The organism is Octadecabacter algicola (assembly GCF_021532625.1).
Classification (GTDB): Bacteria; Pseudomonadota; Alphaproteobacteria; order Rhodobacterales; family Rhodobacteraceae; genus Octadecabacter; species Octadecabacter algicola.
In genome coordinates this window covers 683690-741012 of the sequence record NZ_JAKGAR010000003.1, presented here as the reverse complement: position 1 = coordinate 741012, position 57323 = coordinate 683690, and the positions used below count along the sequence as shown (strand labels likewise).

The window sequence follows — 57323 nt, the reverse complement described above, 5'->3', positions numbered from 1 at the left end:
AGTGACCTACACAATCCCGCTTGAACCTGTAGCCCAAGACAACCCCATGCCAACCAACCAAACTGGATCTGGCGTTGCCTTCAATGGCATACGCCTTGATGGACCCGCGCCGGTCGATGCCATTCTGGGGGCCTATACAGTTGCCCCGTTCGATGACTGCGGTGGGCACGTAAACTTGCATGTTGGCTACCACTACCACGCGGCGACCGATTGCCTTGAAACAACTGCGCAAGATGATGGCGGCGACGCACCCGTTATCGGCATTGCGATGGATGGCTACGACATCCGCGCCAACCTAGGCGTTCAGGACCCCACGTTGGACGAATGCAACGGCCACGACCAAGGCGATGGCTACCACTATCACGCGGGCGAAGAAGGCGCGAACCTGATCCTCGGCTGTATGACCGCCCAAGCTGGATGTGTCGCCGAAGACGCAGGTGCAAAGTGTGACGCATCTGCGCGACCACCTCGCCCCTAATTCACAAGGTTTCAATAATCGCCTTAAATCTCGCCTTAAAGTGGTGGTATGTTTTGGGACATGACTGCCGCCGCCCCGCCAACCAAGGATTTACGTCGATTTCGCGAACCATTTGGGATTTGGGGCGTGGTGTTCCTAGTATTTGCAGGGCCACTGAACCCCGCAGCTTGGATAATGGGGCACCCGAAAAACACGAACATTATCCTTACCAACTATGACGTCATGGCATGGATCATCGTAATGCCCACGACGATCATTGCACTAACGATGCTTAACGCGTTTCGAACGAGACTTATTTTCAATGTCGCCACGATATGGAACTGGGGTGGTATTGGTTTCCTGTTCGGCACAATTGCTGGCCCGATTGGGCTTCTTATTCATGATGTAATCCAACATGGCATCGAATGGCACGAAATACTCCCTGCCATCCTCGCCTTTCTCGGATTTGGTTTTTTATTCGGTATCATCCCATTCTTCGCTTTTAATATTGGTCTACCCTGCGCAATCGTGGCCATCGCTGTTGGTTACTTGTGTTCCGAACCTGTCGATTGACGGCGATCACAGCATGACAACACAAAGCTTCCCAAACCGCCAAAACCTCTGTAAACGCCCCCTATCTGAGACGTAACGCTAAAGACCCCGGCGTGCGCAGACAGGATTGGGGTCGGTGGCAATGGGGCCACCAATGATACGAGGGACTTGGGAACGCCCAAGGGTGCCCTCAAATAGGAAACGATAATGTTCAAAGAAATTAAAAAATCCATCCAGTGGGGCGAAGAAACGCTGACACTGGAAACGGGTAAGGTTGCGCGTCAGGCAGACGGCACCGTGATCGCCACATACGGCGAAACAACTGTTATGGCGAACGTCACATTCGCCAAGCAACAAAAGCCGGGTCAAGATTTCTTCCCGCTGACCGTTCACTACGGTGAAAAGTATTACGCCGCTGGTAAAGTTCCAGGTGGTTTCTTCAAGCGTGAAGCACGCCCAACAGAAAAAGAAACCCTGACAGCCCGCCTGATCGACCGTCCGATCCGCCCGCTGTTCGTTGAGGGTTTCAAGAACGAAGTACTGGTTATCTGTACTGTTCTGTCCCACGACCTCGTTAACGATCCAGACATGGTTGCAATGATCGCGGCATCCGCTGCGCTGACAATCTCTGGCGCACCATTCATGGGCCCAATCGCTGCTTGCCGCGTTGGCTTTGAAGATGGCGATTACATCCTGAACCCTGAAATGGACGACATGCACAAGCTGCGTGAAAACCCAGAACAGCGTTTGGACCTTGTTGTTGCAGGCACCAAAGACGCCGTGATGATGGTTGAATCCGAAGCATACGAACTTTCCGAAGAGGAAATGCTCGGCGCTGTTGAATTTGCTCACGAACAGATCCAGCCAGTTATCGACCTGATCATTGATCTGGCCGAAGACGCCGCAAAAGAGCCGTTCGACTTTTCCGCACCTGACTACTCCGATCTGTCCAAGGCTGTTGCCAAAGCAGGCGAAAAGCAGATGCGCGCAGCCTTCGCGATTTCCGACAAGCAGGAACGCACAACAGCCGTTGGCGAAGCTCGCGAAGCAATCAAAGCTGCTTTGACAGAAGAGCAGCTTGAAGATGCAAACCTCGGTTCCGCGATGAAAGGCCTCGAGGCCTCCATCCTGCGCGGCGACGTTGTAAAAACGGGTAAGCGCATTGACGGTCGTAAGACTGACGAAATCCGCGACATCGTATCCGAGACAGGCATCCTGCCACGGACACACGGTTCTGCATTGTTCACACGCGGTGAAACTCAGGGCCTTGTTGTTACGACATTGGGTACTGGCGACGACGAGCAGATGATCGACAGCCTTCAAGGTATGTATAAATCGAACTTCCTGCTGCACTATAACTTCCCACCATACTCTGTTGGTGAAGTTGGTCGTTTCGGCCCTCCAGGTCGTCGTGAAATCGGCCACGGTAAGCTTGCTTGGCGTGCACTTCAGGCGGTTCTGCCTACTGCAACTGATTTCCCGTACACCGTTCGCGTTGTGTCCGAAATCACAGAATCCAACGGTTCGTCCTCTATGGCGTCTGTTTGTGGTGGCTCCTTGTCCATGATGGACGCAGGTGTTCCGCTGAAATCAGCGGTTGCTGGTGTTGCTATGGGCCTCATCATGGAAGAGAGCGGCGACTACGCCATCCTCTCCGACATCTTGGGCGACGAAGACCACCTCGGCGACATGGACTTCAAGGTTGCGGGTACCGAAAACGGCATCACATCCTTGCAGATGGACATCAAGATCGCAGGCATCACGCCAGCTATTATGAAAGAAGCTCTCGCTCAGGCGAAAGCGGGCCGTATGCACATCCTTGGTGAAATGAACAAGGCACTTTCCGGCGCGTCCGAGTTCTCCGAGCACGCACCACGCATCGAAACGATGCAGGTCCCAACGGATAAAATCCGTGAAGTCATCGGGTCTGGCGGTAAAGTTATCCGTGAGATCGTTGAAGTGTCCGGCGCAAAGGTCGACATCAACGACGAAGGCATCATCAAGATCGCATCGCCAAACGGTGACAGCATCAAGAAGGCCTACGACATGATCTGGTCCATCGTAGCTGAGCCTGAAGAGGGCATGGTTTACACAGGTACAGTCGTGAAGATCGTCGACTTCGGTGCATTCGTGAACTTCTTCGGCAAGAAAGATGGCCTCGTGCACGTTTCTCAGATCGAAAACCGTCGCTTGAACCACCCGTCCGACGTTCTAAAAGAAGGTCAGGAAGTTAAAGTTAAGCTTCTGGGCTTTGACGACCGTGGCAAGGTTCGCCTATCCATGAAAGTTGTCGATCAGGAAACTGGCGAAGAAATCAAAGAAGAGAAGAAAGAAGACTAAGGTCTTCGCTCTCAATTTTTGAACGCAGAGGCCCCGATGGAAACATCGGGGCCTTTTTCATGGTCAGGAAACCCTGACCGCTTCGTGATCGGCAATACCTTGCCCAAAACCCCTAATGCAGGGCATAACGTGGAATAACGAACGTCTTACTGGGGATTATGTTAATGATTACGCGCCGCCACTTCCTAAACACTGCCGCCGCATCCGCTGGCCTTGCTGCCACCTCCGCGTCCGCCCAAGGATTTCTAATTCCCGAAAGCCAGTTGCCACGTGTCGTGCGCATTGATCGTGACTACGCGACCGGCGAAGTTCACGTCGAACCGGGCAGCTTCAAACTATATTGGATGCTCGGGCCTGGTTTGGCGATGGAATACTCGGTCGGCATTGGCCGTCAGGGCCTTTATGAAAGCGGCGATTTCATCATTCGCGTAAAGAAAGAGTGGCCTAGTTGGACCCCTACTCCCGACATGATCGAGCGCAGCCCTGAATCCTATGCCCAATACGCAGATGGCATGCCTGGCGGTGTCGAGAACCCGCTTGGTGCACGCGCACTATATCTGTTTAGCGGCCAGCGCGACACCTTTCTGCGCATCCACGGAACCAATGCCCCGCGCACGATCGGCAGTGCGGTGTCAAACGGATGCGTGCGACTGGTAAACAGCCACATTACAGATTTGTATAACCGCGTTCCGCTCAATACTCGCGCCGTACTTCACTAAACAGACTTTCATCTCGGAAACGGCCTCGTCGTACGGCGGGGCCTTTTTTGTGCTTTCTCCCCGTGACGCACCCGCGCATTAAATCGCACCTTGGGTCTTAACGTCTGCTCACTGGACGTTCTTGGGAAGGAAATATCATGAAGAAACCATTGGCCGAATTCATCGGCACATTCACACTGGTCCTGTTTGGTTGCGGCGCAGCCGTCATCGCAGGCGCAGACGGCACAACAGGAATTGGCCTTGCAGGTATCAGTTTCGCATTCGGTCTGGCTTTGATCGGGATGGCCTACGGCATCGGTCCGGTTTCGGGCTGTCACATCAACCCCGCTGTTTCTTTGGGCGCGGTTGCCGCTGGTCGCATGACCATGGCCGAAGCCATTCCGTACATGATTGCTCAGGTCGCGGGCGCAATCGCCGGTGCACTGGTTCTCTGGATCATCGCATCTGGCACAGCAAGCTACGAAGGTGGTCTTGGTGCAAACGGTTGGGGGGAAGGTTACCTCGGCGAATACAATATTCTCTCGGCATTCGTCTTTGAAGTCGTTGCTACATTCCTGTTCGTCGTCGTGATCCTCGGCTCGACAGGCAAAGGTGCACCAGCGGCGATGGCGGGCTTGGCAATTGGCTTGGCATTGGTTGTAATCCACTTGGTTGGTATCAAAATCACAGGTGTTTCTGTGAACCCAGCACGCTCCATTGGGCCAGCCCTGTTCGCAGGTGGCGGCGCACTTGGTCAAGTTTGGCTCTTCATTGTTGCACCCGTCATCGGTGGTGTTGCAGCAGGCATCCTGTTCAAAACAGGGCTGCTAGACGCAGACGAAGCATAAAAAAAACGCCCCGTCCACCAATCCCAAAGGGACCGTGGGCGGGGCGCATTTGCAAAGCAAATAGCGACGCTGCCGTTACTCGGGTAGTTTAGCCATCCGCAGATACGGTAGCTTCGTGTCGATCGAACCATACTTGGCAATCGCATCTTCATCAGACACGCCCATCGGAACAACAACGTCTTGGCCAACAGTCCAGTTCGCCGGAGTCGCAACGTTTTCTCGTGCGGCGGTCTGCAGACCGTCCAATGCACGCAGCACTTCTGCAAAATTGCGGCCAACATTCATCGGGTAGGTCATGGACAGCTTCAACTGCTTGTCTGGGCCAACGATAAAGACAACACGCACAGTTGCGGAATCCGCAGGCGTACGACCGTCTGGCATGTAAGCTTCGGCTGGCAACATGTCGAATGCCTTGGCAAGTTCAAGACCTTCGTCAGCAACAATCGGGAACCCAGCTTTGGCGCCGCTTGTGGACTCAATGTCTTTTTTCCATTTTTTGTGCTCTTCGACACCGTCGATGGAAATACCTAGCACCTTAGTACCACGCTTTTCCCACTCATCGGCCAGCTGAGCCACAGCGCCGAATTCAGTTGTGCAAACGGGCGTAAAATCTTTCGGGTGGCTGAACAGGATGGCCCAGCTGTCGCCAATCCAGTCGTGAAGGGCAAATGTACCCTCATCAGTTTCAACAGTCAGGTTCGGAATCGTGTCGTTGATGCGCAAGCCCATGTCGGTGCTCCTTCTTGTTTACGTTCATTGATCATATATGACTCGTGTTAGAACAGTTCTAGCACTGCCAGCACCGCAAACACACCCTGCGACCATAAGTGCCAATCGGAGGATCAATCATGATCGAGAAAAGAGATTTCTACATCAATGGACAGTGGGTTTCCCCTGCCAAAGCAAACGACTTTTCAGTAGTCGACCCGTCTACCGAAGAAGCCTGCGCCATCATCTCTCTTGGAGATCAGGCAGACACGGATGCCGCAGTTGCAGCTGCCAAAGCGGCCTTTCCCGAATGGGCGTTTGTCGACAGGTCCGAAAAAATGGCGCTGTTCAAGCGTCTGCTAGAAGTTTACAATGATCGCGCCGAAGAAATGGCCCAAGCCATGTCCATGGAAATGGGTGCGCCGATCTCTATGTCGCGGATTAATCAAGTCGGCGCTGGCTCTTGGCACCTCGAAGGTTTCCTCAAGGCCTTTGAAACGATGTCCTTTGAACGCGACTTCACTGCGACTGAAAAGACCCTGTTGGAACCAATTGGCGTTTGCGCACTTATCACGCCGTGGAACTGGCCGATGAATCAGGTCGTCCTGAAAGCCGTTCCTGCAATCGCAGTTGGTTGTACAACGGTTTTGAAACCATCCGAAATCTCACCGCTGTCTAGCGTTCTGTTCGCTGAATATATGGACGAAGCAGGCTTCCCTGCTGGCGTTTTCAACATGATCAATGGTGATGGCGTCGGTGTTGGTTCTCAACTGTCCGCGCACCCAGATGTCGATATGGTTAGCTTCACGGGCTCGTCCCGCGCAGGTAAGCTGATTTCGAAATCGGCGGCAGACTCCTTGAAACGCGTAAGCCTTGAGCTCGGCGGTAAAGGTGCGAACATCATCTTTGAAGATGCAGGTGCAAAGGGCGTCGAATACGGTGCATCTCGTTGTTTCCGTAACTCAGGCCAATCCTGCAACGCGCCAACCCGTATGTTGGTCGAATCGTCTTTCTATGACGAAGCCGTTGAAATCGCGACACGCGTTGCGAACGAAACAAAAGTTGGGCCAGCATCCGAAGAAGGCCAGCATATTGGTCCAGTCGTCTCTGAGGCGCAGTTCGATAAGATCCAAGGCTTGATTGAGATCGGTGTTGGCGAAGGCCGCCTGACAGCTGGTGGCCTTGGTCGCCCAGACGGGCTGAACCGTGGCTTCTACGTCAAACCAACCGTAATCGCAGATGTCACAAACGATATGACCATCGCCCAAGAAGAAGTCTTTGGCCCCGTGCTGGCCATCATGAAGTTCGACACGATCGACGAAGCCATTGCTATCGCTAACGACACTCCCTACGGCCTCACTAACTACATCCAGACACCTGACGACGAAAAACGCCACTACGCAGCCCGTCGCTTGCGTTCTGGCATGGTGGAAACCAACGGCCAAGGATTCGCACAAGGATCGCCATTTGGTGGCTACAAACAGTCCGGCAATGGCCGCGAAGGTGGGCTATACGGATTGGAAGAGTTCCTCGAAGTTAAAGCCGTCAGCGGTTGGACGTCTTAGAACACAGATTTGTTAAAGGCGGCGGGTCCTCTCGCCGCCTTTTCCTTTTCTTGGTGGGCAATCGGCGCTAACAACCCAACATGCGCGCCAAATTTGTCCCCACCACGACCCACAAACGTGACGAGTTTTCCGAAACCGTATCTGGTCATCTTGAAGGTGCGCCCGAGACGAAGCTCGTGCTGCGCAAGTTGGATGGTGTGCCGTTTTGGGCAAAACCGATCGCCGGGTTTCTTGCCCGTAAAGAAGTTCGGTCCCTGCGTGTTGTCACAGGCATCACGGGCACCCCCGATCTGATCCGCGTAGACGACGAAGGCATCCTGAGGAGCTGGTCTGACGGCATTCCGCTGAACCTCGCGAAGCCGGATGATTCCGCCTATTACAAAGACGCCAAACGTATCTTGCGTGAAATGCGCCGTCGTAATGTCACACACAATGACCTCGCCAAACCGCAAAACTGGTTGATGGCGCCGGATGGTTCAGCCGCCGTAATCGACTTTCAGTTGGCCTCGGTACATCGCCGCAAAGGGTGGCTGTATCGCACAATGGCCTACGAAGACCTGCGCCATTTGGTCAAACAAAAAGGGCGCTACGCAAAGGGTCTTTTGACGGCGTCCGAACGCAGAATTCTAAAACGCAAATCCCTGCCAACGCGCATTTGGATGGCCACAGGCAAACGCCTTTACAACGGCATCACGCGTGGCGTGTTCAATTGGTCCGATGGTGAAGGCACCGGTAACCGCATTGCCAAAGAAGGCGCGGACATCACTGCCGACTTGATGGCAAATGATGCCGTGACAGGTGTTCGGCTCAGCCCGTTCGCATTGCCTGCTAAAGGAATGGGGATTTACGCCTTTGTCGAAACGGGATTGGACAGCGATGCCACGCGCGCTCTGATCGCAGACACACGCGTCGAATTAATCCAACCCGTAACCCACCTTCCCCGCGAGGATATAGCGGAATTGGTGGCAATGAACCGATTGGACGAACTCGAATTTCTTCTTAGCAAAGAACCGGAGCTACGGGCTGACACGCAACCGATTGTCGCCGCGCGTCTTAACCTGACCGACCGCCGATTGGCGGGCCTATAACCACACGACTTACCGACGAAAGAGACTGACATGACCAACACATCCAAACGCATCGTCCTGTCGAGCGATCACGCCGCAATCGACCTGCGCCAGGCAATCGCCAAACACATCGCTGATCAGGGCTATGAGGTTGAAGACATCGGCCCGACAACCACCGAAAGCACGCACTATCCGCTCCATGGCGCGGCTGCGGCTGAACGTGTGGCGTCTGGTGATTGTGATCTCGGCATCATCGTTTGTGGCACAGGCCAAGGAATCATGATGGCCGCCAACAAAGTCAAAGGTATCCGTTGCGGCGTGTGCTTGGATACGTTCTCGGCGCGTATGACCCGCGAACACAACAACGCGAATATGCTGTCACTTGGGGCACGCGTTGTGGGCGAAGGTCTGGCACTTGATATCGTTGATGCGTTCTTGGGCGCCGAGTTCGAAGGTGGCCGTCACGCAACGCGTGTGGATATGATCGAACCCTAAAACGGCACCTTTGCACGATAACGAACGCCTTCGCCACCATCTGGGTGGCGCAGACGTAGCTCTTCGGAGTGTAGCATCAGACGAGGATAATTAAGCGCCTCACCGGTAGCATAGAACGGGTCCCCCAAGATCGGGTGACCAAGGCTGAGCATATGTACCCGCAGCTGGTGACTGCGCCCTGTCTTGGGCATCAAACGCACACGACTTTCGACACTGTCACTGCGCATAACGCGCCAATCTGTCTGGGCAGATTTTCCTGTTTCATGGCAAACCTTTTGAAGCGGTCGGTTTTCCCAATCTACGATGAGCGGCAAATCTACCGTGCCTGTTTTCGGCTCTAACGTGCCCCAAACGCGGGCTACATAAGTCTTCTTGGTATAGCGTTTTTCAAATTGCAGCCCAATGTGGCGCTGCGCATGGGGCGTCAGCGCAAAAACCATTACTCCGCTGGTGTCGCGATCCAAACGGTGGATCAACAATGCCTGTGGAAACGCATCCTGCACCCGCGCGATCAGACAGTCGGCAAGGTGGGGGCCCTTGCCCGGCACCGACAAAAGCCCCGCGGGTTTGTTCACGATCAAAATTTCATGATCCGAGTGAATGACATCAAGCGGATCATTGGGTGGGTTGTAATCACTGCTCACGTCTTGCGCCCCCGAAACATAGCAAACGTATAAAGCGCCAGCGCGGCCCAGATCATCGGGAACGCAATTGCACGGGCTGATCCAAATGGTTCATCAAACACAAACACTGCGACCAACATAATCATCGTTGGCGCGATATATTGCATGATGCCAATCGTCGCGAGGCGTAGTCCCTTTGCCCCATTAGCGTACAGCATCAACGGCACTGCCGTGACCACGCCACACCCCATGAGAAGCCATGTATCAGCGGACATAGGCGTGAAGGTCCCTTCGCCTGTGATCCCCAGCCAGATGACGTAGCCCAGCGCGAAGGGCGTAAGAATTAACACTTCTAAGAGGAACCCCTGATTTGGTCCGATGGGAAGGGAACGTTTAAAGTAGGCGTAGAACCCCCATGACAACATCAGGACCAAAGCCGGCCATGGCAGAGACCCATTTGCTATGGTCAAAACCACAACCGCGCCCGTCGCCAAGGCAACAGCGCCCCATTGTAGACGATTCAATCTCTCACCCAACAAAACCGAGGCGAGGAAAATGCTGAAGATCGGATTCATGTAATATCCTAGCGCTCCATCCAATGTTCGTTCTGCCGCAATCGCCCAAACATAGGTTCCCCAATTGACGGAAACCAATGCTGCGGTGATTGCCCCCATCGCCAGTGATTTCGGGTCGCGCAGGATACGGCGCACGTCCTTGGTGCGGCCCAGCAGGATCAACACCACACCGACAATCGGGACAGACCAAAGCACGCGGTGGGCGACGACTTGGACAGCAGGAATATGGTCTACGTATTTGAGGTAAAGCGGTAGGAACCCCCATAGGAAATATGCCGAGAACGCAAAGCCAAAGCCGCGCAAGGTATCTTCGTTAGGGGGAGAGGTATTCGCCATAGGTACATCAGCACGATTAACGTGCTTGTGGTCAAGCCAAAGCCGCGCCTGTCGCAATGCTATTTTGTGATGGCCCCGTCACGAATTGAGATAACCACCCACGATCGCTATAAGTGCGCCAACGTGAACGACCATGATCGCGCGATCTTTCCACATCACACCGACCAAAAACCAAAGGATGATCCCAACCACAAAGGCCAGGATATTCCATGGCACAATGTTCAGCCCCGTCAGCGCATAGCCGATCAACTGGATCACCGTCGCGATCCATTTAACAATGTCTACTCTCGCCATAACCTAGACCTTTACACGTTCTGATCTGGGATCATACATCGGGCGCAAAGACGCTTCCGCACGCACTTTGGTGCCCATAACGTCGATCTCGTAGGTCGATGCCAGTACGTCCGCCGCTTTTTCGCCCTCACAAGGGACATAACCAAGGCCAATAGCTCCGCCCAAGCTGTGCCCATACCCGCCAGAAGACAGGTAGCCAACAATCTCGCCATCCCTCAGGATCGGTTCGTTGTGGTACAACAACGGCTCGGGATCGGTGAGTTTGAACTGCACCATCCGCATGTTTAGACCCTGTTCCTGCTTTTGCAGCACGGCCTCACGCCCGATGAAATCAGGTTTATCCTTTTTGACAGCAAAGCCGAGGCCGGCCTCCATCACGTGGTCTTCGCAAGTGATGTCATGGCCAAAGTGACGGAACCCTTTTTCGATGCGACAGGTGTCCATCATGTGCATCCCGCAGAGCGTGAGGTCATGATCTTGTCCCGCCTCGTGCAGAGTTTCAAAGACATGAGCCGCTTGATCGGCGCTGACATAGATTTCCCAGCCGAGTTCACCAACATAAGTGACGCGGTGGACCCGCGCGAGCCCCATGCCAATTTCAATCTCTTGCGCGGTACCAAATGGATTCACGTCGTTGCTGAAATCGTTCGGCGACACCGCTTGCAGCAGTTTGCGGCTGTTCGGACCCATCACCGCCAACACGCCTTCGCCTGCGGTCACATCAGTTATGACCACGTTGAAGGTACCCTTGTGGCGTTCCATCCATGTTTGATCGGCCAGTCGTGTCGCTGCAGGGGTCACGACCAAATAGGCAGTTTCCGATAAGCGCGTCACAGTGACATCAGCTTCGATCCCGCCGCGCGTGTTTAGAAATTGCGTATAGACGATTTTACCGATCGGGCAGGAATAGTCGCCGCCGCCAACGTAGTTCAAATAGGCTTCGGCGTCGGGTCCTTCGACCCTAATCTTGCCGAAAGACGACATATCATACATGCCAACGTTCTCGCGCACGGCCATATGTTCTGCCGCGACATTGTCGAAAAAGTTTTGTCGCTGCCATGAATATTTGTATTCGGGCGACTGCCCGTCCCGCGCGAACCAGTTGGCGCGTTCCCAACCAGCCAACTCGCCCATAACAGCACCGTTCCGCAAAAGCTGCTGGTGGAACGGCGTACGGCGAATGCCACGTGCCGTCGCCTTTTGGCGGTAGGGGAAATGATCAGCATAAAGGAGGCCCAACGTTTCCTTGGACCGTTCCATCAGATAGGTTTTGTTGCCCTGAAACGGCTGCATGCGGCTGATATCGACGTCGCCAAGATCGAATGGTTTTTCACCTGCATCCATCCACTGCGCCAACGCCATACCAGCGCCACCAGCGGACTGAATACCGACAGAATTGAAACCAGCCGCAACCCAGACATTGTCCATCTCAGGCGCTAGTCCAAGGTGGTAGGCGTCATCAGGCGTAAAGGATTCCGGGCCATTGAAGAACGTGTGAATGCCTGCTTCAGCGAGCATCGGCATCCGCTCAACCGCATTCTCTAGGATCGGCTCAAAGTGGTCGAAGTCTTCGGGTAACTGGTCGAACTCGAAATCGTCTGGAATTGGCCCCCAAGGTTTGGAAATAGGTTCGAATGCACCCAAAAGCATTTTTCCGGCGTCTTCTTTGTAATAGGCACATTCATCCGGAACGCGCAGCACGGGCAGCTGTTTTAGGCCCTGAATAGCCTCTGTAACGATGTAGAAATGTTCGCAGGCTTGCAGCGGCACATTGGTACCGAGCATCTGACCAACCTCGCGGCCCCACATGCCCGCACAGTTCACGACGTGGTCACATTCGATCGTGCCCTGCCCGTCGGAGTCTTCCCAATGAACGCCCGTAATGCGTCGCCCATCGCGCACGACGCCTGTGGCTTTCACACGTTCTTTGACGATGGCACCGCCTTGGCGGGCACCCTTGGCTAGGGCCAGCGCGATGTTAGCGGGGTCGCCCTGCCCGTCGAGCGGCAGGTAGACACCACCGACAACGCCATCAATATTCAGATGCTCGTATTTCGCTTTCACCTCACCCGGTGAAATTTCTTCCACATCCACTCCAAACGCGCGCGCCATTGCGGCTTGGCGGTAGATCTCTTCTTTGCGTTCTTCTGTCAGCGCGACCGTGATAGACCCACAACGTTTGAACCCTGTCGCAACACCTGTTTCAGTCTCTAAACCACCATAAAGTTCCTGAGAATACTTGGCGAGCTTTGTCATGTTCTGGGTTGCGCGCAATTGGGCAATCAGCCCAGCCGCATGCCAAGTGGTGCCTGACGTCAGCTGTTTACGTTCGAGCAGAACGATATCTTTCCAGCCTTGCTTGCTGAGGTGATACGCCACAGAACAGCCGATGACACCGCCACCAATAATGACAACTCGGGCTTTGTTAGGAAGATCAGCCATCCGTTTCGTCCTCTAAATGATATCGTGTCCCGCCGCGCGCAAACGCTTAGCGATTTCAGAGATGTGGGCGGGGCTGACTTCGCAGCAGCCGCCGATGATCGTAGCGCCTTGATCCACCCAACCCATTGCGAAGTCGGCATAGGCTTCAGGTGTGAAATCACGGCGTAGTGTTAAGGCGTCAACGGTAGGTTTGGCTTCTAGGAAACCTTCGCTGATTTTTTCGAACCCGTTGGCATAGGCGCCAAATGGTTTTCCAACCGTGGCCAAAATATCCAGTGCGGTGCCTATGACTTCGGGTGTTGAGCAATTGACGAGCAATGCATCTGCCCCACCTGCTACCGCAACTGCATCCGCCAATGGCTCGCCAGATCGCAGCAGTGTTCCGTCTTGATCGGACACAGAGAACGCGACCCAAACCGGTTTGCCCACGCTTAACGCGCCTTCAAGAATGGCGCGGGTGTGCGCCACCGAAACCACGGTTTCGCACAGGATCAGATCAACACTATCCCCTGTCTGCGCGGCGACTTCGGCGAATTTCGTGACGGCCTCGTCATGAGGCGGCAACAAGTCCGCCCGGTAGCTTGCCCCCAGTGGCCCGATGGACGTCGCAAGACGCGAGGCGCCAGATGCCTTAGCCTCAGCCAAAGCGATTTGGTGCAGTTCGGCGAATTTCCCATCCATCGCAGTCCCGTCAAGGCGGTCGTGGTGAATGGCGTAAGTATTCAAGGTGGCCACGGTCGCACCAGCCGCGGTAAAATCGCGGTGAACATCCGCCACCATCCCCGGATGGTCGATCATCACTTGCGTGGACCAAAGTGGGGTAGGTTTGTCGCCCGCACGGTGGACGAGTTCTTGGCCCATTCCACCGTCCAAAAGGGTAATCTTTGTCATGCACGGATCCTTTCATTTTTCGGATCCCATAGCGGCTGATCTTCTTGAACAACAGCGCGTTGTCGCGTGCCGAAGACATCGACCTGCAACTCGGTTCCGACCTCAGCCAGATCGGTTCGGATCATGCCCAGCGCGATACATTTATTAGTGCGATACCCCATGGCACAGGACGTGACTTCGCCAACGATTTCGTCGCCATGCCAAACAGGTGCCATATACGGCGCATCAGCGTCGCCTGCGTCCATGACCATCGTCACAAAGGCCTTCTTGCGACCCTGTTGCTGCTCGTTCAGCAGCGCGGCCTTGCCTGGGAAGTCCTGCGGCTTGTCGAGCTTGACGAACCGATCCAAACCACCCTCAAGAAGGGAGTAATCTGTCGAAAGGTCACCCTTCCATGCACGGTATCCTTTTTCGATCCGCATGGAGTTAAGCGCGTACATTCCGAACGGCGTAACTCCTGCATCCGCAAGCGCATCCCAGATCGCGGGCATTGCATCGGGGGCCGCGTGGATCTCCCAACCCAGCTCACCGGCAAAGGATACACGGATCAAAGCAGCATCTTGGCCTGCGACCGTTCCATCCATACTGACGGACAACCACGGCTGGGAAAGATCATGACCCACTACCAATGGTGCAAGAATCTCGCGGGCTTTTGGCCCTGTCACGAGTAGGCACTCCACCTCTTTGGTGTGATCGGTAACACTGATGCCATCAGGCGCCTGACGAGAGAATATCTCAAAGTCATGCCATTGCGCCGTCGCCGCCGTGATGAGCCCGACATCCGTATCGCTATGCACCATGACAGATGTCTCGGTCAGGATACGCCCACGGCTGTCTGGAAAATACGCAAGCGTAACGCGCCCTTTTTTAGGCAGGCGCGATGCGGTTAGACCATCAACGAAGTCCTTCGCGCCCTCGCCCTCAACCTTGATGCGGCTAAAGCCGGTGATCGGCAGCATACCACACCCATTTGTCACGGCCTCAACCTCGCGTTTGATCGCAGTTTCCCAAGGGCCATTACGATCCCATGTCTGGGTTGTTTCCTCGGACGTGTCATCACCCTCAGCAGCATACCAATTGGCGCGTTCCCAGCCGTTATAGGCGCCCATCTGCGCACCCGCGTCGATCAGGCGGCTGTGCAACGTCGAGTGTTTCTTATCGCGCCCAGCAGGCCATTCGTGATGCGGGAAGTGCATGGCGTATTCGTGGCCGTATGTCTCCAACGCCTTGGAAAGACAGTAATCGTGATCGGCGTAATCGGTGTAGCGACGTGGATCACAAGACCACATGTCGATTTCGGTTTCGCCGTGCATGATCCACTCAGCCAGCACTTTACCCGCTCCGCCTCCTTGGGCGATGCCAAAGGTGAATGAGTGTGCCTCGAAAGCGTTCTTAACACCCGGCATTGGGCCAATCATAGGCAACCCGTCCGGCGCATATGGGATCGGTCCGTTGATATTACGTTCAACACCGCCCTCACCCAACAGCGGCAAACGCTCCATGGCGTCTTCAATGTAGAACTCAAGACGTTCAAGGTCGTCTGGGTAAAGCTGGAAGCTAAAGTCCTCCGGCATCGGGTCGTTTGGCGTAACCCAATGTGCCTTACAGTTCCGTTCATACGGTCCAAGGTTCAAACCGTGTTTGTCCTGACGCAGATAATAGCTGATGTCGGGGTCACGGATCATCGGCATTTTCTGCCCGCGCTCTTTGGTGAACGCCTCAAGTTCGGGCAATTGACCCGTGAGGAAATACTGGTGGGACATCACAACCATCGGCACTGTGCGACCACCAAACGGCTTGAACATCTCACCGACACGCTGGGCATAGTAGCCTGCACAGTTGACGACGAATTCACAACGAATATCGCCTTTGTCGGTCTTAACGATCCACTCGTCACCATCTCGATCAATCCCCGTGACTGGGCTGAACCGTTCGATACGACCGCCCGCATCCCGCGCGCCCTTGGCCAAAGCCTGCGTCAGCTGTGCAGGGTCGATATCGCCATCCAGCGGATCCCAAAGGCCACCCGCAAGGTCATGAGTCTCAATGAATGGGTTATGTTCTTTCAATTCGTCTGGCGTGCAAACGTCCATTGTCAGACCCTGCGCGAGCGCTTGACCGGAAATCTTTTCAAATTCTTGCATCCGTTGTTTAGAATGCGCCAAACGAATTGCCCCAGTGACATGGTAGTTCATTGGGTAGTCTACTTCTTCCGCCAACCCACGATACATTTCCGCACCGTATCGCTGCATGTTCATCACGGCCCAGTTCGGCGCAAAGTTCGGGACATTGCCCGCGGCGTGCCATGTGGACCCGGCCGTCAATTCGTTCTTTTCAAGAAGTACGCAATCGGACCAGCCAGCGCGCGCCAAATGGAACAGGGCGGACGTACCGACAACGCCGCCACCGATGATGACCACGCGGGCCGTTGTTGGAAAATCTGCCATTTTTAGTGCTCCTTTTGCAGTACACCGTCCGCGATGTCGTAATAGTCACCCTTGTCCGCGACAAAGATGTGTTTTTGCAGTTTCAGTCCTGTCGGCCCGTCAATCACGCCGAGGGAAAAGCTCATTCCGTCTTCATCGTGCGCCTTCCAGAATAAGAAGCAGCCACAGGTCGGGCAAAAACCGCGCTTGGCCGTGGGGCTTGCCTCATACCAGCGCACGTCACCGCTTATTTCGAAGTTCTCAAGCGGTGCGTAGCCTGACGCCCAATGGTGGCCAGATTGCTTTCGGCACTGACCACAGTGACAAGCACTTACGCTTTGCCCCCCATCTGTGACGCTGAAGGTTACGCCTTTGCAATTGCAGCTGCCTTTCAACATCTCAGGCTCTCCCTATCGGTTGAGACGTGCCAAGCAAGACACCGTAAATGATAAAACAGGTGGCCATGACACGTCGAAACCAAACATTAAAAACAGCGCCTAACGCCGCACGACCCAAACCAGCGCCAAGCGCTGTGTAGGTTAGGTAACTGAACGCCGTAAGCGTGAGCGCCGTTGGAACAATCACCCACATCTGCGGGCCGATCGGCACATCAGGCTGAACAAATTGACTGAAAGCGGCAAGGTACCCAGCCACGCTTTTGGGATTGATCACAGCAATCGCCAATGCGCGCCAATAGATCCCGCCCGCGGTTTGCGTGGTGACGGGCGCTGGGCGTTTCGCCAAAACCCAACCCCGCAAGCCTAGGTAGATCAAAAAGCCTGCCCCAATCATCTTAACCACTTGGAACGCGACCTCTGATGCTGCCAACAGCGCCGTCACGCCGAGCGCTGAAAGCGCCAAGAACAAGCAGGCTTGTGTTAGGATCGCCGCGACGGCTGGAAGACTACGCCAAACACCGCGCGTCATGCCAGTACTGATGCAGTTCACCGCGTTCGGCCCTGGGGTTGTGACAAACACCAGCCAAAACAACGCGAATATGGTCCATGCCTCAAATGTCATCTCTGCGCATTGCCCCTAATACACCGGTGGGGCGATAACCCAGATCGCGACACAAGGTTCGTCGTAAGGGTTCATCCATCGAAACGGTTCCCCCCGCACTCGAAAGCTATCACCCGCAGCAAGGCTGAATGTCCTGCCCGCAATGTTAAGGTCCAGCCTCCCGGACACGATGTACCCGACTTCTTGAGTTGGGCGGATAACAGGATCGGAAATCTCGGCCCTCGCTTCGAAAGTAGAATGCACCATCTCAAAGTCATCGGTGAGGTCGGGGGATAGAAGTTCTTCAACCAGCCCAGCCGCGCGGGACCCGATTGGGCGCCGCGCATCGCCGCGAACGATCATACCCTGTTCATGATCAGGGGCGTCAGATCGGAAAAGGCTTGAAACAGACACATCAAGTGCGCGCGCAATATCGCGCAAGTCGGTAATAGATGGTTCCGACAAATCCCGTTCAACTTGTGACAGCCAACCAACAGACCGGTCGAGTATTTGTCCCAATTCCGTAAGCGTTATTCCACGCGTCTTTCGAATGGCGCGAATATCAGCCCCGAGAGTACGGCTTTCTGACGGATTGTTGTGAATCACTTGCGGCAGGCTCCTTATTTCGAAACCCTGTCATGCCTTCGTGAAATTTCAAAGCTTTTTTTCACCACAGCTAAAGCTGCCCGAAAACCGCCTTAAGAATCGCTGCCATTTGATCCGCGTCTTCTTGGGTAAATGCGTCAGGCTGATCACTATCGATATCAAAAACCGCGATCACATCGCCCGATCTGTCAAATACCGGCAGGACCAATTCAGATCGTGTCGAACTCGCACAGGCGATATGCCCTTCAAATGCCTCAACGTCCGCGACCAATTGGACGTCGCCTGTTCGGGCTGCCGCCCCACAAACACCCCGCGAGAACGGAATCTGCAAACAGCCGTGTCCACCCTGATAGGGCCCAATCTTGAGCATCTGCGGCGCTGTCACTCGGTAGAACCCCGTCCAATCAAAGCGCGGGTCACTGTGGTGAACTTCACATGCAATGGTCGCCATTAACGCGACAGCGTCGTCTTCACCATCCGTGAGGCTTTGGATCGTCTTGGAAAGCAATTTATAGTCGGGCATTTCGGGCCTTATTCTTGTCGGTCGGAAGGTTTCTGCACTATTGGGCTACAGCGGCGATTTGTTAAGCAAGAAAAACCATAAATCGGTCGTAATCTCTCCCAATGCCCACCCGAATCTAAAGTCAGACTTTGACTTGTAGCTGCATAAGCTCACCTCGGCGTCGCGTGTAATAGCCCCCACCCAGTGCGCGGCGTCGAGGACTATCTAAATTGCACACTTCCACACCACGACGAGAGTGCTACGGTCTTCAAAACATCCGGAGGCATTATGCGTAATTTCCAACAACCAGGCCGCTCCACTGTGATTGCAGAAAACGGCATCTGCGCAACATCTCATCCCCTTGCAGCCAAGGTCGCGATTCAAATGCTCGAAGCGGGCGGCAACGCAATGGATGCCGCCATTGCCGGCGCGGTGTTGCTGGGCATTTGCGAACCACAATCTACAGGGATTGGTGGCGATGCTTTTTGTCTGTTCAACGAAGCAGGTTCAGACACTGTTCAGGCCTTAAACGCCTCGGGTCGCGCACCTGCGGGGTTGGAGGCGGCTAAATTGCGGGCTGAGGGCATGGATGTTCTGCCGCTCAATTCGGTACATGCCATTAGCCTCCCCGGAGCGATGGATGGGTTTATCCGCCTGTCAAAGGACCACGGAAAACTTGGACTCAAAGCAGTTCTCGCCCCAGCGATTCATTACGCGGATGCAGGCGTTCCAGTCGCTCCGCGCGTCGCGTTTGACTACACGCAATCCAATGCGACATTGCACGGCGCGGGTCGCACTCACTTCACGGCGCAAGGCAAACCCCTCACCGTCGGGCAAAAGTTTCGCGCACCCGGGCAAGCCGATGTATTGCGCCGTGTAGCGATGGATGGCCGCGAAGGGTTCTACGAAGGCGAAGTCGCCGAAGATATGGTCACATCACTGAACGCAGCAGGCGGCACGCATACGTTAGATGATTTTGCGAGTGTCACCTGTGATTACACCACCCCCGTTAACGGCACTTACAAAGACATCGAACTGGTCGAGCATCCGCCCAACGGCCAAGGGGCCACCGCGATTTTGATTCTTAACATTCTCAAGCATTTCGATATCGCGGGGTTAGACCCAATGGGGACAGCGCGGGCGCATCTAGAAGCCGAGGCTTCCAAGTTGGCCTATGACACCCGCAACCGCGTTATTGCCGACCCTGATCACACCACGCGGTTGGACCATATGCTAAGAGCCGATACAGCGGCGCAGCTGGCAGGACTAATAGACCCTAACAAGGCCCTTTCACCCGTTTTACCTGGGGCCGAAGCCGTTCACAAAGATACGGTTTATATCACAGTGGTCGACAAAGACCGCATGTGTGTGTCGATGATCTATTCGATTTTCCACTCCTTTGGGTCAGGCCTCGCGTCCGATAAATTCGGCATCTTGTTTCAAAACCGCGCGGCGGGATTCACGCTGGAACAGGGTCACCCCAATGAGGCAGGCGGTGGCAAACGCCCCATGCACACGATCATCCCAGGGATGGTCAAACGCGGTGATAAAATCGAAATGCCGTTTGGTGTGATGGGAGGCGCCTATCAGCCTTGCGGTCACGCACGGATGCTAACGAACATGGAAGACTTTGGCATGGACGCCCAAACAGCAATCGACGCGCCGCGCTCCTTCGCCGACAAAGGGGCATTGAACGTCGAGACTGGTTATAGCGATAGCGTTGCGCAAGCGCTTATGGACAAGGGTCACGTCGTGACCCGCGCTGAAGACCCAATTGGTGGCGCACAGGCGATTAAGCTGCGCAGCGATGGCATGCTCGAAGGGGCGTCAGACCCACGCAAGGATGGGATCGCCCTTGGATATTGATGCCCTACTGAAACGTCTTGCCCGCACCGGTGGCCTCGCGTTCATGATCGCGGGTGGCATCCTATGTGGCCAAGCCGTAAATGACGCGTTGAACGGTGTGCCAGACGCGACACTAGACGCAGCGATTAACGCGGCGCTTTTCAGCTTTGGTGGGATATTGTTTTTCTGGAGCCGAAAGCCCCAAGACTAGTTCAGCTGAAAGTGCAGCGGATACTGACCATCTTCGAACGGGCCGAACAGATCATCCAGATCGGGGTGATCCACGGGCTGACCGGAATAATCCGCAACCAAGTTCTGCTCGGACACATAGGCCACGTAATGTGACTGATCGTTTTCCGCCAAAAGGTGGTAAAACGGCTGGTCCTTTTGCGGACGCGCCTCTTCTGGGATCGCCTCGTACCATTCTTCAGTATTGGCGAACATCGCGTCCACATCGAAAACGACACCACGAAACGGATGTTTGCGATGACGGACGATTTGCCCCAAATGATATTTCGCGCGTGTCTTCAGCATAGATAATTGGCCCCTTACCCGTTACTAGACAAACACCCCGCCCAGTGTCCATGCGGTCACGGAAAAAACTAAGGAAACAAACTGTGCAACTCACCCTAACCGTGTTGGAAATTGTCGCTCCTGTCTTCCTATTAGCGGCAGTCGGGTTTGGATGGGTCAAACTCGGATTCGAGTATCGCGTTGAATTTGTTACGCGATTCGCAATGACCCTTTCAGTGCCTTGCCTGATTTTCGTGGCTCTGATGCAGACCGAGATTGACGCAGCGGCACTTGGCGCGCTGTCCTTGGCCAGCTTGGTCGCTTATGCACTTGTGACTGTCGCGATGTGGGCCTTGGTAAAGGCAGGGCGTTTGGATCAACGGACGTTTCTTGCGCCGTTGATCTTTGGGAACACGGGCAACCTCGGCTTGCCATTGGCCCTGTTTGCTTTTGGAGACATCGGCCTTGGATATGCTGTCGTTGTATTCGCAGTAATGGCAATCGGCAGCTTCACCTTTGGGATATGGCTTGTGTCTGGCGGAGGGTCACCTGTTAAAGTCGTAAAAGAACCCATGGTTTTCGCCACGATCGCAGGTGCAGTTTTCTTGTGGCAGGGCTGGGAAACACCGGTTTTCCTAACCAATGCGCTGGATCTAATTGGCCAAATGGCCATACCGATGATGTTGATCACTCTCGGCGTCGCCGTTGCACGCCTTAAGCCTGGAAATTTCGGGTTGGCCGTGTTGCTGTCGGCGCTAAAGGCCGTTCTTTGTGTCGCTTGCGCAGTGGTGGCAGGGCTTTGGTTCGGGCTCGATAAGACGGCCCTGGCAGTCCTTGTGGTACAAATCGCGACCCCAGTGGCCGTCACATCCTACCTTTTGGCCGAAAAATACGGGGCAGATGCGGACAATGTTGCAGGACTCGTCGTTGTCTCAACACTTATGTCGGTGGTCACTTTACCGCTTATCCTCGCATTTGTGATCTAAAACTGCGTTGAAGGCTGTTTCCAGACGGCTCCTCATCCGCTAAACTGCCCCCAATAATATATAAAAATAAGCGAGAGGCAGATGAGCAATTTCTTTCGCGTGAGCCTATTACTGTTAATCTTGGGGAGCTGCGGCGCCCGGGACGGTGCTGCGCCGCGCAATCTGGATAACGCCTGTGCAATTCTAACGGAACGCCCGCATTATGTGCGTGCGTTTAAACAGGCTGAACGAAACTGGGGCGTGGAAACTCACGTGCTGATGGCAATGATCTATCAAGAGAGCAAGTTTATCTCTGACAACCGCCCACCCCACCAATACGCGCTGGGTGTCATACCGACGGGACGTCAATCTTCAGCGTTGGGTTATTCTCAGGCACTGGATGGCACTTGGGATGAATACGTCCGTGAACAAGGCAGCCGTGGGTCCAACCGGACAAACATCGCTGACGCGACCGACTTCATGGGTTGGTATATGTCACTTACGGTTCGTGAAAATGGAATCGCCCTGGATGACACCTACAACCAGTACCTCGCCTATCACGATGGTCGTACCGGTTGGCGCCGCGGCACGTATCGCAGCAAACCTTGGTTGGTACGGATCGCTGGCGAAGTTCGCGACCGCGCCGTCATGTATGATGCGCAGCTACGAACCTGCCGTCAGTTCCGCTAAACAACTTTTGCAACGAACAGAAAAGCGCGCCTTAATCGGGCGTGCTTTTTGTTTGGTACATGCTCCATTGGGCTGGGGGGGTTAATTCCCCCAGTTGCGCATCTCACGGTTGATGTTGAACAGGATGTCCGGCACTCGACCGTCTTTTGCCAAATCGCCTAGAATAACCGTTGTTTGCTGCCCCGTGTCATCTGTTACAATCCATTGGCGCAGTTCAACAGGGTCGGATGTAAACACCATCCGGATGTTGCCGTATTCCGGATGCGCTGGGTCTTGCGCCGTAACGGTGGTTGTCGTGCCGTCGCTGGTGTGACCTGTCACCATATCCGTGCGCGTCAGATCAATATTGCGTTCCAGAATGATCGACAGCGGCGTCTGGTTTAACGGATAGCGATCTGGCCCAGAATCGGACCGAGGATCAAAAATTGCCACTTGGCCGCCACCAGCCACAACCAAAGACTCTTCTGGTGGGTTGTATTCGAAGCGAACCCGCCCCGGACGTTTGATGTAGATCGTCCCAGTTGAAATCGTTCCGTCAGCATTGATCTGGGTGAACTCACCTTCAGCACTGACAAACGAATTCAGATAGGTCGAGACCTGCCCCAACGAAAGTTGCTGAGCCAAAGACGGGGAAGCTGCGAACCCTGCAAGCGCAAGGGGGACAGCCATCAGACAAAGTCGACGCGTAATTCTTTTCATAAACCTCTACCTAATCGTGGCAGCCACATTTTGCACCCGCCGTGTACCAAAAACATGGTTCCCATCTGAAAGTTAAGCGATATCGCGCCCATTGATATGAGATAGCAGACCAAATCTTGGAAACTTTCGCGAGCCTTGATCAAGGTCAACGTTCACCACTCCCCAACATGAGATGAAAGCGAGGAATAACCAGTTCCATTTCCCAAAAGGATATCCCATGAAACGCGCAGATTGGTTCTTAATGACAACTATGTTGGTTTCTCCCGCGGTGCTCTTTGCCGAAACCACTTACCGTATTCCAGATACCGGCCAGTCCGCCTGCTATTCCGATACAGGCCTGATTGCCTGTCCAACCACTGGCGCCGCCTTTTCTGGACAGGACGCCCAACATGATGGACCGCAAGCGAGCTATACAGATAATGGCGATGGTACCGTTACAGACAACGTAACCGGCCTTATGTGGGTGAAGACTCCTGATCTTGATGGAGACGGTGACATCGATGCCGCCGATAAACTGTCTTTTGAAGACGCTCTCACAGGTGCTGAAACGTTCAACCTTGCCGGATATGACGATTGGCGGTTGCCCACGATCACGGAAATGTACTCATTGATGAACTTCGATGGTGTTGATCCAAGTGGATACGAAAGCGACGATCCTTCCGGTTTGATCCCCTTTATCGATCGCAACGCATTCGATTTTGCATACGGCGATACAGAAGCAGGCGAACGGATTATTGATGCACAAATGGCGTCCGACACCGTCTATGTCTACGGCACCAATGCAACACAGGACGCGACCCTTTTTGGTGTGAACTTTGCCGATGGCAGGATCAAAGGGTACGGCCTTGAGCTACACGGTCAGGACAAGACGTTTTTCATTATGTATGTGCGTGGTGACACGGGTTACGGCGACAATGCCTTTGTCGATAACGGCGACGGCACTGTGAGTGATACCGCAACCGGCCTCATGTGGAGCCAAGCCGACAACAGTGATGCCATCACATGGGAAGCGGCATTGGCTTGGGCCGAAGCTCAAAACGAAGCCGAGTATCTGGGCTACGATAATTGGCGTCTACCAAACATCAAAGAGCTGCAGGATCTGGTAGATTACACGCGTTCACCTGATACTACGGACACACCCGCCATCGACCCCATTTTCGAAACTACGGAAATCACAAATGAGGCCGGTCAGGTCGATTATCCCTTCGTCTGGTCTTCAACCACCCATGTAAACTGGACGGACACACCAGGATCAGCGGGCGCTTACGTAAGCTTCGGTCGCGCAATGGGCTATTTCGATGATGTATGGACTGATGTGCATGGAGCAGGTGCACAGCGCTCGGACCCAAAAATCGGCGATCCTGCGGACTATCCCGAAGGCAACGGTCCACAAGGGGATGCTCAAAGGATCTATAATTATGTCCGATTGGTGCGTGACACAGGATAACTTCACCCAAGTCCACAAATAAGAAAGCGGGGCCAATGGCCCCGCTCTTTTAAATGGTATGTTCTTGTAATTACTGACGCTCTGGGATCAAAATCTCGCGTTTACCAACATGGTTGGCTGCGCTAACGACACCTTCGTCTTCCATCTGCTCCACTAGTTTCGCAGCTTTGTTATAGCCGATCGACAGTTTGCGTTGGATATAAGACGTCGAGCACTTGCGATCCTTCGCCACAATCGCCACGGCCGTATCATACAGTGCATCTTCACCGTCTGTATTGCCACCAAGACCAAGAACCTGATCAATGTTGCTTGCGCTTTCCTCAGCAGGTCCTTCAACCACGCCGCTCATGTATTCCGGCGGGCCATAAGCCTTGAGATAGTTCACGATCTCTTCGACTTCTTCGTCACTACAGAACGGTCCGTGGACACGGGTAATCTTGGATCCACCCGCCATATAAAGCATGTCACCCATACCAAGCAGTTGTTCAGCACCCATCTCACCAAGAATGGTGCGGCTATCGATCTTTGACGTCACTTGGAACGAAATCCGTGTCGGGAAGTTCGCCTTGATCGTACCGGTGATAACATCAACCGATGGACGCTGTGTCGCCATGATCAAGTGGATACCCGACGCACGTGCCATCTGCGCAAGGCGCTGAATACAGGCTTCGATTTCTTTGCCAGCGACCATCATCAAGTCGGCCATCTCGTCTACGATAACGACGATATAAGGTAGAATTTCCGGTGTGAATTCATCGGTCTCAAACACCGGTTCGCCCGTATCATCATCAAATCCCGTCTGAACGGTGCGGCTAAACTGCTCGCCCTTTGCTAGCGCATCTTTTACGCGACCATTGTATCCGTCGATATTCCGCACGCCCATCTTGGACATCTTGCGGTAGCGTTCTTCCATTTCGCCCACGACCCACTTCAGGGCCACAACAGCCTTTTTCGGGTCGGTCACAACAGGCGACAAAAGGTGCGGAATGCCGTCATAAACAGAAAGTTCCAGCATCTTCGGATCAATCATGATCATCCGGCATTCTTCCGGCGACAGCTTATAAAGCAACGACAAGATCATCGTGTTGATCGCCACGGACTTACCAGACCCAGTCGTACCGGCGATTAGCAAGTGAGGCATCTTGGCAAGGTTGGCGATAATCGGTTCGCCACCGATATCTTTACCCAACGCCAACGGCAGTTTCATACTGCTATCGCCGAAATCACGGGCACTCAGCATTTCGCGCAGTACAACCATTTCACGGTTCTCGTTCGGAAGTTCGATACCGATCACAGACCGGCCTGGCACTGTGGACACACGGGCCGACAGCGCCGACATGGAACGTGCGATGTCATCGGACAGACCGATCACACGGGACGCTTTCAAACCTGGGGCAGGCTCAAGCTCATACATCGTCACAACAGGCCCCGGGCGTACCGAAACGATATCCCCTTTAACACCGTAGTCATCGAGAACATTTTCCAGCATGCGCGCATTTTCTTCGAGCGCTTCGTCGCTCAAGACATGACGCGTGATCGCCTCCGGTGAGGCCAAAAGACCAAGCGGCGGCATTTCATACGCAGGTCTTTTGTTATCGTCGAACTTCAACGCAGGCTGCGCTTCGGCTTTGGCTTGACGAGAGGGCTGAACGGGTTTGCGCGGAGGATGTTGGACAACGGCCTTGGCTTCTGGAACAGGCACGGCGGCCGGGGTAAACGTTGCCGCAGGTGTCTCAATCGGGGCGATGTCCGCAGCGATATATTCCATGGACGGCTCGACGTATTCTTCAACGAACTCAGCCATAGGTGCATCAGCGATGGGCGCTTGTTCTTCTACAGCGGCCTGCTGTTCTGTGTTCAGAACCAGCGGACGCGGCCCAGTTGGCTTTGCAACAGGCGGCTCAACGCGCGCTGCATGTGCTTCCGCGAGAGGTTCCATACGGCTTGCGATCGCTGCAGTAATTGCTGGGTTCACACCCGGTTTCGTCGCGATCTGCACTTCTTGAGGCTGACCGGACCGGCTGCGCACAGCAGATGCGATACGCGCACTGATGCGGTCGTTGTCGCCCACTGGCAAATCGTGATCGACGCTTGGCTCTTCAATCAGTTCGGGTTCCGGCATCGGTTCATTGCGTTTCAACAAGGACGCGAACAAACCGGATTTTTGTTCCGGCTCAGCGGCGCGTACAGGTGCGGCCAATGGCGCGGCGGCAACATTATCCCGCGTCGCAGGCGCCGTGTAAGCGACGTCCGATTCAATCGGATCAAAGTCCTCATAACGGGTCGGCATTGCAGGGTTCGCACGCACGACAGCGGCCACACGAGCGGTCTCTTCGGCGTGGTTTGGAGCAGGCACAGCACGAGCAGCAGCCAGCTCGGCCTCATACTCGGCTTTTTCCTGGCGCGATACTTCGCGGCGTTCCTGTACACGGCTGCCAAAGGCTTGTGCACCTTTATAAGATGCCGACGCTGTTTGGCCGAGCAACTTAAGCACGCCAGAATAGGCGACGATCAAACCAACCAAAAGGAAACGGCCCAGCTTGCGAAGTTCAAACATCGTGAAGCCCAGCGCGAATGCCATCAGCGCAATCACCCCCAAGCCCATGACCAACGACATCAGTTTCACAGCAAACGTTGTTCCGAACGGAAGGATTGTTAACAAAATCGACAGAACCATGTCGCCAAAGTGCCCGCCAAGCCCAAAGCTCTCGTCCCAACCGGCGCCAGTATTCAACGTCGCCGCATAAATCGCGGTAACCGCAATCGCGATCGGCGCAAAAATCATCCGCCCAATCGCGCGTTCTTGGCCGTAATGCATTGTGAATCGTAGACCCCATGCCATCAGCACGATCGGCAACATCCAAGACGCGTAACCCACAATCATAAACAAGGCCGCAGCAAAAGAGGCACCGGGACGGCCCAACCAGTTTTGCACTGGTGCATCCGTAGCCGACATAAAGTTCGGATCGTCCGCCGCATAAGACCACAACATCATGGCGACCATCAGGCCAGCAACAAAGAGACCAATACCGACCAGTTCGCGTCCGCGTTTTTCAATTGCCGCTTGCGTGGTGCTGTCGAGGAGCGGGTCGCGTTGCCGAGATTGATAAGATGCCATGTGCCTGTTTCCTCACGTATACAAACAGTCGCGGATCAGGGTCAGACCACGCTGTGTTTCTTTTCTTGGGGCGACCAAAGCCACCCGTATATATTCCGCGCCAGGATCCCCTGCCGGATCCGGACGACTCAGGTAAGCGCCGGGCAAAACCCGAACGCCGGTCGTTTGCCACAACTTCAATGCAGCGGCTTCGCCATTTTCCACGGCAAGCCAAAGGAAAAATCCAGCTTCGGGTGACGTGTAGCTGTTCACCTTTGCAAAGATTTCATCCGCGTCGTTGAATTTCGCCTGATACAAGGCTCGGTTTTCGATGACGTGCTCTTCGTCAGACCAAACAGCCTCGGATACCCGTTGAATGGGCATCGGCAATGGCGCACCTGCGTAGCCGCGCAATTGACGGATCTCCGCCATGTTCTTGGGCCCACTCACCACAAAGCCGGATCGCAGACCTGGTAGGTTGGATCGTTTGCTAAGCGAATGGAACGCAACGATGCGTTCAGGGTCACAACCTGTGTCTGCTGCAGCCTCAAGCACACCCATCGGGGGTGTATCTCGGTAAATTTCTGAATAGCATTCGTCCGCGAAGATCATGAAATCATGCTTCTCTGCGAGAGTAATTAACTGTGTCCAATATTCCCGCGTCGCAACGGCGCCCTGCGGGTTCGCGGGGCTACAAATGTAAGCTACCGTTGTGCGGTCTAACACCTCGGTGTCGAGCGATGCGTAATCAGGCAAGTGACCTGTCGCCGCAGTTGCCGGTACAAAAACGGGTTCGGCATTCACGGACAAAGCAGCAATCGCGTAGACCTGATAAAACGGATTAGGCATCAGCACAGCCGGTTTCTTACCGTTCTTGGATTCCGGCGAAAGCGCCATCATAGCGTTGTACAAACCTTCACGCGTGCCGTTCAAAGCCATCACACGATCAGGTGTTACGTCCACCGAATAACGCCGCGTGATCCAGCCACAAATTGCCGCCAAAAGTTCTGGAGCGCCTTCATTCTTTGGGTATTTCCCAAATTCGCCAATGGTCTTGGCCATGATATCGGCCACAAAAGACGGGAACGGATGCTGAGGTTCGCCAATCGTCATGTTTATCGGGTCGCCGCCCGCTTCATGGACGTCGAGTAAGGCGCGCAAGCGCGGCCACGCATAGGCCGGTAGGTTCGAAAACCGCTCGGGGTACGTCATTACTGCCTCAATTCGCGACCTCATTGGCGGGTCGCTTTTGACCAAATTAGCCTGAGCAATAGACCAGTGTCCAGAAAAAGGACGCGATTGCGGGAACTTGTGTGGCTTTTAGGCCAGCGCTGCTTCGACAGCTTTGCCAATCCGCAACAAAGCTTCCTCTGATCCGGGGCGGCCGTTCAACATTACGCCAACAGAAGGCACGCCCGTCGGCAACGTAATAGATGTAAGTCCCATTAAATTTGCGACCCGAGTATTCCGAAGGGCCAATAGATTTTCACTGAGGTAATAGCCTTCGTCCGTCAGCAAGCGATCTGCATTGGGCGGCATAATCGGCGATCCAGGGATGATTACTGCATCAAAAGACGCTGTCGCTTTGGAATAGGCCTGTCGAATACCTTCTAATTCCTGCCAAAGCGCAATGTAGTCATGCGCCGCCACATCTTTGCCCGGCATAACGCGGTTCAAAATTTGCCAATACATTTTCTCTGGGTTGGGTTCGATCAAGTCGCGCCAATTCGCATAGGCCTCGGCTGTGAAAAGCGGGCCAGACATTTCAAATGCACGATCCAATTCTGGCACTTCAATGGGCACGATTTCCGCCCCCGCAGCTTTCAGTTTTTCGAGGGCCAGAGCGTAACCCTGAGCAGGCACATCGCGCATTTCTGCGATCACAACGTTTTGCAGCGCCGCAAAACGCTTGCCCTTTAACGACGCGCCACCCAAATCAGCCGATTTCGTGCCCTCAAGTGCGGCCAGCATCAGGCCCGCGTCTTCGACGGATCGGCACAACGGACCAACGGTATCAAACCCGTGACACAATGCGACAGAACCTTCGACAGACACCCGCCCATGGGTCGTCTTCAGTCCAACAAGATCGTTCCACATTGACGGGATACGGACGGACCCACCTGTATCTGACCCAACAGCCGCCGCCGCCAAACCAAACGCAACGCTTGCGCCCGCTCCAGAAGACGACCCTCCGGGCACTGCGTCGGCATCATTCACACAAGGCGGTGTGGCCGTAATCGGGTTTAGCCCCAAGCCACTAAAGGCAATTTCCGTCATGTGGGTTTTGCCAAGGCAAACAAGGCCCATGCCCGTCGCAACGCGAAGGACCTCGGCATCTTTTTCAGGAACACGCCCTTCCATCAACGCGGTTCCAGCTTCCGTCGCAACGCCTGCAGTATCAAACAAATCTTTCCAGCTAACTGGAACACCATCCAAGGGTGACAGTCGCTGTTTAGCCTTGGCACGATCAGATGCCGCTTTTGCCTCAGAACGGGCCCGATCGTGGGTGACACGGGCATAGATGCGGTCGCGTAGTGGATGGGCGTCAATCGCCGTTAGATATGTCTCACACAGATCTACCGGGTCAATCTCACCCGCACCAATTCCGCGCCCCAAATCTGCAGCTGTCGCCCATAACCAATCTTGCATCGTTGCCTCCGTGTTTGAAACGACGGTAGCGACCATCCCACGCATGGACAATCCCGCACGAGCACGCATAGTGCGCCCATGAATAGAAACACAGATATCATTATCGTTGGTGGTGGTCTAAACGGCCCGATCCTCGCGTTGGCGCTGGCCCAAATCGGCTTGCATTGCACCGTGATTGACACGTTGCCAACACAAGAACGCGCCTTGTCCGATTTTGACGGGCGATCATACGCGTTAGCGTTGGCATCCATGCGTCTGCTTCGTGCCATTGGGCTTTGGGACGGGTTGAAAGAACATGCTCAACCGATGCTTGAAATCAAGGTCACAGATGGAACTGCGGGCAACGGCCCTGCCCCGTGGATGATGCATTTCGACCACGCCGAGATCGAAGAAGGCCCCATGGGCTACATGTGCGAAGATCGCTATCTGCGACAAACAATACTGGCCGCTATGGACGCCGAGGACCGCATCACGCAAATTTCCGGCGATACCGTTATCGCGCAGTCTGGTGGCACGGTCACGCTGGCGTCTGGCGATGAGGTCACTGGCAAACTGATCGTCGGGGCTGACGGACGCAAAAGTGGCACCGCGGAACGGGCCGGCATCAAACGCGATGGATGGGATTATGGGCAAACGGCAATCGTTTGTGCCGTTGGTCATGACAAACCGCATAGTGGGATCGCACATCAGTTCTTCATGCCAAACGGGCCTTTGGCAATTCTTCCGTTGACGGGAAACCGCTGTTCGATCGTTTGGTCAGAAACCCATGCCCGTGCTGCTGAGATCATGGCCCTAGATGACGATGAATTCCTAAGTGCATTGCGCCCGGCGTTCGGCAGCTTTCTTGGTGAAATCTCGGTGATTGGCAAGCGGTTTAGCTACCCGTTGAACCTGACTCTGGCCAAACGGTTCATCGCAGATCGTATCGCTCTTATTGGGGATGCAGCGCACGGCGTTCACCCGATCGCGGGCCAAGGACTGAACGCTGGCCTGCGCGATGTTGCTGTTTTGGTCGATGTCTTGCGAGACGGTAAAATGCGCGGCGAAGACATTGGCAGCCCAGCTGTCCTTGCACGCTATGAGCAATGGCGGCGTTTCGACACAACCACACTTGCAGCCGCCACAGACACCTTCAACAAGTTGTTTTCAAACGATAACCCGTTGCTCAGGGCAGCGCGCGATATTGGCATGGGGATCGTCAACTCGTCCCCAAACTTACGCCGCCGCTTTATCCGAGAGGCCGCAGGCCTAACTGGTGACTTGCCGAGCCTTATGAAGGGCTAATCCTTTTCGATTACGCGCGCTTCGTCGATCAACAGCACGGGAATCCCAGCGCGTATCGGATAGGCCAAATTTGCCGATTTACTTATCAACTCGTCGGTCTCAGCGTCATAAGACAATCGACCTTGGCTTTGCGGGCAAATCAACGCTTCCAACATCTTTGGATTAAAAGTTTTTTCAGTGTCATTCATTGCATAAACGTCCCGTCGTTTTCGCCACTGCGCAGCGCATACTCCATTAACATAACCAGCGTTTCCCGCCGTGCGATCAATGTCGGAGACTCCAACAAAGCTTGTTTTTCTTCCGGCTCAAACGGGCAAAGCATCGAAAGCGAATTGATCAACAGTTCCGGCCGCGCTTCTTTGAGACTGTCCCAATCGGTACTGAGCCCGCGGCTCTCAAAGAATCGCTCCAAGATTGCCATCAAACCATCGCGGTCCAATCCAGCATCGTTCTCTTCGGCACCCAAATCAGCGTCAAACCCGGCCCAATCGACATTTGCACGACGATAAGGCGCAAAGCCTTCGACCTCTTCGCGGATCCGGAACCGCGACACCCCCGAAAGCGTGATCATGTAGCGGCCATCTTCAGTTTCCGTCATCGACGTCACACGACCGACACACCCAATCGCATGCAATCGGTCTTCGCCATTGGGCTGCACCATACCAATCAAACGACCATCCGTCTTGATCGCATCATCCAGCATCGCCAGATAGCGCGGCTCAAAGAGCTGTAGCGGCAACTGCGCACGCGGCAACAGCAACGCTCCCGGCAAAGGAAAGATCGGAATTACATCTGGTAGGTCAGGGTGCTTTTTCATTCCCTCAAACCTAAGCCAAACCCGCGCTTAGGCAAATATCAAAGACGATAGTTTTCTGCGCCCGTCCAAAACAACCGGATCATTTGGCTTTAACGCATCAAAAACCGTGAACAATTGCGTCTTTGCGGCGCCGTCATTCCAGTCGCGATCACGACGGAACAGGTCCAGCAACTGATTTACAGCGCCTTCACTATCCCCTGACGCATGCAGCGCCACCGCAAGATCAAACCGCGCTTGGTGATCGTTTTCATCCGCCTCGACAGCCGCCGTCAACTCGGCAACTGGCCCCGCATCTGCTGCTTGTTTGGCCAGTTCAACAGCCGCACGAGCGGTCTCAAGTTCAGGTGCATCGGAGATTTCTGCAGGTGCGCCGTTCAACACGGCCTCAGCTTCCTCGACTTGCTCCAGCGCCAAATGGCTGCGAATCAAACCACCAAAAGCCGCAGCATTGGCGTTGTCTTCTTCGAGGATCGCCGCGAATGTTTCAGCAGCATCACCTGCTTCGCCATCGGTCAACATGGTCTCTGCGGCCTCGATTGCATCGGCCAATCCATTGTCAGGCTCACCCGCAAGATCGGCAATCTTTGTTACAAAGGCATCCACCTCACTCGGAGGAAGCGCGCCTTGAAATCCGTCAACCGGTTGACCGTTGAAGAATGCATAAACCGTGGGCAAGGACTGGATCTGCAACTGGCCCGCGATACCAGGGTTCTGGTCGACATCAACTTTGACCATTTTGACACGACCACCGGCCTTTTTGACGGCTTCTTCCAAGATCGGACCAAGCGTTTTGCAAGGCCCGCACCACGCCGCCCAAAAGTCGACGATGACGGGGACCTCTTTGGACACCTCAACAACGTCCTGCATAAAGGTTGCGTCACCGCTATCTTTTATCAAATCGTTTGCCTCTGCAGGCTGTCCACCAAGTTCAAGCATCGTCATCTCCGAAATACCGCGTCTAATCTGACGCCTATATGGGCAAGACTGCCCCGAAGTCCAAGGGTTGTCTTGCCACAGGCCCTCTGCAACGATCTGATATGGATATTTTCAAAGCTGCCGAACGTCTGATGAAGATGGATGAAACGACTTGGGCGCGTCATGCCGGACCATGGTCAATTTACACACGGATCGCGACAGGGCCGATCATATTCATGGTCTTGTGGTTTCGCCTGTATTTTGGCTGGTGGACGTTGGCATTGCTGGCCGCCTTCGCTGTATTTATCTGGGCCAACCCGCGCCTTTTCCCAGGGCCCAAAAATCCTGCTTGGTGGGGCGCAAAAGTGACCTACGGAGAACGGGTCTTTTTAAATAGAAAGGCGATTCCTGTGCCAGATCATCACCTGCACTGGGCCAAAGGTCTCACAGCGATTTCCGTGATTGGCATTGGCCCACTGACCTACGGGCTTTGGGTATTTGATCTAGGCTGGACAACCGCAGGCGCTCTGCTCGTTGTTGGCGGTAAACTCTGGTTCTGCGACCGGATGGTGTGGCTCTATAATGATATGCGCGCAGCTGACCCAACCTACTTCAGCTGGGCCGTCAAGGACTAGAGATCAAACGTTGCAAAAACCGGTGCGTGGTCGCTTGGTTGTTCCCACCCGCGCACAGCCCGAACGACTCGGCTCGAATGGGCCGCACTGGCAATATCAGGTGTTGCCCAAACGTGATCCAAGCGGCGGCCCTTGTCAGCCTCATCCCAGTCGCGTGCGCGATAGCTCCACCAACTGTACAGCTTGCCGTCCGGAATATCGGCGCGAGTCACATCAACCCAATTGCTTGCGCCTTGTACGTCAGCCAAGGCTTCGACCTCGACAGGAGTATGACTAACGACCTTGAGCAGCTTTTTGTGGTCCCAAACGTCATCCTCGCGTGGGGCGATGTTCAAATCTCCGACAAGGATCGATTTCTCGGGCGCGTTGGCATGAAAATAGTCCCGCATCTCGGTCAGGTAATCGAGCTTTTGGCCGAATTTTTCATTAATCTCGCGGTCAGGTTTGTCACCACCAGCAGGCACATAAAAATTATGGACCGTAACGCCATTTTCGAGCCGTCCCGCAATGTGGCGAGCATGACCGAGCGACGCGAAGTCCTCGGCCCCGGCCTCCTCAATCGGCATCTTTGAAAAGATCGCGACGCCATTATAACCCTTTTGACCACGCGCAACCATGTGGTGATAGCCTAGCGCTTGAAATTGCTCGAGCGGAATCTTTTCGACAGGGCTCTTACACTCTTGCAAACACAGCACATCAGGGGCCTCATCAGACATCAATCGGGCAACTAGGCCCTCGCGCAAACGCACAGAGTTGATATTCCAAGTGGCAAGGGTAAATGACATGGGAGTGCTCCTGATTTTGCGCGACCCTAGCCCAGTTCATCCCTGCTTTGCCAGCCAGCCCACCATTCATCTTGCTATAAATCCCTCGAGAGGTTTGAAGGCTGGCCGCTCAGTCGATCGGGTTAGCGCGGTAAAGCCGAAACAAAAAAAGCCCCGACCAATAAGGCCGGGGCAAGTCCAACAGGGAGGTGGTGATGTAACCCCATCACCAAGGGAACTTATGCAACCAGTCGGTAACCGCCGCTTTCTGTAACAAGCAGACGCGCGTTGCTGGGATCGGGTTCGATCTTCTGGCGCAAGCGATAGATGTGGGTTTCCAAAGTATGCGTCGTGACGCCCGCATTGTAGCCCCAGACTTCATGTAACAGCACATCGCGAGCAACGACCCCTTCGGTGGCGCGGTAAAGAAACTTGAGGATATTTGTTTCCTTTTCCGTCAGGCGAATCTTCTTTTCGTCCTCAGTCACCAACAATTTCTGAGCTGGCTGGAACGTATATGGCCCCAGCGTGAACACTGCGTCTTCGGATTGCTCATGCGTGCGCAACTGTGCGCGAATACGCGCCAAAAGCACAGGAAACTTGAACGGCTTTGTGACGTAGTCGTTGGCCCCAGCATCAAGCCCAAGGATCGTGTCGCTATCGCCATCATGTCCAGTCAACATCACAATCGGGCATTTCACGCCTTGTTTGCGCATCAGGCGACACAGCTCGCGGCCGTCAGTATCAGGAAGCCCGACATCCAGTATAACAAGATCATAAAGACCTTCTTTTGATTTCGTCATAGCCTCCGCGCCGTTGCCGGCTTCAAAAACATCGAAATCTTCGGTCATCAACAATTGTTCACCCAGCGCTTCGCGCAGGTCTTCGTCATCATCGACGAGTAGAATTCTCTTAAGCTGTGCCATTACTGGTATCTCCTTCGTTACATGACAGATGTGTTGAGATACGTCTTCACGCAAGTTTTATGGCAACTTCTCACGCCGTCGTGTCAGATGCAGGGGAAATGTTTCAATTTCTAACGGATAAGGGTATCGGATGGGGAAAGACAAAGGCCAAATATGACATTTGCACCCAACCTGACGGAACGATTTGCCCGCGCTCGCGCCGATCTGCGCATGGGTGTTCCTGTTGTCATATCTGATGGAACCAGTAGTGCACTGGTCTGCGCCGCAGAAACGCTGACTGAATTAAGGTTGGTCGAGTTTATTAAAATGGGCGCAGTTGTCACTATCACCGATCACCGTGCTGCAACGCTAAAGGTTCCGGCCTATGACCGTGATCTTGCGCGAGTCGTCCTGCCCAACTCTGCTGATCTGGAGTGGGTTCAAGCCATAGCCGACCCCGCCGACGATCTGAAAAACCCAATGAAAGGTCCCTTCAAGACCGAACGTGAGGGTGCTTCAGAGATACATCGCGCTGGCATCGCCTTGGCTAAGGCTGCACACCTTCTTCCCGCATGCGTCGTTGCGCCTGTCGCAAACGGAATGGCTTTCGCGCTTCAACATGATCTGACGCACCTGACAACGAATTCGGTGCTTTCGTCCGCTTTGTCGCCCCTTGATCCGGTTATCGCGGCGCGATTGCCGATGGACGCCTCAGAGGCAGGCCGTGTGCATATCTTTAGACCTGATGATGGCGCAGAGGAACACTATGCCATTGAGATCGGCGCGCCCGATCGCTCAAAACCCGTTCTCAGCCGTCTGCATTCGGCGTGCTTTACAGGCGATGTCCTTGGCAGCTTGAAATGCGACTGCGGCCCACAATTGCGGGGTGCATTAGCGCAAATGGGGGCCGAAGGCGCCGGTATCCTCTTGTATCTTAACCAAGAAGGTCGCGGGATCGGGCTTGCAAACAAGATGCGCGCATATTCGTTGCAGGATCAAGGGTTTGATACGGTTGAGGCCAATCACCGCCTTGGGTTTGAAGACGACGAACGGGACTTTCGCATCGGCGCAGAAATTCTGCGCAAGATGGGATTCTCTCAGGTGCGCCTGCTTACGAATAACCCTGCCAAGGTCGCCAAACTAGAAAGCTGCGGCCTAAAAGTGACCGAACGTGTGCCGCTTATGGTTGGTAAGAACCAACACAACGCCAACTATCTGGCCACCAAGGCCCAAAAATCCGGTCATCTGCTTTAACGCGCGAACCGCAACAGCACTGCACCAATGATTGTTGTGAACGTTGCAAAGACCTTCATCAGGTCCAAGCGTTCCCTCATAAAGAATACTCCGATGAACAATGCAAAAATGATAGATGATTCCCGCAAAGCCGTGACCAAGGCGATGGGCGCCTGCATGAATCCCCACACCACGAGCGCATAAGCGCAGTAAGACGCCAGCCCGCCGACGATCAAAACAAATCGCCCTTCCGGCCAGAGCCGCGACAGCGTTCCTGGTCGGTTGACCCGTAAGAACGCGGCAAAGACAACAGCATTGCCAATCGCTGACCATCCGTAAAACCCAACTGCCGTGCCAGCAACGCGCGCACCCAACCCATCAATTAACGAATAGCCGGCAATGAAACAGCCCGTGATAGCGGCCAACAACGCCGCCTTGGGGTTTCTGGCCCCAGCCGTACTGCGCACCAATCCCAGCGACAACAGCCCCGTGCCAATCAGCACAATCGCCATAACCTCTTGCCAGCCAAGGACGACATTCAGCAATGACACCGACACCATCGCAACGATCAAAGGCGCAATTCCACGGGCAACGGGGTAAACTTGGGTAAGGTCGCCAATCTTGTAGGAATTCAACAGGAACACCTGATACCCAAAATGGAAAACCAAAGAGCCTAGTAGATAGGGCCAGCAAGACAGATCGGGCATCGGTACGAACAGCAACCCGATCACCGCCCACGGTAAATGGCCGATAATAACGCCCGCCATGCTCAAATGTTTGTCGGCTGCTCCTTTGGCCAAGGCGTTCCATGTCGCATGCAGCAGGGCCGCTAGTAGCGTCGTCCCAATAACAATCGTCGGCATCTTGATCCCCTTTCCGCACCCTATGACCAGCTAGCCCGCTTGAACAAGACGATCCGTTCTGTTCTTTCTTTTGACATGAAGCCCAATGATCTTGTCGTCACACCAACTCACCTTCGATTTATGAACCGCGGCTTTCCGTGTTCAATCGGGAAAGGTGGAATCAGCGATCACAAGGTAGAGGGCGATGGCGCAACACCGCGCGGGACCCACCGCCTTGTCGGAATGTTGTATCGGCCTGATCGCATCAACAAACCCGTGAATTGGGCTGAACCTATTCACCCTCGTGATCTTTGGTCAGATGATTCTAACGACGAAGCGTATAATCAACGCGTCCGCGCGCCCTATCCGCACAGCCATGAAATGCTCAGGCGGGCGGACCCGTTGTACGATCTAGTGATCGTGACAGATTGGAACTGGCCAAACGCGGTTCCCGGCCGTGGATCCGCGATCTTCATTCACCGCTGGCGCAAGAAAGGCCACCCAACAGAAGGATGCATCGGCCTGCGTCCGGCAGATTTGCGATGGATCGCCAAACGCATAGGCAAAAACAGTCGCCTAATCGTACTTTAACCCGCTGGCGGCACACGATCCCCAAAGATCGCTGAGCCGACACGTACATGCGTCGCCCCCAAGGCCACAGCGCGTTCAAAGTCGCCCGACATACCCATCGACAGGCCCTTTAGTCCATTTCGCGCCGCAATCTTTCTAAGTAGTGCAAAGTGTAACGACGGCTCTTCGCCTACAGGCGGAATGCACATCAACCCTTTTACAGGCAGGTCCAGCGCGATCGATTCCGCGATAAAACTATCTGCATCTGCAGGCAGAACACCCGCCTTTTGAGGTTCCTCCCCAGTGTTCACCTGAATGAACAGATCAGGGCAGGACCCCATTTCCTGCGCGATTCGAGCAAAGGTCGTTGCCAGTTTGGGGCGATCAAGCGTGTGGATCGCCTGCGCAAGTTCCATTGCCTGACGGGCTTTGTTGGTTTGTAGCGGCCCAATGATGTGTAGCTCGATGTCATCAAAGGCTTCTCTGAATTGCGGCCACTTTCCTGCAGCTTCCTGCACACGATTTTCACCAAAGACTCGGTGCCCCTCCTCAAGAATCGCCTCGACCCGTTCGTTCGGCTGCACCTTGGAAACCGCGATCAAAGTGGTTTCCCCTTGGTTTCGGCCTGCTTTGGCTTCGGCTTCGCGAATCCGGTTATTAATATCCTGCAGAGTCATCGTAAGCTCCTGACACTGTTGCGTGTTTTTTATTTCACTCTGACATAGAGCGTTATCCAAACGCTGTCATCTATATAGGGCGGCACTGAATGGTGTGGCACGTCTGCATCATTTTCAAAGCAGGTCCCAAATCCGAAGCCAATTTTCTTGAGTGTGCAAGGGTTTGGGCGCAAAGACAGTGCCAATGCTAGAACCACTGGCATTCTCGAGAATGCAAACACGAGGAATATAACATGAAACGCATCCTTCTTGCTTCCACAGCAATCGTCGCCTTCGCTGGCGCAGCTGCTGCTGAAGTTACTTTCTCCGGCGCAGTAGAACTGGGCTACAACACAGACGACACAATGGACGGTGTTTTCAGCGCCGAAGACAACAACGAAGGCTTCTACGGCACAGTAGACCTTGGTGTTGGCTTCTCCCAAGAGCTGGACAACGGTATCACTGCTGCTGTTGAATTCGACATCGAATTCGATGAAGGCATCGCCGGTGACCTCTCCTTTGACGATGCTTTGCTGTCTTTGTCTTCCGACACAGCTGCAATGTACTTCGGTGTTACTTCCTTCGCAGCTGAAAGCCTCTGGTCTTCCGCTGGCGACATGGAAGCAGACGGCTTCTCCGAAGCTTCTGACGAAATCGTTCTCAAAGGCACAATGACATACGGCAACGTTGAAGCTGCTCTGTCTTATGCTCTTACAGCTGACGATGGCACTTCTGTTTCCGATCTTGGCGACGACGACATGGACCAGATGTCCCTCGGTCTCGTTGGTACATTCGGCAACTTCACAGTTGGTGCAGCGTACCAGGAAGCAGCGTCTTCCATCGACGAAACTATGGGTAACGGCGACTTCGTAACTGACGAAGTATTCGGTATCTTCGCAAGCACATCCTTCTCCGGCGCTGACGTAACAGTCGCATACGCTCAAGAAGAAGCTGAATCTTCCATGGGTGTAAAAGTTGCATACCCATTCGGTCCAGTAACTGCGACTGCTTACTACGTTGTTGAAGACAGCGACGCAGGCGACGTAGACGACAACTGGGGCATCAACCTGGCATACGAAAACGGCCCAGCTGCTGTTTCCTTCGACTACCAGGACGACCAAGGTACAGCTAAAATGGGCCTCGAAGGCTCTTACGACATCGGCAATGGTCTCGTAGCTTACGCTGGTTACCTGACACAGGACGACACAGATGACCGTTACTATGTTGCTGGTGGTTACGACCTCGGCGGCGGTGCAGCTCTGCTCGTTTCCTACGCGATCGACGACGACGATGTTGACGAAGACGAAATCGGTGCTGGCGACTACCAGCGCGGTACAACTGTTGAGCTGACATTCGAATTCTAAAGAACCGAATGGTTAGACTAAGATTGGGCGGTTCCTTCGGGAACCGCCCTTTTCGTTTGTAAGACCCTTTTCCACAGCTCCGATAATGCCCTCGGGTCTTGTGGCACCTGCCCCCCTTCGATACACCTTTGCTAAGTAAATTTCGCAAAGGGCGATCCGGTGACGAGACTTAGCAAAACTATCCGCCTTACTTTTGGTGTTGGCCTCATTGCTGCATTGGCAGCTTGTGGCGGATCTGGCAGCAACCCGTTCGGCTCAATCGGCAGCCTGGGCGGTTCAAACGAAGCCGCAACACAGCAGGCAGCGCGGACACGTGGCGTCGAAAACGTCGCCGTAAACCGATATCTTTGGGCAGCATCGCTTGATGTACTTAGCTTTTTGCCCGTTGAATCCGTTGATCCGTTCACAGGGGTAATCGTCATGGGCTACGGCACCCCTCCGGGGGGTAGTCGCGCCTACCGCGCGACGATTTACATTACCGACCCAGCATTGGACGCGCGCTCGTTGAATGTTGCTTTGCTGACCCGTTCAGGACCAGCCGCAGCTGAAACAACCCGCGCTATCGAAGACGCAATTCTTTCGCGCGCACGCCAGTTGCGCATCGCGGACGGTGCGCTGTAAAACAGCCCCAACCCACAGTTTCTAAGCGCCGGGTCCAGCACCCGGCGTTTGCATTTTCAAGGACAGACCATGTCAAACTACACGCCCTCAGAAATCGAAGCCAAATGGCAGGCCGCTTGGGATAAAGCCGAGACGTTCAAAGCTGTCCGCAGTGACGACAAGCCCAAGTACTACGTGCTTGAGATGTTCCCCTACCCATCTGGCCGCATCCACATCGGCCACGTGCGCAACTACACCATGGGCGACGTGATTGCCCGCTATAAGCTGAGCACAGGGCACAACGTATTGCACCCGATGGGCTTTGACGCCTTTGGGATGCCAGCCGAGAACGCGGCAATGGCGTCCGGCGGCCACCCCAAGGATTGGACTTACAGTAACATCGACGACATGGTCGAACAGATGAAACCACTGGGGCTTGGGATCGACTGGTCCCGCATGTTCGCCACCTGCGATCCTGAATACTACGGCCAGCAACAGGCATTGTTCATCGACATGCTCGATGCTGGGCTGATTGATCGCAAGAATGCGACCGTGAACTGGGACCCCGTCGATATGACGGTTCTGGCCAACGAACAGGTCATCGACGGTAAGGGCTGGCGCTCCGGTGCAGAAGTCGAACGCAAAGACCTGACACAGTGGTTCTTCAAGATTTCCGACTATGCGGATGAACTGCTGGGCGCTCTGGATGGCCTCGACAACTGGCCCGCCAAGGTGAAACTGATGCAGGAAAACTGGATCGGTAAATCTCGTGGTTTGCAGTTCTCGTTCTCGATGGTTGAAGGCATCGGCGCACATGATCGCGTCGAGGTTTATACAACGCGCCCTGACACGCTGATGGGCGCGTCCTTTGTTGGTATTTCCCCCGACCATCCATTGGCCAAAGAGCTAGAGGCGGACAACGCAGACATCGCCGCGTTTAATGCAGAATGCCGCAAAGGCGGTACCACCGCCGAAGCCTTGGAAAAAGCCGAGAAGATGGGCTTCGATACGGGCCTGCGCGTGCGTCACCCATTCGATACGTCTTGGGAACTGCCCGTCTACATCGCCAATTTCATCATGATGGACTACGGCACCGGTGCTATCTTTGGCTGCCCTGCCCACGACCAGCGTGATTTCGATTTCGCCAAAAAATACGGCCTGCCGATCAAGCCGACATTCTTGCCGTCTGAGGACAGCTCACCCGAGTTGGAAGAGGCTTTCGTTCCAAACAAAACCGATATGGTGCATTGGCTGACACCTTACGCTTGGGAGCCCGCTACAAACGGCGAAGACGCGATAAATGCAGCCGTAGATTTCTGCGAAGCTAACGGCGTTGGCCAAGGCGTCACGAAGTATCGCCTGCGCGATTGGGGCCTGTCCCGTCAGCGGTATTGGGGCGCACCTATTCCTGTTGTTCACTGTGACAGCTGTGGCGTCGTGCCCGAGAATAAAGAAAACCTGCCAGTTGAACTGCCCTATGATGTGTCCTTCGACATTCCGGGCAACCCGCTTGACCGCCACCCAACTTGGCGCGACGTGCCTTGCCCGTCTTGCGGTAAACCAGCCCAACGCGAAACTGACACGATGGACACCTTCGTGGATTCGTCATGGTATTTTGCACGCTTCACTTCACCCCACGCCGAGACTCCCACCAACGCCGAGGACGCGGCCTATTGGATGAATGTCGACCAATATATCGGCGGCATCGAGCACGCGATTTTGCACCTGCTCTATTCACGTTTCTTCGCCCGCGCTATGCACAAGACAGGCCATTTGCCTGAAACGGCAGTTGAACCGTTCAACGCGCTGTTTACGCAAGGCATGGTCACCCACGCGATCTACAAAACGGCAGGCGACGATGGCCGCCCCGTTTACCACTACCCCGAAACCGTCGAACTGCGCGATGGTGGCGGTTTCCTCAAAGACGGCACTCAGGTCGACATCATTCCATCCGCGAAAATGTCGAAGTCCAAGAACAACGTCGTCGATCCTGTCGCGATCATTAGCCAATACGGCGCCGATACGGCCCGTTGGTTCGTGCTTTCCGACTCTCCCCCAGAACGGGATGTGGAATGGACAGCATCTGGTGCTGAAGCGTCTTTCAAACACCTCAGCCGTGTTCACCGCATTGCGGGCGAAATCGCGACGAATGACGTTGCCGCTAACGACGCCGATGAAGCCTTGTTGCGCGACATGCACAAAGCGATTGTCGACGTTACCAACGGCGTTGAAAGTTTCGGGTTCAACGCGGCGATTGCCAAGCTCTACGGCTTTACTGCTGGGCTGGCCAAATCCAAGGCGGGAGGCGATGCCAAACGCCAGGCCATGCGGACTCTCGCACAGCTGATGTCACCGATGACACCGCACTTGGCTGAAGATATCTGGGCCCTTCTTGGTGGGACCGGTTTGATTGCCAACGCGCCATGGCCCGTCGCAGACGAGGCAATGCTGGTCGAAGACACCATCACCCTTCCGATCCAGATCAACGGCAAACGTCGGAGCGAAATTGCCGTTCCAGCGGACATGCCGAAAGATGAGGTTGAAAAACTTGCTCTCGCGGATGAGGCTGTAGTCAAAGCTTTGGACGGCAACGCGCCTAAAAAGCTGATTGTTGTACCAGGCCGGATTATCAATGTTGTCATCTAACCGACGCGCCTTTCTTGCCCTTCTCGCTGTAGCTCCTTTAGCGGGCTGCGGCTTTACGCCGGTCTACGGGGTGAACGGGTCGACGCGGTCCTTGCGCGGGCGCATCGCTTTCCGTGCACCAAACACGCCAGAGGGGTTCCGTCTGCGGACACGTCTTGAAGAGCGATTGGGCCGCGTTGAACAGGGTGACTATCTGCTTACGGTAGAGCTCGACATTGAAGAAGTCGCGGTGGCGATTTCCTCAGCGCAAGACATTAACCGGTTCAACCTCCCCGGTAAGGCAACGTGGACGCTCACTGAACCCGGCGTTGACCAACCGCTGGCATCTGGTGTGGCAGAAACCTTCACCGCCTATTCCGCCTTTGGTACCACAGTCGCCACCCAAGAAGCACAGGACGATGCGCGCGACCGCCTCGCCATTGCTTTGGCCGATTTGATTGTCACCCACATCATTATCGCGTCCGGCGCATGAAGCTATCCGCTCGCGACGCCGCCGGTTACTTTCGAAAGCCCGACCCCGAAGGAGCAGGCCTTTTGATTTACGGCGGCGACGCCATGCGCGTAGCACTTAAACGCCAAGACGTTATCAAGGCTTTGGTCGGAGAGAACGGCGAAGAAGAAATGCGCCTGACGCGTATGTCGGGTGCTGATTTACGCAAGGATCCAGCCCTACTTGGCGACGCCATAAAATCCCAAGGCTTCTTTCCCGGTCACCGCGTTGCCTTTGTCGAGGATGCAACTGATACCGTGGCCAAAGCGATTACGCCCGCGCTGGCGGACTGGGAACCGGGCGACGCCCAGATTATCGTCACAGCTGGTCAGTTGAATGCGCGTTCGGCACTTCGCAAACTGTTTGAGGGGCACAAGACGGCCTACGCCGTAGGTATCTATGACGACCCTCCATCCCGCGACGAAATCGAAGCCAACCTGCGGGACGCGGGGCTTAGCAATGTTGGCCGCGATGCAATGGACCTCGTCATTGCCTATAGTCGTGAAATGGCACCAGGGGATTTGCGCCAGACGATTGAAAAGCTCGGGCTCTACATGTTGGATTCCAAAGATGAGATCACTGTAGCCGATGTCGAAGCCTGCGCGCCGCAGTCCAACGAGGCAGGCCTTGATGACGTCTTAAATGTCGTCGCAGATTTGAAAACGAAAGAGATCGGGCCGCTCCTGAGCCGCCTTTATGCGCAGGGCACACAACCTGTTGCGTTATGTATCGCGGCGATGCGTCACTTCCGACAGCTCCATGTCGCCGCTTCGGACCCTGGTGGGCCGTCTGCAGGTATTGGGCGGCTAAAGCCACCTGTCTTTGGTCCACGTCGTGATCGGATGGTCAGACAAGCTAGCAATTGGGGCCGCATCAACCTCGAAGAAGCTTTGTCCACAATTACTGAGGCCGATTTGACCCTGCGTTCGGCACATACCGCACCTGATCGCGCCTTGGTGGAGCGCATGTTCATTCGGTTGGCTATGTTGGGACGGCGCCGTTCCTAGATGGTAATCCTAGGTGCTTTTACTAACATAGGTCACACCAGAACGAGTCCGCACCGAAATAGCCATTAGAAATGCAGAAGACAGGCCCCAAGGCCTGCCTTCCAAATTCAAGTAGCTGTTAAGCTAGAGGGCTTAGGAGCCGCCGCCGGAAGCTGCTGCAGCGATAAGTGCTACGCCAAGCAAAACTGGCAAAACTGTGCCGCCCATGGAAGAGGACAAAGGCTTCGCCATGTTGTCGTCTGCGATGATGATCTGTGTGTCAGTAGTGCCTGCGTCAGAATAGTCGCCAGCCATCATTGGTGTGTTGCTAGCTGCTACAAGAAAGGCAGCAGTCAAAATCGTCTTTTTCATTTCTCATTACTCCGGTGTCTACGTTGTGTGTGCGCGCATACGCTATGAACTTATAACAAATACAAAAACAAGTTGGTATGGGAAAAAAATAAAGGTTCCATCACTGGTAAATATGTCAAAGTCTTCGATGCGAAGTTCAATTGGAAAGGTATCAGCTCAACCTATACGGTAGATTGGTCGAACTTCAATTACAACAACTTAGTCCGCATCTTAGAGTTTCTGGTACCCTACGTAACCTACACCGGCAGAAATCCACTGACGGGACTGCCAAATCGTGCCATTTCCGCCGCGCCAGTATGTGTTCTTAAAGGAATGAGTTTCGCCCGTACACAGCTCTTCCATAACCGTCGTCGTGTAGGTTCTTTCAAAAATAGTCAGTGCTTCAGTTCGAACATTGTCCATTCGGCACTGGTAGACTGACCGTTCAATCTGACCAAGACCGTCGAGAAAATCTATAGTTCTCAAGTAACTACCACCAGATCTAAGGGCGGCTTTTACAGAGGATACATCCGAACCCATCACGTCGTCGCCCAGTCCGCGCGTCGCTACGAGAACACCGGCTTCCAAGACAAAGCTAAGTCCATCGGGCGAATTCCATGTCACCTTGTCACCATTTCGACCAACCTCAAAAATGAGGCCTGTGGCTTCGCGGTCGATTATGCTCACCCGAAGCATGTTTGTTTCTTGAGCTTCAATGTAGTCCCGCGTGAGAGCCTGAGCCGCCTCGACTGAGGGTGCTGCCGCCGCCGAATCGTCTGGCATTGCTGACTGAACCACACCACGGAATACCCCCACTGACGCGTTCTTCGTATTAAGGGGCCCACAAGCAGAAACCACTACAAGTGTCGCTGTCGATAGTACTGAGGTCCAAGTTGTATTCATCGCCAGAATCGTCCCCAGTTTTCTTCCAATTGCCCTTGGTGGCCGCCCTCGACCACATCATAGAGCCGACCGTCAATCCGAAGCCGTGCACCACCATCACGTTCAAGAGATGATAGTGTCGTCGAGGACGTGTCGCGTGTTGGTGTTCCAAACAGCCAGTCAGATGGGATTTCGATACGGATACCTTTGTCAAACGACCCTTCACCGAAGTCATCAAACGGAACATCGGTCAGTGTAAAGTAGGCACCGACCTTCCACCCGTTATCAAATTCACGATCAAGAGAGAACGTTGCACCCCAGTCGCCCGCCAAATAGCGCCCAACATCTACTTGGCCCTGAAACCCGTTCTCAAAATCGTAATACGCTGACAGATGGCCCGTAATGACATCATAGTCGTCACCAACAAAACTATTGCAGTCGGTTCCCGAACAGGCGGGGCGAAATCCAAGACCAAGGTCGTAGTCGCGCAGCAAAGTGTAGTTCAATTCGGCACCAAGCGCCAAACGGCTATCCACGGGTTTCCACAAAAGTTCACCAGACACGCCACCGAACGAACGTTCGAAATACCCGACTGAGGCGCGGCTATAGACGTTTTGACCAGGACGACCGTACCAAGACATGAACAAGTTTTCGATGCCGCTGCCGCTTTCAGCACCGTACCGAAGGCTCGTCCGACGTACATCGGGCAAATCAGATTCAGAGATCGAACCGACTTCATCACGGTTGCCTGCCACGCGATAGCGATAGGCCCCTGCAAGAATCACATTGGGGCGCAGTTCATATTGAAACGTCGCCTCAAGTCCGACATCGCCACGAATAGGTTCTTCACCGTCGAACAATGACAACTCAAGATAAGGCGCAACCCCCCACAAAAACGCCGGCGTCGGGTCTTCCCATTCTACGGCGGGTGCAGGACCAGCCGCATCTGAAAAAATCGCGCGGTCATAAGAAAGCGCCGCTGCGTTCGGCTCATTCTCAAGCGCTTCCAGATCACTGCGACGGATCGTTACCGAAGATGTTGTAATCCCACGTCGAGTTGGTTCCAGAATGAATGTATCAACGTTAACGGGTGCAACTTGCGTCAGGATGCGCGATACGCGGCCTACGCCTTGTGCCTCCGCTCTGTAACGCTGGTTTTCATAGCGCACTCTCAAAGTGTTTCCGACGACTTCAGCACCATGCAATCGGAATCCGTCCGCGGCCAAAATCGAACCCAAGGCGTCTACACTTGCCGTTTCCACCTCGGGGTTGTCCCAAGTAGCAGCTGCACTGATCCCTTCGGCACGAACACCAACGGGCATCGGCGATGTGTCCAGTCCGCTCGGGAAATTCGGTGTCGTCGGATCAATCAAAATCGTGGCAGCAAAGCCGATATCAGTCCCATACATGTAGTACGCACCAAGCTGGTAGGCGTCTCTGGGCTGCCATTTGATACCGAAGTTAAGAGGGGACTCCCTCTCAAATCCAATCAGCGTCGTTTCGCGTTCGTAAATGTCAGAAGAATATTCAGCAAGAACTGTCCATTCATCATTCAAGCGCCACTCCACGCCCCCAAACAACGCAGCGTCGCCTCGAAAAAATTGCCCCGAGAGGATCGTGCCGCCCGTATCTATGCTGTCATCAGGGCGCGTTTCAAAACGCTCATCGATGATGCCCAATGGATTGGTAAAACCGTCGAGCGACCCAAGCCGCCCCCAGCCCAAACCACCAGAGACGCGCACGTTGGTTCCCAACGTTTTCGTCGCGACAAGGTATTCGCTGCTATACCGACCGGTACCGATAAAATCGCGCACCCCCACCGAAATCGCAGGCATGTACTGACCTTCATCAGTGACCTGATACTGCAAATCAAAACTTCGGTCATAGGTGTCAATCAACGAGTAGCGAAAGCTACCGGAGACACGCGGCAAGACCTGAAAGGTAAATGTCACACGTTGCGTGTCGCCAAAAACCGCAACCGTTGTCGCAATCTCGCCGTCCGCAGGGGCAACAGCCGTTGGCATATCAATAATACCTGGCGTGCCATAAAGCGTGTAGTTTGCACGCCAATCATCATCAGCGGCTGCGGGAGTTGCAGCAATCACGGCACATAAAACACCGGAAATGCCTATAATTCTGTCTAATTCAAACATGATCAACGTCTGACATTGTATCCAACCTCGTCGCAACCTTATTCTCACCCAAATCAGAAGTTGATGCCAAGGGTGGGCGATATGCCATACCCTGTTGAAAAAGGGGCAGCTGTGACGACTATTCTTCTCGGGGCAAATGGCCGTTTGGGCACCATCCTAACCCACTTCGCGCGGGAGGAGGGATTGGACTGGAAAACCCAAGCGCGCCAAGGGGATGCAGATATAATTTGGTCCGGAGACTTTGGTGACACTGCTGCCGATCAAGTCTTCCAAAACTACGCGACCATTATCAACTTTATCGGCGAAACAGGTACAGATAAAAATCAGCTGGAATCCGCCAATGTGGAATTCGTCGAGCAACTGCTTGAGAGAGCCGCCCGAAGCAACGTAAAGCACGTGATCCTTGCCTCATCAGCCGCAGTATACGGCGCGGGGGATGGCACGCCCTTCAGAGAAGCGGACCCTACCGCCCCCCTTAACGCATATGGCCAAAGCAAAGCCACGATGGAGCGCGTCGCAGAGACCTTTGCAGCAATCAATAACGCGCCCAAAATTACAATTGCACGGATCGGTAATGTTGCGGGCGCGGATGCTTTGATCGCCGCCGCGCAACGACACTCGGCTGACGGCATTGCGATGCCGCTGCATCGGTTTAGGGACGGCACCGCATCTGTAAGATCCTATATTGGGCCCTACGATTTTTTCGTCGCGATCAAAGCACTGATCCCGACACCGAAAACAAAGTTACGAACGGTCAATGTCGTTCAACAACAACCTGTCTCCCTCGATAAGCTTCTTTCGGCGTATAAGGACCATCTCTTGCCCGATCTAAGCTGGGTAGATAGACCCGCTCCGGACGGTGTTCCTCGCAGTGTTGTCCTTTCGAACGACACCCTGCAAAATATTGTTAAGTTAAAAGACTACGACGACCCCGCCGATGCTTTGGGGCGCCAAACTGCGGAGCTACCAAATAAGTGAAACGCGTCTTTGATATCGGTCTTGCACTGCTCTTGCTGCTCTTACTCTGGCCCGTGATCCTCGCCATTGCGATAGCTATTCTATGGCGTGACGGCGGTCCTGTATTCTATGTCGCCGAACGTATGAAGACACCAGAAACGCCATTCAACCTGATCAAATTTCGCACCATGTCCAATGTGCCCGCGGATCAGAATGCAGGCGTTACCGGTGGCGATAAGACCGACCGTATTACACATGTAGGAAAAAAACTTCGCCGCTATCGTTTGGACGAACTCCCGCAGCTGATCAATGTTCTGCGTGGCGATATGAGCTTTGTCGGTCCGCGCCCGCCGTTGCGCCAGTATACCGACGCGTTTTCTGACCTATACAGCCAAGTCTTGCGATCCCGCCCCGGCGTAACAGGGTTGGCCACCTTGCATTTCCACCGCCACGAAGAACGCCTCATCGCCGATGCTAGCACGCCAGAACAAACCGAGCAGATCTACGTCACGCGTTGCGTGCCGCGCAAAGCCGTTCTGGACCTCATCTATCAGCGCCATGCTTCAGTCTGTTTTGACATTACTTTGCTCTGGGAAACGATCCTCAAAGTGTTAAGACGTTAGCAGTTCCACCAAACCATCACCCGTTACAAAAGAGTCTCCCATGCCCAAGGCCCTAGTCACCGGATCCGCAGGATTTATCGGTTATCACCTTTGTAAACTCCTCTTGGACGAAGGGTTTGAGGTCATCGGCTTTGATGCGATGACGGATTATTACGACGTTCGCTTGAAAGAACGCAGGCAGGCGAACCTGCTGCAGTCTGGCAGTTTTCGCGCCGTGAACGACCGGCTCGAGGCAGACGGTGTGCTGATGGATTTAGTTTCGCAAGAGAAGCCCGATTTCGTTGTACACCTCGCGGGGCAAGCAGGCGTCCGCTATTCCATCGACGAGCCGCGCTCTTATGTTGATGCCAACATCATCGGCACGTTCAACTTACTAGAAGCCGTCCGCGCGACGCCCGTCAAACACCTTTTACTCGCATCAACGTCGTCGGCCTACGGTGCCAATACCGAAATGCCCTACACCGAGACCGACAAGGCCGACACGCAAATGTCGTTCTACGCAGCGACCAAAAAATCAAACGAGGTGATGGCCCATTCTTATGCCCACCTTTACGACATCCCGACAACCATGTTCCGGTTCTTCACGGTCTATGGCCCATGGGGCCGCCCTGATATGGCGTTATTCAAGTTCACCAAGGCCGTTCTCAATGGTGACCCTATCGATGTGTACAACCACGGCAACATGAGCCGCGACTTCACCTATGTCACCGACCTCGTTCGTGGCATCCGTCTACTGCTTGATGCGGCACCTGAACGGCTAGACGAAGTGCCAGAGGGTGACAGTCTGTCCCCAGTAGCGCCGCACCGGATTGTTAACATCGGAAACGGCGAACCCGTGCAGCTGATGGCCTTCGTCGAAGCCATCGAAAAGGCACTGGGCCAGCCCGCCAAAAAGAACTTTATGGATATGCAGCCAGGTGACGTGCCTGCAACTTGGGCTGATGGATCACTCCTGAAAACGCTCACCGGATATACGCCAGCGACGGACGTCGAAACCGGCGTTAAATCTTTCGTTGATTGGTATCGCGACTACTACGACGTCTAATGCACTCAATCTCCGAGCGACAACTGAAGCCTGCATGCTGCGGCCAATCCGGCCCACCGCCCCGTCGCCAAACAACCGTTGATCAAATAACCGCCCGTCGGCGCGGCCCAGTCCAGCATTTCACCGACGCAATACACTCCGTCACGGGACTTAAGCATCAAGTCATCGGTGAGAGCGTCAAACCGCACTCCACCTGCCGTTGAAATTGCTTCATCGATCGGACGTGGGGTCAGTTGCGGGATGGCCAGCCCCTTGATCTTCTCCGGCAAAGATAAGTCACTATCTCGACCAAACTCGTTCAAAAGCGCCCGTTTTACTGGATCCAGCTTCAATGCCTTTCGCAGCTTGTTTGAGGCAGACTGTTTGCCTTTGACGGCTGCCAGTTTGGTGGAAATCTCCTCGACGGGCATGTCCGGCAAAAGGTCAATCACCAAAGGCGCCCCGTCGCGCATCGCTGCCGAAACGGTATAGATCCCGCCACCTTCAAGCCCCTTGGACGACACCACGAATTCACCCCGCGAAATACTTTCGCCCGCCGTCAGTTTGCACCCTTTTACTGCCGCGCCAAAATGCGAGGCCATGTGATCGGACCACGCCACATCAAAGCCCATGTTAACCGGTTGGAACGGTGCAACCGCATCCAGCAAGAGCCCTGCCCACTGGCCGTTCGACCCAAGGCGCGACCAGCTCGCGCCGCCCAGCGCCAAGACGGTCACTTGCGGTGTTATCCTGGTCACCCCAGTCGGTGTATCAAACGTCGCATCATCGCCGTCCCAACCCGTCCAACGCCAACGGGTTTGCAAAGTCACCCCTTGCTCTGACAGACGCGCAAGCCATGCCCGCAGCAGTGGTGAAGCTTTCATCACGGTTGGGAATACCCGCGCGGTTGATCCTGTGAAAACGGTCTGTCCCAGTGCCTCGGCCCACGCTCTCACGTCTTCTGGCCCGAACTCCGAGATCATCGGCGACAGATCCGCCTCTGCGGCACCGTAAGCTTGCATGAAAACCGGTAGTGGCTCGGCCTTGGTCAAGTTCAGGCCGGACTTACCAGCCATCAAGAACTTTCGACCCAATGTCGGCATTGCATCCGCGACCACAACCGAGTGACCAGCAGCCGACAAGACGTCAGCCGCCATCAATCCCGCTGGACCGCCACCAATAATGAGTGCGTCCGTCATTCAGACGCGGCAGGAAAACCGCCCTTGATCTCAACAACACGCTGCGGGAATGGGATCTCAATACCGGCGTCTTTTAACGCATTCCAGATCGCAAATCGCACGTGGCTACGATATTTGTTCTTACCGTCATCAATCCCGTTCACCCAGAATTCAACGACAAACTCAATACCGCTGTCTCCGAACCCGTCGAGTTCAACATCGGGGTCTTCGGGCTTACTCAAAACGAAATCCAATGCTGCGACAGCGGGTCCAACGATATCGGGGATACGGTTAATGTCCGTGTCGTAACTTACAGAGAATGAAACGTCATAACGATTGGCGGATCCACTATCGGAATAATTTACCACCCGCGTAACGATGAAATCCTCGTTGGGGACTACGATCCATTTACCGTCATAGGTCTCAAGGATCGCAGCACGCGCGGTCATCTTTACGATCGTGCCCGCCTCTCCCCCATCGAGTTCAACATAGTCGCCAACAGTCGCTTGCCCCTCAAGGAGAAGGATCACGCCAGAGACAAAATTGGACGCGATTTTCTGAAGGCCAAAACCGATACCAACACCTAAGGCACCTGTCAGCACGGCCAGAGAACTAAGGGGAACCCCCGCGATATTCATTGCCACAAGAAAGGCGACACCAAAGATCGCAATTTCGGCCGCTTTGACTGCCAATTGGCGGGTTGCAGCAGGCATTTCCTGCTTATGGATCATCGCCGAACTCTGGTCGTTTGACCAACGCCCAAGCCAGAACATCACAATCGCAACCACCAAGAACCGCAACAATCCAAGCAATGAAAAAGACATACCGCCAAGTGGGACGACTGTCTCACCAAGCCACAGCATTATTGGGTCGAGAAAGCCTAACGCATAGATCGCAGCGAACGGAATCAGAACCATCTTTCCGAGAAGCTTTAGGAGTGGATCCGTCAGCATATCGCGAACAAACGCACGCACCGCGAGGAACAGGAACACCCGCTTACCGAATGCGATCATTTCGCCAGCACCAAAAATCGATCGCGTTACTTGCTCGCCGATCGCGGTCAGCGCAAATGCAAGAAGCGGCAGCACCAACGGAAGGAACAGCAAAACGAACCGACGCACTTTGGCGAGGATCGTTTGGTTCTCTTCTGGCGGTGTCAGCGCCTTGGTCAAAATCGGGTTCAGTTTGCGGGTAATGACAACGGCCAAAACATAGGCCGCGACCAGCAATGCAAATTGCACCCAATTGGCGGGGTCAATGATCCAGCCAACTACAAACTCATATGCAGGCGTAATGTAGCCCATCGCAGTGTTCATTAAATCTTCCATAGGCACCTCCTACACCACGTCTTTCGTCAAAAACAGAGCCTCAGCCGATCATCGCCTTGATCGCTGTTACCTGTGCCAGTTCTGCGTCAAGTGCAGGTTTAATGAGGGCAGCAGTATCTGCCTCAAGTGTGTCCGTACTTATTTGGTCCACTAGACCAAGCGACTGAGCCTCTTGCGCGGTCACTTTGGCGCCATTCAACAAAATACGTTTTGCTGCCGACGGCCCGACCAATGCCGCTAACCGTGCAGGGTCGGATGGTTGCGGCAGAACGCCCATTTTTATGACGGGGTAAAAGAATTTGGCCGTTGGGACCGTAATCCGCAAATCGCACGCCAGCATCATACCCAACGCACCGCCAGCGCAAGACCCATTCAAGGACGCCACGCTCAACCCAGGAAACGCGGCAACGGCGGACGAAAGCCGTTCCCATTCTGGTGAGATCGCAAGCGTACCATTTCGCACGTCTTCCAAATCTGCGCCGGCACTGAAGACTTTGCCCTTACCGGTAAGGATCAGAACCTTGGCGTCAGCATTCTCCACCGCATCGGCTAGTTGCCCCAACATTACTTCGGTCAAGGCATTGGCCTTGTCAGGGCGGTTGATCGTGAGTGTCAGGCAACCGTTTTCTGAACTCACATGAATCATACAAGACCCACACGTTGGCGGATGGTTTCATCTCGCAGTGAAACATCCGTTCCAAGGAATTCATCTGCATCAGAAGAACACATCCAAACCAATGTCCGCGCGGGCCATTCGGGTGGGATATGATCGGACCATTCAAGTTGGCTCACAGGATTGACACCAGACGCCTTGATATCACGCTGCATATCAGTCGCCACTGTTCCCGGCGATAACCCCATGATACGCACCCCCTTCTCGCGGGCTTCATTGTCTGCACAGCGGGTCAGCATGTAGGCCCCCGCCTTGGAAGAACAATAGGCGGACCACCCTTCGACGGGCCCGTGGGCTGCACCGGATGAGACAGTGATAATCGTACCGGCACCACGGCCAATCATATCCGGCATCGCCGCACGCATGCCGTAAAAGACACCCTTCAAATTCACGTCGATCGTTTTACCCCAAACGTCTGGATCTGACTCGGCCAAATGATCAATCGGATCAAGCAACCCAGCATTGTTAATCAAAATATCGAGCGGGCCAAATGCAGCCGTCGTCTGCTCAATCGCTGCGACGACTTGCCCGTAGTCCGCAACATCACATCCAATCGCAATGGCATTTTCACCAATTTCGGCGGCTATGGCGTTAATCTCGTTGGTAGACCGCGCTACCAAGGCGACCTTTGCGCCCGCATCAGCAAAAGCCCGCGCAGTGGCGGCCCCGATCCCCCGACTGGCCCCCGTCACCAAAACAACCTTGTTCGTCACGCACATGTCCTATCCTCTTCAATAGTTTTCCCATCAGGCCCCTTCATCACTCGCGAAGGAGTGATTTCCCGACCTTGACCATATCCAGCAGACTTGAAAGGCTGCGCGCAACTTATTTTAGCAGGAGATTCAAGAAATGCTGTCTATTCGTAACTCAACAATCATCGCGGCCATCCTATGCGGCACAACCGCAAGCGCCGATGTGACGGCTCAACAGGTCTGGGACAACTGGACAGACCAAATGGAAATCTATGGGCAAGGGTTCACCACAAAAGGTGAAGAAATGTCCGGCGACACGCTTACGATCTCGGGCGTTGCGATTGCGATGTCTGATGAGGAAACTTCGATCAATGCACAGCTGGGCGACATTGAGCTGACCGAGAACGGTGACGGTACCGTTACAATCACCACGGCCGAAAGCTACCCGATGACACTCGGTATCACGCCCCAGTATGGTGACCCATCCACAGTCAACATGACGGTTTCGCAGTCCGGTTTGGAAATGATCGTATCCGGCGATCCTGAGGCGATGAACTATGAATTCACGGCCGACCGCTATGCCATCGCGATCGATAGTCTTGAAGGGGACGCCAAGGAAGAAGTCCAACTTGAAGACGCGGTCATCGCTATGCTGGATTTGTCCGGACAGTATTCCATCGTTAAGGACAACTTGACCCGTATGGCCTATGAGGTCGCGGTTGGCGCCGTAGATATCGACGTCTTGTTCCGTGAAACTGGCGGCGAAGGCATCGTGAGCTTTAACGGTGACATGGCTGATTTGGACATGGCCGCCAATATCTCAATGCCCATCGACATGGACATGAGCGCCGATGTACCACCTTTCAACGAAGGATTGGCGATGGATGGTGGCTACACGTTCGGCGAAATCGTTTACGCCTTTGATATCAGCGCAGATGGTGAGGCCGCATCAGGAAACTCAACAATTGCCGGCGGTGAATTGGGCTTTTCTTTCGACGTAGATGGCATGGATTATTCCGGTTCGGCCCAAGACATCAGCATTACAGCTTTGATCCCAAATGAACTTCCATTCCCGATCGAAGCATCAATGGCCGAGTACGGTTTTGACTTCCAAATCCCGCTGAGCCAAGGCGAAGACGGCCCGCGCGATGCGCGTCTCGCATTCAACTTCACAGAACTCGCGATTAGCGAACTCTTATGGAGCATGGCCGACCCACAAAGCATCTTGCCGCGGGATCCACTGACAGTTGCGCTGGGGATTGATGCCCAGGTGACACCTTTCTTTGATTTCCTTGACCCTGAGCAAATGGAAGCCGCTGCAATGGCCGACGTTCCGGGCGAATTGAACGGGCTTCAGATTACGGACTTGACGGTAAAAGCTGCGGGTGCCGAAATCACTGGTGAAGGTGCATTTACGTTCGACAACACAGACTTGCAGTCGTTCGACGGCATGCCCCGCCCTGAAGGCGAAGCAACCTTTCAGATCAATGGCGTGAACGGCCTTGTCGACAAGCTTGTTCAAATGGGTCTGATCCCAGAAGAAGAAGCCATGATGCCGCGCATGATGATGGGTATGTTCACGACACCCGTTGGTGATGACATGCTGACATCCACGATTGAAGTGAACAGCGAAGGCCATGTTCTCGCGAATGGTCAGCGCCTGCGCTAACGCGCCATATCTTTTGACGAACCAAGCGGCGCCCGATTTTATCGGGCGCCGTTTTGCATTGTTTGACAGTCCGTCTATAGAACACTGGTGATACAAGAATGGGGCCGGACGCACTTGCGGGTCGCCCGAACAGGCACTACGTCCTGAGACAAGAAAAGGACGCTTTATGACCCAATCTCTTGCAGACCTCACACACCGCCTGATTGAGGCCGCGAAGGCCGCTGGCGCCGATACTGCGGACGCTTTGGCCGTCGCTGGCACTTCGGTTTCAATTGATGTGCGCTCAGGTATTCTAGAGGAAGCGCAGCGCGCCGAGGGCACGGATGTTGGACTGCGTGTTTTTGTCGGGCAACGTTCCGCCAATGTATCCGCATCTGACACGTCGGATCGTACAATTTCCGAAATGGCACAACGCGCCGTGGCAATGGCGGCAGAAGCCCCAGAAGATCCGCATGCAGGCATTGCGGACCCTTCGCAACTGGCAACAGACCTTGATGTCAGCCGCCTTGATCTGATCGACAATGGCCCAGAACCCACCCCCGAATGGCTTCAAGAACAGGCCCGTATCGCCGAAGAAGCAGCGCAATCCATAGAAGGGGTTGCGCAAGTGCAATCCGCCTCAGCCGGGTATGGTCGTCGGCAAGTTCACCTTGCCACAAGCAACGGTTTTTCCGCTGGTTCTCAAAGCACAGGCCACTCCATCAGCGCCGTGGCGATTGCTGGCAGCGGTTCTGAGATGGAACGCGACTATGACCAT

At 54.4% G+C, this 57323-nt stretch carries 57 protein-coding genes (2 of these 57 running past the window's edge); 27 read left to right on the top strand and 30 right to left on the bottom strand.

The features are described 5' to 3' along the window. The 5 genes from L0666_RS14840 to aqpZ all read left to right on the top strand — a co-directional run. On the top strand, positions 1-478 hold the end of the coding sequence (locus L0666_RS14840; RefSeq protein WP_235262153.1) for a YHYH protein. Its footprint begins 494 nt before the window's first position; the window shows 478 of its 972 coding nt (coding positions 495-972); its start codon lies off the left edge, out of view; the stop codon is at positions 476-478. Between the two features lie 60 nt (positions 479-538). Then, entirely contained in the window at positions 539-1030 is a 492-nt protein-coding gene (locus L0666_RS14835; protein ID WP_235262152.1) for a hypothetical protein, read from the top strand. Positions 1031-1216: 186 nt separating this feature from the next. Further along, a complete protein-coding gene (pnp, locus tag L0666_RS14830; RefSeq protein WP_235262151.1) occupies positions 1217-3349 on the top strand; it encodes a polyribonucleotide nucleotidyltransferase in 2133 nt (710 codons plus the stop codon). 164 nt (positions 3350-3513) lie between these two features. Next, positions 3514-4068, top strand: coding sequence for a L,D-transpeptidase (locus L0666_RS14825; RefSeq protein WP_235262150.1), 555 nt, complete (start codon positions 3514-3516; stop codon positions 4066-4068). 137 nt (positions 4069-4205) lie between these two features. Continuing rightward, positions 4206-4895 carry an aquaporin Z gene (gene aqpZ, locus L0666_RS14820; protein WP_235262149.1) on the top strand — a complete coding sequence of 230 codons (690 nt, stop codon included), beginning with the start codon at positions 4206-4208 and terminating at the stop codon, positions 4893-4895. A 75-nt stretch (positions 4896-4970) separates the two neighbouring features. On the opposite strand, the gene L0666_RS14815 is transcribed toward aqpZ, so the two are convergent. Beyond that, positions 4971-5624, bottom strand: a complete 654-nt coding sequence (locus tag L0666_RS14815) for a peroxiredoxin (protein ID WP_235262148.1) — start codon at positions 5622-5624, stop codon at positions 4971-4973. A gap of 119 nt (positions 5625-5743) precedes the next feature. Here L0666_RS14815 and L0666_RS14810 point away from each other — a divergent pair, with 119 nt between their 5' ends. The 3 genes from L0666_RS14810 to rpiB all read left to right on the top strand — a co-directional run bounded on the left by L0666_RS14810 (position 5744) and on the right by rpiB (position 8730). Further along, positions 5744-7168, top strand: a complete 1425-nt coding sequence (locus L0666_RS14810) for an aldehyde dehydrogenase family protein (protein ID WP_235262147.1) — start codon at positions 5744-5746, stop codon at positions 7166-7168. An 80-nt stretch (positions 7169-7248) separates the two neighbouring features. Further along, complete coding sequence (locus L0666_RS14805) at positions 7249-8256, top strand: serine/threonine protein kinase (RefSeq protein ID WP_235262146.1); 1008 nt, start codon at positions 7249-7251, stop codon at positions 8254-8256. A 30-nt stretch (positions 8257-8286) separates the two neighbouring features. Then, on the top strand, positions 8287-8730 hold the full coding sequence (rpiB, locus tag L0666_RS14800; RefSeq protein ID WP_216035723.1) for a ribose 5-phosphate isomerase B: 444 nt from the start codon (positions 8287-8289) through the stop codon (positions 8728-8730). Here the strand turns inward: rpiB and L0666_RS14795 are convergent. The 10 genes from L0666_RS14795 to L0666_RS14750 form a co-directional block, all read right to left on the bottom strand. Next, positions 8727-9374 (bottom strand): RluA family pseudouridine synthase, encoded by a 648-nt coding sequence (locus tag L0666_RS14795; protein WP_235262145.1) that lies wholly within the window; start codon positions 9372-9374, stop codon positions 8727-8729. The two genes, rpiB and L0666_RS14795, sit on opposite strands and share 4 nt — an antisense overlap. Beyond that, the gene (gene rarD, locus L0666_RS14790) at positions 9371-10264 is read right to left on the bottom strand and encodes an EamA family transporter RarD (protein ID WP_235262144.1); all 894 of its coding nucleotides are present in this window, start codon (positions 10262-10264) and stop codon (positions 9371-9373) included. The genes L0666_RS14795 and rarD overlap by 4 nt, the downstream gene beginning before the upstream one ends. A 78-nt stretch (positions 10265-10342) precedes the next feature. After that, positions 10343-10558, bottom strand: coding sequence for a DUF6552 family protein (locus L0666_RS14785; protein WP_235262143.1), 216 nt, complete (start codon positions 10556-10558; stop codon positions 10343-10345). Positions 10559-10561: 3 nt separating this feature from the next. Further along, entirely contained in the window at positions 10562-13000 is a 2439-nt protein-coding gene (locus L0666_RS14780) for a GcvT family protein (protein ID WP_235262142.1), read from the bottom strand. Between the two features lie 12 nt (positions 13001-13012). Continuing rightward, positions 13013-13891, bottom strand: a complete 879-nt coding sequence (locus L0666_RS14775; protein WP_235262141.1) for a homocysteine S-methyltransferase family protein — start codon at positions 13889-13891, stop codon at positions 13013-13015. After that, positions 13888-16338, bottom strand: coding sequence for a GcvT family protein (locus L0666_RS14770; protein ID WP_235262140.1), 2451 nt, complete (start codon positions 16336-16338; stop codon positions 13888-13890). Before L0666_RS14770 ends, L0666_RS14775 begins: the two co-directional genes overlap by 4 nt. Positions 16339-16340: 2 nt before the next feature. After that, entirely contained in the window at positions 16341-16715 is a 375-nt protein-coding gene (locus L0666_RS14765; protein WP_235262139.1) for a GFA family protein, read from the bottom strand. Between the two features lies 1 nt (position 16716). Further along, the gene (locus tag L0666_RS14760) at positions 16717-17337 is read right to left on the bottom strand and encodes a LysE family translocator (RefSeq protein ID WP_235262138.1); all 621 of its coding nucleotides are present in this window, start codon (positions 17335-17337) and stop codon (positions 16717-16719) included. Between the two features lie 15 nt (positions 17338-17352). After that, positions 17353-17919 carry a helix-turn-helix domain-containing protein gene (locus L0666_RS14755; protein WP_418887999.1) on the bottom strand — a complete coding sequence of 189 codons (567 nt, stop codon included), beginning with the start codon at positions 17917-17919 and terminating at the stop codon, positions 17353-17355. 73 nt (positions 17920-17992) lie between these two features. Further along, positions 17993-18445 (bottom strand): GAF domain-containing protein, encoded by a 453-nt coding sequence (locus tag L0666_RS14750; protein ID WP_235262136.1) that lies wholly within the window; start codon positions 18443-18445, stop codon positions 17993-17995. A 267-nt stretch (positions 18446-18712) separates the two neighbouring features. Between L0666_RS14750 and L0666_RS14745 the strand changes: the two genes are divergently transcribed. Together L0666_RS14745 and L0666_RS14740 are read left to right on the top strand one after the other, a co-directional pair. After that, positions 18713-20290 (top strand): gamma-glutamyltransferase family protein, encoded by a 1578-nt coding sequence (locus L0666_RS14745; protein ID WP_235262135.1) that lies wholly within the window; start codon positions 18713-18715, stop codon positions 20288-20290. Continuing rightward, positions 20268-20480 (top strand): hypothetical protein, encoded by a 213-nt coding sequence (locus L0666_RS14740; RefSeq protein WP_235262134.1) that lies wholly within the window; start codon positions 20268-20270, stop codon positions 20478-20480. Before L0666_RS14745 ends, L0666_RS14740 begins: the two co-directional genes overlap by 23 nt. On the opposite strand, the gene hspQ is transcribed toward L0666_RS14740, so the two are convergent. Then, on the bottom strand, positions 20477-20803 hold the full coding sequence (gene hspQ / locus L0666_RS14735) for a heat shock protein HspQ (protein WP_216035736.1): 327 nt from the start codon (positions 20801-20803) through the stop codon (positions 20477-20479). The two genes, L0666_RS14740 and hspQ, sit on opposite strands and share 4 nt — an antisense overlap. Before the next feature lie 83 nt (positions 20804-20886). On the opposite strand from hspQ, the gene L0666_RS14730 reads away from it, so the two are divergent. Both L0666_RS14730 and L0666_RS14725 read left to right on the top strand, forming a co-directional pair. After that, the gene (locus tag L0666_RS14730) at positions 20887-21768 is read left to right on the top strand and encodes an AEC family transporter (protein WP_235262133.1); all 882 of its coding nucleotides are present in this window, start codon (positions 20887-20889) and stop codon (positions 21766-21768) included. Between the two features lie 81 nt (positions 21769-21849). Beyond that, positions 21850-22437 (top strand): transglycosylase SLT domain-containing protein, encoded by a 588-nt coding sequence (locus tag L0666_RS14725; RefSeq protein ID WP_235262132.1) that lies wholly within the window; start codon positions 21850-21852, stop codon positions 22435-22437. An 81-nt stretch (positions 22438-22518) separates the two neighbouring features. Here the strand turns inward: L0666_RS14725 and L0666_RS14720 are convergent, their stop codons facing one another. Then, entirely contained in the window at positions 22519-23106 is a 588-nt protein-coding gene (locus L0666_RS14720) for a LolA family protein (RefSeq protein WP_418887992.1), read from the bottom strand. Positions 23107-23353: 247 nt separating this feature from the next. On the opposite strand from L0666_RS14720, the gene L0666_RS14715 reads away from it, so the two are divergent. After that, positions 23354-24583 carry an Lcl C-terminal domain-containing protein gene (locus tag L0666_RS14715; protein ID WP_235262130.1) on the top strand — a complete coding sequence of 410 codons (1230 nt, stop codon included), beginning with the start codon at positions 23354-23356 and terminating at the stop codon, positions 24581-24583. Between the two features lie 70 nt (positions 24584-24653). On the opposite strand, the gene L0666_RS14710 is transcribed toward L0666_RS14715, so the two are convergent. From L0666_RS14710 to L0666_RS14700, 3 genes are all read right to left on the bottom strand, one after another. Further along, complete coding sequence (locus L0666_RS14710; RefSeq protein ID WP_235262129.1) at positions 24654-27701, bottom strand: DNA translocase FtsK; 3048 nt, start codon at positions 27699-27701, stop codon at positions 24654-24656. A 12-nt stretch (positions 27702-27713) separates the two neighbouring features. Continuing rightward, entirely contained in the window at positions 27714-28916 is a 1203-nt protein-coding gene (locus tag L0666_RS14705) for an aminotransferase class I/II-fold pyridoxal phosphate-dependent enzyme (protein WP_235262128.1), read from the bottom strand. Positions 28917-29000: 84 nt separating this feature from the next. Beyond that, positions 29001-30329, bottom strand: a complete 1329-nt coding sequence (locus L0666_RS14700) for an amidase (RefSeq protein ID WP_235262228.1) — start codon at positions 30327-30329, stop codon at positions 29001-29003. 78 nt (positions 30330-30407) lie between these two features. On the opposite strand from L0666_RS14700, the gene L0666_RS14695 reads away from it, so the two are divergent. After that, positions 30408-31613: a UbiH/UbiF/VisC/COQ6 family ubiquinone biosynthesis hydroxylase gene (locus tag L0666_RS14695; protein WP_235262127.1), complete on the top strand. Its 1206-nt coding sequence runs from the start codon at positions 30408-30410 to the stop codon at positions 31611-31613. Here L0666_RS14695 and L0666_RS14690 read toward each other — a convergent pair. From L0666_RS14690 to trxA, 3 genes are read right to left on the bottom strand one after another with little or no spacing between them, the layout of a single operon-like run. After that, positions 31610-31801, bottom strand: a complete 192-nt coding sequence (locus L0666_RS14690) for a Trm112 family protein (protein WP_235262126.1) — start codon at positions 31799-31801, stop codon at positions 31610-31612. The two genes, L0666_RS14695 and L0666_RS14690, sit on opposite strands and share 4 nt — an antisense overlap. Then, positions 31798-32430 carry an LON peptidase substrate-binding domain-containing protein gene (locus L0666_RS14685; protein ID WP_235262125.1) on the bottom strand — a complete coding sequence of 211 codons (633 nt, stop codon included), beginning with the start codon at positions 32428-32430 and terminating at the stop codon, positions 31798-31800. The genes L0666_RS14690 and L0666_RS14685 overlap by 4 nt, the downstream gene beginning before the upstream one ends. Positions 32431-32457: 27 nt before the next feature. Then, on the bottom strand, positions 32458-33366 hold the full coding sequence (gene trxA / locus L0666_RS14680) for a thioredoxin (RefSeq protein ID WP_235262124.1): 909 nt from the start codon (positions 33364-33366) through the stop codon (positions 32458-32460). Between the two features lie 101 nt (positions 33367-33467). Between trxA and L0666_RS14675 the strand changes: the two genes are divergently transcribed. Further along, positions 33468-33980 (top strand): DUF6653 family protein, encoded by a 513-nt coding sequence (locus L0666_RS14675; RefSeq protein WP_235262123.1) that lies wholly within the window; start codon positions 33468-33470, stop codon positions 33978-33980. Here L0666_RS14675 and L0666_RS14670 read toward each other — a convergent pair. Then, entirely contained in the window at positions 33977-34765 is a 789-nt protein-coding gene (locus tag L0666_RS14670; RefSeq protein ID WP_235262122.1) for an exodeoxyribonuclease III, read from the bottom strand. The two genes, L0666_RS14675 and L0666_RS14670, sit on opposite strands and share 4 nt — an antisense overlap. A 218-nt stretch (positions 34766-34983) precedes the next feature. Beyond that, a complete protein-coding gene (locus L0666_RS14665; RefSeq protein ID WP_216035747.1) occupies positions 34984-35670 on the bottom strand; it encodes a response regulator transcription factor in 687 nt (228 codons plus the stop codon). Positions 35671-35823: 153 nt separating this feature from the next. Between L0666_RS14665 and ribA the strand changes: the two genes are divergently transcribed. Further along, positions 35824-36903, top strand: a complete 1080-nt coding sequence (ribA, locus tag L0666_RS14660; protein WP_235262121.1) for a GTP cyclohydrolase II — start codon at positions 35824-35826, stop codon at positions 36901-36903. On the opposite strand, the gene L0666_RS14655 is transcribed toward ribA, so the two are convergent. Beyond that, a complete protein-coding gene (locus L0666_RS14655) occupies positions 36900-37745 on the bottom strand; it encodes a DMT family transporter (RefSeq protein ID WP_235262120.1) in 846 nt (281 codons plus the stop codon). The genes ribA and L0666_RS14655 overlap by 4 nt on opposite strands. Positions 37746-37820: 75 nt before the next feature. On the opposite strand from L0666_RS14655, the gene L0666_RS14650 reads away from it, so the two are divergent. Next, a complete protein-coding gene (locus L0666_RS14650) occupies positions 37821-38315 on the top strand; it encodes a L,D-transpeptidase family protein (RefSeq protein WP_235262119.1) in 495 nt (164 codons plus the stop codon). On the opposite strand, the gene L0666_RS14645 is transcribed toward L0666_RS14650, so the two are convergent. Then, positions 38312-38971: a YggS family pyridoxal phosphate-dependent enzyme gene (locus L0666_RS14645; protein ID WP_235262118.1), complete on the bottom strand. Its 660-nt coding sequence runs from the start codon at positions 38969-38971 to the stop codon at positions 38312-38314. The two genes, L0666_RS14650 and L0666_RS14645, sit on opposite strands and share 4 nt — an antisense overlap. Before the next feature lie 233 nt (positions 38972-39204). Here L0666_RS14645 and L0666_RS14640 point away from each other — a divergent pair, with 233 nt between their 5' ends. The 5 genes from L0666_RS14640 to holA all read left to right on the top strand — a co-directional run bounded on the left by L0666_RS14640 (position 39205) and on the right by holA (position 45057). Then, on the top strand, positions 39205-40314 hold the full coding sequence (locus L0666_RS14640; protein ID WP_235262117.1) for a porin: 1110 nt from the start codon (positions 39205-39207) through the stop codon (positions 40312-40314). Positions 40315-40473: 159 nt separating this feature from the next. Next, on the top strand, positions 40474-40935 hold the full coding sequence (locus L0666_RS14635; RefSeq protein ID WP_235262116.1) for a DUF3576 domain-containing protein: 462 nt from the start codon (positions 40474-40476) through the stop codon (positions 40933-40935). Between the two features lie 69 nt (positions 40936-41004). Continuing rightward, positions 41005-43560: a leucine--tRNA ligase gene (gene leuS, locus L0666_RS14630; RefSeq protein WP_235262115.1), complete on the top strand. Its 2556-nt coding sequence runs from the start codon at positions 41005-41007 to the stop codon at positions 43558-43560. After that, on the top strand, positions 43547-44032 hold the full coding sequence (lptE, locus tag L0666_RS14625) for an LPS assembly lipoprotein LptE (protein ID WP_235262114.1): 486 nt from the start codon (positions 43547-43549) through the stop codon (positions 44030-44032). The genes leuS and lptE overlap by 14 nt, the downstream gene beginning before the upstream one ends. Beyond that, positions 44029-45057, top strand: a complete 1029-nt coding sequence (gene holA, locus L0666_RS14620) for a DNA polymerase III subunit delta (protein ID WP_235262113.1) — start codon at positions 44029-44031, stop codon at positions 45055-45057. Before lptE ends, holA begins: the two co-directional genes overlap by 4 nt. A 132-nt stretch (positions 45058-45189) precedes the next feature. Here holA and L0666_RS14615 read toward each other — a convergent pair whose 3' ends face one another. The 3 genes from L0666_RS14615 to L0666_RS14605 form a co-directional block, all read right to left on the bottom strand. After that, a complete protein-coding gene (locus L0666_RS14615) occupies positions 45190-45408 on the bottom strand; it encodes a hypothetical protein (protein WP_235262112.1) in 219 nt (72 codons plus the stop codon). A gap of 210 nt (positions 45409-45618) precedes the next feature. Further along, positions 45619-46170, bottom strand: coding sequence for a YjbF family lipoprotein (locus L0666_RS14610; RefSeq protein WP_235262111.1), 552 nt, complete (start codon positions 46168-46170; stop codon positions 45619-45621). A gap of 116 nt (positions 46171-46286) precedes the next feature. Beyond that, positions 46287-48422, bottom strand: coding sequence for a YjbH domain-containing protein (locus L0666_RS14605; RefSeq protein WP_235262110.1), 2136 nt, complete (start codon positions 48420-48422; stop codon positions 46287-46289). Positions 48423-48503: 81 nt separating this feature from the next. Between L0666_RS14605 and L0666_RS14600 the strand changes: the two genes are divergently transcribed. From L0666_RS14600 to L0666_RS14590, 3 genes are read left to right on the top strand one after another with little or no spacing between them, the layout of a single operon-like run. After that, a complete protein-coding gene (locus L0666_RS14600; protein WP_235262109.1) occupies positions 48504-49400 on the top strand; it encodes an NAD-dependent epimerase/dehydratase family protein in 897 nt (298 codons plus the stop codon). After that, positions 49397-50002, top strand: coding sequence for a sugar transferase (locus L0666_RS14595; RefSeq protein ID WP_235262108.1), 606 nt, complete (start codon positions 49397-49399; stop codon positions 50000-50002). The genes L0666_RS14600 and L0666_RS14595 overlap by 4 nt, the downstream gene beginning before the upstream one ends. 40 nt (positions 50003-50042) lie before the next feature. Further along, entirely contained in the window at positions 50043-51047 is a 1005-nt protein-coding gene (locus L0666_RS14590; RefSeq protein WP_235262107.1) for an NAD-dependent epimerase/dehydratase family protein, read from the top strand. Between the two features lie 5 nt (positions 51048-51052). On the opposite strand, the gene L0666_RS14585 is transcribed toward L0666_RS14590, so the two are convergent. The 4 genes from L0666_RS14585 to L0666_RS14570 are packed head-to-tail and all read right to left on the bottom strand — an operon-like array spanning position 51053 to position 54924. Then, a complete protein-coding gene (locus tag L0666_RS14585) occupies positions 51053-52225 on the bottom strand; it encodes a TIGR03862 family flavoprotein (RefSeq protein WP_235262106.1) in 1173 nt (390 codons plus the stop codon). Continuing rightward, positions 52222-53532 (bottom strand): mechanosensitive ion channel family protein, encoded by a 1311-nt coding sequence (locus L0666_RS14580; RefSeq protein ID WP_235262105.1) that lies wholly within the window; start codon positions 53530-53532, stop codon positions 52222-52224. The genes L0666_RS14585 and L0666_RS14580 overlap by 4 nt, the downstream gene beginning before the upstream one ends. A gap of 40 nt (positions 53533-53572) precedes the next feature. Beyond that, positions 53573-54178, bottom strand: a complete 606-nt coding sequence (locus tag L0666_RS14575) for an enoyl-CoA hydratase/isomerase family protein (protein ID WP_235262104.1) — start codon at positions 54176-54178, stop codon at positions 53573-53575. Then, positions 54175-54924: an SDR family oxidoreductase gene (locus L0666_RS14570; protein WP_235262103.1), complete on the bottom strand. Its 750-nt coding sequence runs from the start codon at positions 54922-54924 to the stop codon at positions 54175-54177. The genes L0666_RS14575 and L0666_RS14570 overlap by 4 nt, the downstream gene beginning before the upstream one ends. A 130-nt stretch (positions 54925-55054) precedes the next feature. Between L0666_RS14570 and L0666_RS14565 the strand changes: the two genes are divergently transcribed. After that, positions 55055-56566 carry a DUF2125 domain-containing protein gene (locus L0666_RS14565; protein WP_235262102.1) on the top strand — a complete coding sequence of 504 codons (1512 nt, stop codon included), beginning with the start codon at positions 55055-55057 and terminating at the stop codon, positions 56564-56566. A 166-nt stretch (positions 56567-56732) separates the two neighbouring features. Further along, positions 56733-57323: the start of a TldD/PmbA family protein gene (locus L0666_RS14560; RefSeq protein ID WP_235262101.1), read on the top strand. The gene runs 756 nt beyond the window's last position; only the first 591 of its 1347 coding nucleotides appear in the window; it begins with the start codon at positions 56733-56735; the stop codon falls past the right edge of the window.

Bases quoted from the DNA above. Each gene is read 5' to 3' on its own strand.
- L0666_RS14835 (WP_235262152.1), top strand. From the start codon at position 539: ATGACTGCCGCCGCCCCGCCAACCAAGGATTTACGTCGATTTCGCGAA.
- pnp (WP_235262151.1), top strand. From the start codon at position 1,217: ATGTTCAAAGAAATTAAAAAATCCATCCAGTGGGGCGAAGAAACGCTG.
- L0666_RS14825 (WP_235262150.1), top strand. From the start codon at position 3,514: ATGATTACGCGCCGCCACTTCCTAAACACTGCCGCCGCATCCGCTGGC.
- aqpZ (WP_235262149.1), top strand. From the start codon at position 4,206: ATGAAGAAACCATTGGCCGAATTCATCGGCACATTCACACTGGTCCTG.
- L0666_RS14815 (WP_235262148.1), bottom strand. From the start codon at position 5,624: ATGGGCTTGCGCATCAACGACACGATTCCGAACCTGACTGTTGAAACT.
- L0666_RS14810 (WP_235262147.1), top strand. From the start codon at position 5,744: ATGATCGAGAAAAGAGATTTCTACATCAATGGACAGTGGGTTTCCCCT.
- L0666_RS14805 (WP_235262146.1), top strand. From the start codon at position 7,249: ATGCGCGCCAAATTTGTCCCCACCACGACCCACAAACGTGACGAGTTT.
- rpiB (WP_216035723.1), top strand. From the start codon at position 8,287: ATGACCAACACATCCAAACGCATCGTCCTGTCGAGCGATCACGCCGCA.
- rarD (WP_235262144.1), bottom strand. From the start codon at position 10,264: ATGGCGAATACCTCTCCCCCTAACGAAGATACCTTGCGCGGCTTTGGC.
- L0666_RS14785 (WP_235262143.1), bottom strand. From the start codon at position 10,558: ATGGCGAGAGTAGACATTGTTAAATGGATCGCGACGGTGATCCAGTTG.
- L0666_RS14780 (WP_235262142.1), bottom strand. From the start codon at position 13,000: ATGGCTGATCTTCCTAACAAAGCCCGAGTTGTCATTATTGGTGGCGGT.
- L0666_RS14775 (WP_235262141.1), bottom strand. From the start codon at position 13,891: ATGACAAAGATTACCCTTTTGGACGGTGGAATGGGCCAAGAACTCGTC.
- L0666_RS14770 (WP_235262140.1), bottom strand. From the start codon at position 16,338: ATGGCAGATTTTCCAACAACGGCCCGCGTGGTCATCATCGGTGGCGGC.
- L0666_RS14765 (WP_235262139.1), bottom strand. From the start codon at position 16,715: ATGTTGAAAGGCAGCTGCAATTGCAAAGGCGTAACCTTCAGCGTCACA.
- L0666_RS14760 (WP_235262138.1), bottom strand. From the start codon at position 17,337: ATGACATTTGAGGCATGGACCATATTCGCGTTGTTTTGGCTGGTGTTT.
- L0666_RS14750 (WP_235262136.1), bottom strand. From the start codon at position 18,445: ATGCCCGACTATAAATTGCTTTCCAAGACGATCCAAAGCCTCACGGAT.
- L0666_RS14745 (WP_235262135.1), top strand. From the start codon at position 18,713: ATGCGTAATTTCCAACAACCAGGCCGCTCCACTGTGATTGCAGAAAAC.
- L0666_RS14740 (WP_235262134.1), top strand. From the start codon at position 20,268: ATGGGATCGCCCTTGGATATTGATGCCCTACTGAAACGTCTTGCCCGC.
- hspQ (WP_216035736.1), bottom strand. From the start codon at position 20,803: ATGCTGAAGACACGCGCGAAATATCATTTGGGGCAAATCGTCCGTCAT.
- L0666_RS14725 (WP_235262132.1), top strand. From the start codon at position 21,850: ATGAGCAATTTCTTTCGCGTGAGCCTATTACTGTTAATCTTGGGGAGC.
- L0666_RS14720 (WP_418887992.1), bottom strand. From the start codon at position 23,106: ATGGCTGTCCCCCTTGCGCTTGCAGGGTTCGCAGCTTCCCCGTCTTTG.
- L0666_RS14715 (WP_235262130.1), top strand. From the start codon at position 23,354: ATGAAACGCGCAGATTGGTTCTTAATGACAACTATGTTGGTTTCTCCC.
- L0666_RS14710 (WP_235262129.1), bottom strand. From the start codon at position 27,701: ATGGCATCTTATCAATCTCGGCAACGCGACCCGCTCCTCGACAGCACC.
- L0666_RS14705 (WP_235262128.1), bottom strand. From the start codon at position 28,916: ATGAGGTCGCGAATTGAGGCAGTAATGACGTACCCCGAGCGGTTTTCG.
- L0666_RS14700 (WP_235262228.1), bottom strand. From the start codon at position 30,329: ATGCAAGATTGGTTATGGGCGACAGCTGCAGATTTGGGGCGCGGAATT.
- L0666_RS14695 (WP_235262127.1), top strand. From the start codon at position 30,408: ATGAATAGAAACACAGATATCATTATCGTTGGTGGTGGTCTAAACGGC.
- L0666_RS14690 (WP_235262126.1), bottom strand. From the start codon at position 31,801: ATGAATGACACTGAAAAAACTTTTAATCCAAAGATGTTGGAAGCGTTG.
- L0666_RS14685 (WP_235262125.1), bottom strand. From the start codon at position 32,430: ATGAAAAAGCACCCTGACCTACCAGATGTAATTCCGATCTTTCCTTTG.
- trxA (WP_235262124.1), bottom strand. From the start codon at position 33,366: ATGCTTGAACTTGGTGGACAGCCTGCAGAGGCAAACGATTTGATAAAA.
- L0666_RS14675 (WP_235262123.1), top strand. From the start codon at position 33,468: ATGGATATTTTCAAAGCTGCCGAACGTCTGATGAAGATGGATGAAACG.
- L0666_RS14670 (WP_235262122.1), bottom strand. From the start codon at position 34,765: ATGTCATTTACCCTTGCCACTTGGAATATCAACTCTGTGCGTTTGCGC.
- L0666_RS14665 (WP_216035747.1), bottom strand. From the start codon at position 35,670: ATGGCACAGCTTAAGAGAATTCTACTCGTCGATGATGACGAAGACCTG.
- ribA (WP_235262121.1), top strand. From the start codon at position 35,824: ATGACATTTGCACCCAACCTGACGGAACGATTTGCCCGCGCTCGCGCC.
- L0666_RS14655 (WP_235262120.1), bottom strand. From the start codon at position 37,745: ATGCCGACGATTGTTATTGGGACGACGCTACTAGCGGCCCTGCTGCAT.
- L0666_RS14650 (WP_235262119.1), top strand. From the start codon at position 37,821: ATGAAGCCCAATGATCTTGTCGTCACACCAACTCACCTTCGATTTATG.
- L0666_RS14645 (WP_235262118.1), bottom strand. From the start codon at position 38,971: ATGACTCTGCAGGATATTAATAACCGGATTCGCGAAGCCGAAGCCAAA.
- L0666_RS14640 (WP_235262117.1), top strand. From the start codon at position 39,205: ATGAAACGCATCCTTCTTGCTTCCACAGCAATCGTCGCCTTCGCTGGC.
- leuS (WP_235262115.1), top strand. From the start codon at position 41,005: ATGTCAAACTACACGCCCTCAGAAATCGAAGCCAAATGGCAGGCCGCT.
- lptE (WP_235262114.1), top strand. From the start codon at position 43,547: ATGTTGTCATCTAACCGACGCGCCTTTCTTGCCCTTCTCGCTGTAGCT.
- holA (WP_235262113.1), top strand. From the start codon at position 44,029: ATGAAGCTATCCGCTCGCGACGCCGCCGGTTACTTTCGAAAGCCCGAC.
- L0666_RS14615 (WP_235262112.1), bottom strand. From the start codon at position 45,408: ATGAAAAAGACGATTTTGACTGCTGCCTTTCTTGTAGCAGCTAGCAAC.
- L0666_RS14610 (WP_235262111.1), bottom strand. From the start codon at position 46,170: ATGCCAGACGATTCGGCGGCGGCAGCACCCTCAGTCGAGGCGGCTCAG.
- L0666_RS14605 (WP_235262110.1), bottom strand. From the start codon at position 48,422: ATGTTTGAATTAGACAGAATTATAGGCATTTCCGGTGTTTTATGTGCC.
- L0666_RS14600 (WP_235262109.1), top strand. From the start codon at position 48,504: ATGCCATACCCTGTTGAAAAAGGGGCAGCTGTGACGACTATTCTTCTC.
- L0666_RS14590 (WP_235262107.1), top strand. From the start codon at position 50,043: ATGCCCAAGGCCCTAGTCACCGGATCCGCAGGATTTATCGGTTATCAC.
- L0666_RS14585 (WP_235262106.1), bottom strand. From the start codon at position 52,225: ATGACGGACGCACTCATTATTGGTGGCGGTCCAGCGGGATTGATGGCG.
- L0666_RS14580 (WP_235262105.1), bottom strand. From the start codon at position 53,532: ATGGAAGATTTAATGAACACTGCGATGGGCTACATTACGCCTGCATAT.
- L0666_RS14575 (WP_235262104.1), bottom strand. From the start codon at position 54,178: ATGATTCATGTGAGTTCAGAAAACGGTTGCCTGACACTCACGATCAAC.
- L0666_RS14570 (WP_235262103.1), bottom strand. From the start codon at position 54,924: ATGTGCGTGACGAACAAGGTTGTTTTGGTGACGGGGGCCAGTCGGGGG.
- L0666_RS14565 (WP_235262102.1), top strand. From the start codon at position 55,055: ATGCTGTCTATTCGTAACTCAACAATCATCGCGGCCATCCTATGCGGC.